This window comes from Streptomyces sp. NPDC004542 (genome assembly GCF_040610035.1).
GTDB lineage: Bacteria > Actinomycetota > Actinomycetes > Streptomycetales > Streptomycetaceae > Streptomyces.
In genome coordinates, this window is the sequence record NZ_JBEXLP010000007.1 from 1 (window position 1) to 57,671 (window position 57,671).

Annotated in this window: 50 protein-coding genes and 2 tRNA genes (1 of these 52 running past the window's edge); 28 read left to right on the plus strand and 24 right to left on the minus strand. The window is 69.1% G+C overall.

Annotated elements, in window-relative coordinates; all coding sequences use genetic code 11:
- Positions 1-106 precede the first annotated feature (106 nt).
- Positions 107-562: a GNAT family N-acetyltransferase gene (locus tag ABZX30_RS06305; protein ID WP_355929524.1), complete on the plus strand. Its 456-nt coding sequence runs from the start codon at positions 107-109 to the stop codon at positions 560-562.
- Positions 563-614: 52 nt separating this feature from the next.
- Here ABZX30_RS06305 and ABZX30_RS06310 read toward each other — a convergent pair whose 3' ends face one another.
- Positions 615-2,000, minus strand: a complete 1,386-nt coding sequence (locus tag ABZX30_RS06310) for a serine hydrolase domain-containing protein (protein WP_355929527.1) — start codon at positions 1,998-2,000, stop codon at positions 615-617.
- Between the two features lie 331 nt (positions 2,001-2,331).
- Positions 2,332-3,810: a replicative DNA helicase gene (gene dnaB, locus ABZX30_RS06315; RefSeq protein ID WP_355929529.1), complete on the minus strand. Its 1,479-nt coding sequence runs from the start codon at positions 3,808-3,810 to the stop codon at positions 2,332-2,334.
- Positions 3,811-4,269: 459 nt separating this feature from the next.
- Here dnaB and ABZX30_RS06320 point away from each other — a divergent pair, with 459 nt between their 5' ends.
- Positions 4,270-5,607 (plus strand): MATE family efflux transporter, encoded by a 1,338-nt coding sequence (locus tag ABZX30_RS06320; RefSeq protein WP_355929531.1) that lies wholly within the window; start codon positions 4,270-4,272, stop codon positions 5,605-5,607.
- Between the two features lie 82 nt (positions 5,608-5,689).
- Here the strand turns inward: ABZX30_RS06320 and ABZX30_RS06325 are convergent, their stop codons facing one another.
- From ABZX30_RS06325 to rpsF, 5 genes are all read right to left on the minus strand, one after another.
- Complete coding sequence (locus tag ABZX30_RS06325) at positions 5,690-6,910, minus strand: IS30 family transposase (RefSeq protein ID WP_355929532.1); 1,221 nt, start codon at positions 6,908-6,910, stop codon at positions 5,690-5,692.
- Positions 6,911-7,001: 91 nt separating this feature from the next.
- Complete coding sequence (rplI, locus tag ABZX30_RS06330) at positions 7,002-7,448, minus strand: 50S ribosomal protein L9 (protein ID WP_355929535.1); 447 nt, start codon at positions 7,446-7,448, stop codon at positions 7,002-7,004.
- 18 nt (positions 7,449-7,466) lie between these two features.
- Positions 7,467-7,703 (minus strand): 30S ribosomal protein S18, encoded by a 237-nt coding sequence (rpsR, locus tag ABZX30_RS06335; protein WP_003949403.1) that lies wholly within the window; start codon positions 7,701-7,703, stop codon positions 7,467-7,469.
- A gap of 56 nt (positions 7,704-7,759) precedes the next feature.
- Positions 7,760-8,341 (minus strand): single-stranded DNA-binding protein, encoded by a 582-nt coding sequence (locus tag ABZX30_RS06340; RefSeq protein WP_355929537.1) that lies wholly within the window; start codon positions 8,339-8,341, stop codon positions 7,760-7,762.
- A gap of 75 nt (positions 8,342-8,416) precedes the next feature.
- Complete coding sequence (gene rpsF, locus ABZX30_RS06345; protein ID WP_005482942.1) at positions 8,417-8,707, minus strand: 30S ribosomal protein S6; 291 nt, start codon at positions 8,705-8,707, stop codon at positions 8,417-8,419.
- Positions 8,708-8,972: 265 nt separating this feature from the next.
- Between rpsF and ABZX30_RS06350 the strand changes: the two genes are divergently transcribed.
- The 3 genes from ABZX30_RS06350 to ABZX30_RS06360 all read left to right on the plus strand — a co-directional run bounded on the left by ABZX30_RS06350 (position 8,973) and on the right by ABZX30_RS06360 (position 11,772).
- Entirely contained in the window at positions 8,973-9,290 is a 318-nt protein-coding gene (locus ABZX30_RS06350) for a hypothetical protein (RefSeq protein WP_355929540.1), read from the plus strand.
- Positions 9,291-9,534: 244 nt separating this feature from the next.
- Entirely contained in the window at positions 9,535-10,656 is a 1,122-nt protein-coding gene (gene femX / locus ABZX30_RS06355) for a peptidoglycan bridge formation glycyltransferase FemX (RefSeq protein ID WP_355929542.1), read from the plus strand.
- Between the two features lie 84 nt (positions 10,657-10,740).
- Complete coding sequence (locus ABZX30_RS06360; protein WP_355929544.1) at positions 10,741-11,772, plus strand: alanine racemase; 1,032 nt, start codon at positions 10,741-10,743, stop codon at positions 11,770-11,772.
- Between the two features lie 133 nt (positions 11,773-11,905).
- On the opposite strand, the gene ABZX30_RS06365 is transcribed toward ABZX30_RS06360, so the two are convergent.
- The 3 genes from ABZX30_RS06365 to ABZX30_RS06375 all read right to left on the minus strand — a co-directional run bounded on the left by ABZX30_RS06365 (position 11,906) and on the right by ABZX30_RS06375 (position 16,418).
- Complete coding sequence (locus ABZX30_RS06365) at positions 11,906-13,450, minus strand: glycosyltransferase 87 family protein (RefSeq protein ID WP_355929547.1); 1,545 nt, start codon at positions 13,448-13,450, stop codon at positions 11,906-11,908.
- Positions 13,451-13,535: 85 nt separating this feature from the next.
- Positions 13,536-13,967, minus strand: coding sequence for a hypothetical protein (locus tag ABZX30_RS06370; protein WP_355929549.1), 432 nt, complete (start codon positions 13,965-13,967; stop codon positions 13,536-13,538).
- A 192-nt stretch (positions 13,968-14,159) separates the two neighbouring features.
- Positions 14,160-16,418, minus strand: a complete 2,259-nt coding sequence (locus ABZX30_RS06375) for a transglycosylase domain-containing protein (RefSeq protein WP_355929552.1) — start codon at positions 16,416-16,418, stop codon at positions 14,160-14,162.
- Positions 16,419-17,150: 732 nt separating this feature from the next.
- Between ABZX30_RS06375 and ABZX30_RS06380 the strand changes: the two genes are divergently transcribed.
- The 4 genes from ABZX30_RS06380 (at position 17,151) to ABZX30_RS06395 (ending at position 20,929) form a co-directional block, all read left to right on the plus strand.
- Complete coding sequence (locus tag ABZX30_RS06380) at positions 17,151-17,834, plus strand: helix-turn-helix transcriptional regulator (protein ID WP_355929554.1); 684 nt, start codon at positions 17,151-17,153, stop codon at positions 17,832-17,834.
- Between the two features lie 43 nt (positions 17,835-17,877).
- Positions 17,878-18,960, plus strand: coding sequence for an inositol-3-phosphate synthase (locus ABZX30_RS06385; protein WP_355929556.1), 1,083 nt, complete (start codon positions 17,878-17,880; stop codon positions 18,958-18,960).
- 95 nt (positions 18,961-19,055) lie between these two features.
- Positions 19,056-20,315: an MFS transporter gene (locus tag ABZX30_RS06390; RefSeq protein ID WP_355929558.1), complete on the plus strand. Its 1,260-nt coding sequence runs from the start codon at positions 19,056-19,058 to the stop codon at positions 20,313-20,315.
- A gap of 116 nt (positions 20,316-20,431) precedes the next feature.
- Positions 20,432-20,929, plus strand: a complete 498-nt coding sequence (locus tag ABZX30_RS06395; protein WP_355929561.1) for a hypothetical protein — start codon at positions 20,432-20,434, stop codon at positions 20,927-20,929.
- Between the two features lie 108 nt (positions 20,930-21,037).
- On the opposite strand, the gene ABZX30_RS06400 is transcribed toward ABZX30_RS06395, so the two are convergent.
- Positions 21,038-22,504 (minus strand): CCA tRNA nucleotidyltransferase, encoded by a 1,467-nt coding sequence (locus ABZX30_RS06400; protein WP_355929563.1) that lies wholly within the window; start codon positions 22,502-22,504, stop codon positions 21,038-21,040.
- Between the two features lie 279 nt (positions 22,505-22,783).
- On the opposite strand from ABZX30_RS06400, the gene ABZX30_RS06405 reads away from it, so the two are divergent.
- The 7 genes from ABZX30_RS06405 to trxA all read left to right on the plus strand — a co-directional run bounded on the left by ABZX30_RS06405 (position 22,784) and on the right by trxA (position 32,432).
- Positions 22,784-25,147, plus strand: coding sequence for a DUF6049 family protein (locus tag ABZX30_RS06405; RefSeq protein WP_355929565.1), 2,364 nt, complete (start codon positions 22,784-22,786; stop codon positions 25,145-25,147).
- 46 nt (positions 25,148-25,193) lie between these two features.
- On the plus strand, positions 25,194-27,551 hold the full coding sequence (murJ, locus tag ABZX30_RS06410) for a murein biosynthesis integral membrane protein MurJ (RefSeq protein WP_355929567.1): 2,358 nt from the start codon (positions 25,194-25,196) through the stop codon (positions 27,549-27,551).
- Between the two features lie 119 nt (positions 27,552-27,670).
- Positions 27,671-29,380, plus strand: coding sequence for a protein kinase family protein (locus ABZX30_RS06415; protein ID WP_355929570.1), 1,710 nt, complete (start codon positions 27,671-27,673; stop codon positions 29,378-29,380).
- A gap of 51 nt (positions 29,381-29,431) precedes the next feature.
- Positions 29,432-30,121 (plus strand): RNA polymerase sigma factor SigM, encoded by a 690-nt coding sequence (gene sigM, locus ABZX30_RS06420; RefSeq protein ID WP_355929573.1) that lies wholly within the window; start codon positions 29,432-29,434, stop codon positions 30,119-30,121.
- On the plus strand, positions 30,118-30,921 hold the full coding sequence (locus ABZX30_RS06425) for a hypothetical protein (RefSeq protein WP_355929575.1): 804 nt from the start codon (positions 30,118-30,120) through the stop codon (positions 30,919-30,921). Before sigM ends, ABZX30_RS06425 begins: the two co-directional genes overlap by 4 nt.
- Before the next feature lie 170 nt (positions 30,922-31,091).
- Positions 31,092-32,060 carry a thioredoxin-disulfide reductase gene (gene trxB, locus ABZX30_RS06430; RefSeq protein ID WP_355929577.1) on the plus strand — a complete coding sequence of 323 codons (969 nt, stop codon included), beginning with the start codon at positions 31,092-31,094 and terminating at the stop codon, positions 32,058-32,060.
- 42 nt (positions 32,061-32,102) lie between these two features.
- On the plus strand, positions 32,103-32,432 hold the full coding sequence (gene trxA, locus ABZX30_RS06435) for a thioredoxin (RefSeq protein ID WP_355929580.1): 330 nt from the start codon (positions 32,103-32,105) through the stop codon (positions 32,430-32,432).
- Between the two features lie 81 nt (positions 32,433-32,513).
- Here trxA and ABZX30_RS06440 read toward each other — a convergent pair whose 3' ends face one another.
- The 9 genes from ABZX30_RS06440 to rpmH all read right to left on the minus strand — a co-directional run bounded on the left by ABZX30_RS06440 (position 32,514) and on the right by rpmH (position 39,471).
- Positions 32,514-33,131, minus strand: coding sequence for a GNAT family N-acetyltransferase (locus ABZX30_RS06440; protein ID WP_355929582.1), 618 nt, complete (start codon positions 33,129-33,131; stop codon positions 32,514-32,516).
- A 317-nt stretch (positions 33,132-33,448) separates the two neighbouring features.
- Positions 33,449-34,558: a ParB/RepB/Spo0J family partition protein gene (locus ABZX30_RS06445; protein WP_355929585.1), complete on the minus strand. Its 1,110-nt coding sequence runs from the start codon at positions 34,556-34,558 to the stop codon at positions 33,449-33,451.
- Complete coding sequence (locus ABZX30_RS06450) at positions 34,555-35,628, minus strand: ParA family protein (RefSeq protein ID WP_355929877.1); 1,074 nt, start codon at positions 35,626-35,628, stop codon at positions 34,555-34,557. The genes ABZX30_RS06445 and ABZX30_RS06450 overlap by 4 nt, the downstream gene beginning before the upstream one ends.
- 293 nt (positions 35,629-35,921) lie before the next feature.
- Entirely contained in the window at positions 35,922-36,638 is a 717-nt protein-coding gene (gene rsmG, locus ABZX30_RS06455; RefSeq protein ID WP_355929587.1) for a 16S rRNA (guanine(527)-N(7))-methyltransferase RsmG, read from the minus strand.
- 116 nt (positions 36,639-36,754) lie between these two features.
- Complete coding sequence (locus tag ABZX30_RS06460) at positions 36,755-37,267, minus strand: R3H domain-containing nucleic acid-binding protein (RefSeq protein WP_355929590.1); 513 nt, start codon at positions 37,265-37,267, stop codon at positions 36,755-36,757.
- A gap of 15 nt (positions 37,268-37,282) precedes the next feature.
- Positions 37,283-38,575 (minus strand): membrane protein insertase YidC, encoded by a 1,293-nt coding sequence (gene yidC / locus ABZX30_RS06465; protein ID WP_355929593.1) that lies wholly within the window; start codon positions 38,573-38,575, stop codon positions 37,283-37,285.
- A 3-nt stretch (positions 38,576-38,578) separates the two neighbouring features.
- Positions 38,579-38,944, minus strand: coding sequence for a membrane protein insertion efficiency factor YidD (yidD, locus tag ABZX30_RS06470; protein ID WP_355929596.1), 366 nt, complete (start codon positions 38,942-38,944; stop codon positions 38,579-38,581).
- Positions 38,941-39,312: a ribonuclease P protein component gene (gene rnpA, locus ABZX30_RS06475; protein ID WP_355929598.1), complete on the minus strand. Its 372-nt coding sequence runs from the start codon at positions 39,310-39,312 to the stop codon at positions 38,941-38,943. The genes yidD and rnpA overlap by 4 nt, the downstream gene beginning before the upstream one ends.
- A gap of 21 nt (positions 39,313-39,333) precedes the next feature.
- Entirely contained in the window at positions 39,334-39,471 is a 138-nt protein-coding gene (gene rpmH / locus ABZX30_RS06480) for a 50S ribosomal protein L34 (RefSeq protein WP_003956500.1), read from the minus strand.
- Between the two features lie 374 nt (positions 39,472-39,845).
- On the opposite strand from rpmH, the gene dnaA reads away from it, so the two are divergent.
- The 9 genes from dnaA to ABZX30_RS06525 all read left to right on the plus strand — a co-directional run bounded on the left by dnaA (position 39,846) and on the right by ABZX30_RS06525 (position 52,542).
- Entirely contained in the window at positions 39,846-41,738 is a 1,893-nt protein-coding gene (dnaA, locus tag ABZX30_RS06485; RefSeq protein WP_355929601.1) for a chromosomal replication initiator protein DnaA, read from the plus strand.
- A gap of 853 nt (positions 41,739-42,591) precedes the next feature.
- Entirely contained in the window at positions 42,592-43,722 is a 1,131-nt protein-coding gene (gene dnaN / locus ABZX30_RS06490; protein WP_355929603.1) for a DNA polymerase III subunit beta, read from the plus strand.
- Positions 43,723-43,864: 142 nt separating this feature from the next.
- Positions 43,865-44,743, plus strand: a complete 879-nt coding sequence (gene gnd, locus ABZX30_RS06495) for a phosphogluconate dehydrogenase (NAD(+)-dependent, decarboxylating) (protein WP_355929606.1) — start codon at positions 43,865-43,867, stop codon at positions 44,741-44,743.
- A gap of 100 nt (positions 44,744-44,843) precedes the next feature.
- A complete protein-coding gene (recF, locus tag ABZX30_RS06500) occupies positions 44,844-45,965 on the plus strand; it encodes a DNA replication/repair protein RecF (RefSeq protein WP_355929609.1) in 1,122 nt (373 codons plus the stop codon).
- Positions 45,962-46,507 (plus strand): DciA family protein, encoded by a 546-nt coding sequence (locus ABZX30_RS06505; protein ID WP_355929610.1) that lies wholly within the window; start codon positions 45,962-45,964, stop codon positions 46,505-46,507. Before recF ends, ABZX30_RS06505 begins: the two co-directional genes overlap by 4 nt.
- 414 nt (positions 46,508-46,921) lie before the next feature.
- Positions 46,922-48,982, plus strand: a complete 2,061-nt coding sequence (gene gyrB, locus ABZX30_RS06510; RefSeq protein WP_355929613.1) for a DNA topoisomerase (ATP-hydrolyzing) subunit B — start codon at positions 46,922-46,924, stop codon at positions 48,980-48,982.
- Between the two features lie 42 nt (positions 48,983-49,024).
- Positions 49,025-51,619, plus strand: coding sequence for a DNA gyrase subunit A (gyrA, locus tag ABZX30_RS06515; protein WP_355929615.1), 2,595 nt, complete (start codon positions 49,025-49,027; stop codon positions 51,617-51,619).
- A gap of 18 nt (positions 51,620-51,637) precedes the next feature.
- A complete protein-coding gene (locus ABZX30_RS06520; protein ID WP_355929617.1) occupies positions 51,638-52,375 on the plus strand; it encodes a DUF3566 domain-containing protein in 738 nt (245 codons plus the stop codon).
- 90 nt (positions 52,376-52,465) lie between these two features.
- Positions 52,466-52,542, plus strand: a tRNA-Ile gene (locus tag ABZX30_RS06525).
- A gap of 374 nt (positions 52,543-52,916) precedes the next feature.
- On the opposite strand, the gene ABZX30_RS06530 is transcribed toward ABZX30_RS06525, so the two are convergent.
- Positions 52,917-53,243: a DUF6344 domain-containing protein gene (locus ABZX30_RS06530; protein WP_355929619.1), complete on the minus strand. Its 327-nt coding sequence runs from the start codon at positions 53,241-53,243 to the stop codon at positions 52,917-52,919.
- A 250-nt stretch (positions 53,244-53,493) separates the two neighbouring features.
- On the opposite strand from ABZX30_RS06530, the gene ABZX30_RS06535 reads away from it, so the two are divergent.
- Both ABZX30_RS06535 and ABZX30_RS06540 read left to right on the plus strand, forming a co-directional pair.
- Positions 53,494-53,622, plus strand: a complete 129-nt coding sequence (locus ABZX30_RS06535; protein ID WP_003999697.1) for a DLW-39 family protein — start codon at positions 53,494-53,496, stop codon at positions 53,620-53,622.
- 107 nt (positions 53,623-53,729) lie between these two features.
- Positions 53,730-55,094, plus strand: coding sequence for a hypothetical protein (locus ABZX30_RS06540; protein WP_355929622.1), 1,365 nt, complete (start codon positions 53,730-53,732; stop codon positions 55,092-55,094).
- Here the strand turns inward: ABZX30_RS06540 and ABZX30_RS06545 are convergent.
- Positions 55,058-56,446, minus strand: coding sequence for a serine/threonine-protein kinase (locus ABZX30_RS06545; protein WP_355929625.1), 1,389 nt, complete (start codon positions 56,444-56,446; stop codon positions 55,058-55,060). The genes ABZX30_RS06540 and ABZX30_RS06545 overlap by 37 nt on opposite strands.
- A gap of 144 nt (positions 56,447-56,590) precedes the next feature.
- Positions 56,591-57,139, minus strand: coding sequence for a DNA-binding protein (locus ABZX30_RS06550; RefSeq protein WP_355929628.1), 549 nt, complete (start codon positions 57,137-57,139; stop codon positions 56,591-56,593).
- A 179-nt stretch (positions 57,140-57,318) separates the two neighbouring features.
- On the opposite strand from ABZX30_RS06550, the gene ABZX30_RS06555 reads away from it, so the two are divergent.
- Positions 57,319-57,391, plus strand: a tRNA-Ala gene (locus ABZX30_RS06555).
- A gap of 257 nt (positions 57,392-57,648) precedes the next feature.
- On the opposite strand, the gene ABZX30_RS06560 is transcribed toward ABZX30_RS06555, so the two are convergent.
- A protein-coding gene (locus tag ABZX30_RS06560) for a DUF5324 family protein (protein WP_355929631.1) crosses the window boundary here: on the minus strand, positions 57,649-57,671 show its final stretch. The gene runs 691 nt beyond the window's last position; the window shows 23 of its 714 coding nt (coding positions 692-714); its start codon lies beyond the right edge, outside the window; it ends in the stop codon at positions 57,649-57,651.

Here is a 57,671-nt window from a genome sequence, read left to right on the forward strand (position 1 = left end):
CGCGGCGGTGGGGGCCCCTCCCGCGCGAGCGAAGCCGAGCGTGGGGGAGCCGTGCCGGGCGTCGCGAGCCGGTGAACCTTTCCGGCCACAGCACTAGGGTGCGACCATGGGAGATCATTTCGAGATACGTGCCGCCATGGCCGAGGACGTCCCTGCCATCGTCGGCATGCTCGCCGACGACCCGCTCGGCGCACAGCGCGAGTCACCGGACGACCTGGCCCCGTACCTGACCGCACTCCAGCGGCTCGACGCCGACCCCAACCAGCATCTGGTCGTCGCGGAACGCGAGGGCCGGGTCGTCGGCACGCTTCAGCTCACGATCGTTCCCGGGCTGTCGAGACGCGGTGCCACCAGGTCGATCATCGAGGCCGTCCGCGTCCGTGCGGACGAACGGGGCAGCGGCCTGGGCACACGGCTGATCGAGTGGGCGATCGGGGAATCAAGGCGTCTGGGCTGCCAGTTGGTCCAACTGACGTCCGACAGGACACGCACCGACGCCCACCGCTTCTACGACCGGCTCGGCTTCACGGCCTCTCACATGGGCTTCAAGCTCTCCCTCTGAGCAGCTGCCGGGGGGCCTGTTCCACGTGGAACAGGCCCCCCGGCAGGGCCGGCTAACCGATCCCCCGCCAGCCCTCCGTGTCCACGCCTCCGGGCACGGGAGCCTCCTCCTCGTACGGCTGGCGCGTGAACACGAACGACCCGAGATCGAGATGGCTGAGGACTCCGCCAGGGCGCCGTACGGGCCGCAGGAGCTCTCCGGCGTAATAACCCTCCAGTCCCGTCCAGGTGCCGTCACCGTTGGCCCGGAAACGTGAGCTGCGGCCGTTGCCGGACAGCGGTCCCAGGGAGACGAGCCCGTCGGCCGTCACCCGCAGGGCGAAGGCATGGGTGCCCCAGTACCACTGTCCCGCGAGCTCCAGCACCGAGCGGTCGACCTCGGACAGCGGCCGCCAGGGCTCGGGAATCCTCGGCTCGGCCTCGGCGACGATACGTACGAGGTCGGCGCCCACCCCGGAGAGCACGGGACCGGAAGTGCAGTTGGCCAGCACCACGGCCGCGACATCGTCCGCCACGCTGAAGGTGAGGTTCGCCAGAAAGCCCGGCAACGAGCCGGAGTGCCCCACGAGCAGCCTGCCGTCTCGGCGCTGGACCTGCAGCCCGAGGCCGTAGGTGGCACCGTCCATCACGTCCGCGGCCTCGGCCGGAGCCGCAGGCGTCCGCATCTCCCGCACCGACTCCGCGCCCAGCACCCGGTCGTCACCCTTCGCCAGGAAGGCGGCGAAGCGGGCCAGGTCACCCGTGGTCGACCACAGCTGACCGGCGGGCGCCATGCGGCCGAGATCCTCCACCGGCTCGGGCAGCAGCGCATCCGCCCATGGGTGCACCGCCCAGCCGCCCGCATGAGGGGCCTGCGGCCGGCCCGTCGTACGGCTCAGGCCCAGCGGTTCGAGCACCTCACGCCGGAGGACCTCCTCCCAGGCGGCGCCACGCACCTCCTCGACCAGCGCGCCCAGCAGCGTGTAGCCAGGGTTCGAATAATGGAAGCGGCGGCCGACCGGATGCAACAGCGGCTGCTCGCCCAGGACATCGCTCAGCTCCGGACGCAAGGACCCGGGAGTCCGCTCCCACCAGGGGCCGGGCGACTCGGCCGCCAGCCCGCCCGTGTGCGCGAGCAGTGCGGCGATGGTGGCCTCCCCCGCACCGGTGCCCGGCAGATGCTTCTCCAGCGGGTCACCGAGGTCGAGCACGCCCTCGTCGCGCAGTCGCAGTACCAGGACGGCGGTGAACGTCTTGGTGATCGAACCGATCCTGTACTGCACGTTCTCGTCCGGTCCATGGCCGTCCACGCAGGTCCGCGCTCCGTGCCACACCGCTCGTCCGCCCCGCACCACCGTCGCGGCCAGCGACGGCGCGCGCCCTTCGGCCTGGGCCACGGCGATCCGGTGGAGCAATGCCCGACGTGTGCCGGGCAGCAGCTCTTCCTCAGATGTCGTCATACCGCCAGTCCACCCCGGCAGGCCCGTGGCCGTCGAGTCGATATGGCCGTCGAGCCGATCCGGCCGAGGCGCCGAGGGGAACGACGCCGGTTGTAGGTTCTCGGCGCTCGTGTCGGATGCCGCCTTCATGACCTGCGGCTTCGTCCGCAGTCTCACGACGTGTCGGACGCTGGAGTCTCACGCCCGTGTCGTTTCCTCGACGGTCCGCGTCGGGCGGCTCGGGCCGTCGGTCCTCCGACCTGGGCGGTCTCACGGCCGGTGTCGTATCCGACATCGATCCGACATCGGCCGTGAGATTCCGACACGGGATTTGAGATCCCACACCGGTGGATCAGGTCTGCGCCATGTCCACGAACCGCGAGTAGTGGCCCTGGAAGGCGACCGTGATCGTGGCCGTCGGGCCGTTTCGGTGCTTGGCGACGATCAGGTCCGCCTCGCCCGCGCGCGGGGACTCCTTCTCGTAGGCGTCCTCACGGTGCAGCAGGATGACCATGTCGGCGTCCTGCTCGATGGACCCCGACTCACGCAGGTCGGAGACCATGGGCTTCTTGTCGGTGCGCTGCTCGGGGCCACGGTTGAGCTGGGAGAGCGCGATGACCGGGATCTCCAGTTCCTTGGCGAGCAGCTTGAGGTTACGGGACATGTCCGAGACCTCCTGCTGACGGCTCTCGGCACGCTTGGAGCCGCCGGACTGCATCAGCTGGAGGTAGTCGATCACGACCAGCCGGATGTCGTTGCGCTGTTTGAGACGACGGCACTTGGCGCGGATCTCCATCATCGACAGGTTCGGGGAGTCGTCGATGAAGAGCGGCGCGGCCGACACGTCCGGCATGCGGCGGGCCAGCCGCGTCCAGTCCTCGTCGGTCATCGTGCCCGATCGCATGTGGTGCAGGGCGACGCGCGCCTCGGCGGACAGCAGGCGCATCGCGATCTCGTTACGGCCCATTTCGAGCGAGAAGATGACGCTCGGCAGGTTGTGCTTGATGGAGGCGGCCCGTGCGAAGTCCAGCGCCAGCGTCGACTTGCCCATGGCGGGACGTGCCGCGATGACGATCATCTGGCCGGGGTGCAGACCGTTCGTCAGCGAGTCGAAGTCGGTGAACCCGGTGGGCACGCCCGTCATCTCGCCGCTGCGCGAGCCGATCGCCTCGATCTCGTCGAGGGCGCCCTCCATGATGTCGCCGAGCGGGAGGTAGTCCTCGCTGGTGCGCTGCTCGGTCACGGCGTAGATCTCGGCCTGGGCGCGATTGACGATCTCGTCGACGTCGTCGTCGGCCGCGTATCCCATCTGCGTGATGCGCGTGCCTGCCTCGACCAGGCGGCGCAGGACCGCCCGCTCGTGGACGATCTCGGCGTAGTACTCGGCGTTCGCCGCCGTCGGCACGGTCTGGACGAGGGTGTGCAGATACGCCGCTCCGCCGATCTTGTTGATCTCACCGCGCCTGGTGAGCTCGGCGGCGATCGTGATGGGGTCGGCGGGCTCGCCCTTAGCGTAGACGTCGAGGATCGCCTGGTAGATCGTCTCGTGCGCGGGTTTGTAGAAGTCGTGGCCCTTGAGGACCTCGACGACGTCGGCGATGGCGTCCTTGGACAGCAGCATGCCGCCGAGCACGGACTGCTCGGCGTCCAGGTCCTGCGGCGGCACCCGCTCGAAAGAGGAGCCACCGCCGTCCCACCCACCGCTGTCGCCGCCCCGGTCGTGCTGCTCGTCACGGCCGCGGCCGCCACCGCCGCTCCGGCGGGAGGCGGGCAGGCGATCGCTGGGACCACTGTCGGCCCACGGATCGTCCAAGGGCTCGGAAATGCTCACCGAGCCACCTCCTCCCGTCCGCCCGGGCGGACCTCGCCGCACCCTCATTCCTACGGCACGGCACTGACAACTGAGAGGCCCAACTCCGGTTCCATCGCGTCGGTTTTGTGAGGTTTCCGAGGTCGGCGGAAGGAGCGGGCGCCGGACCACGGTAGGCCCGTCGGCAGCGTCAGCCAATCTGGTTATCCACAGGCCATGTGGACGACGGCCCTGATGCTGTGGAGAACTCACCGAAACCTGTGCACGACCCGGTGGACAGCCCTGTGAACAAGCCCTCGATTCTCTCTTCGAAACCGCCTTGACCTGCACCTTTGCCATCCACCGGCTGTGCAGAAGAAAAAGTTGCCCAGTCGGGCCAAGATCGCCCGGAGAGGTGTGCGCACCCATGCGAGCCGTCACCTGAAGTAAGGGGCTCAACTCGATTGCATCTCTTACCTGTGGACGATTAGATTAGTGCTCATGCCACAGGCTTCCACGATCCCCGGAGCCGGCCCCGAACGGCACGACCGCGAGATCGTAGCCCTGGCCGTCCCCGCCTTCGGCGCACTCGTCGCCGAGCCCCTTTTCGTCATGGCCGACAGTGCCATCGTCGGCCATCTCGGCACGGCGCAGCTCGCCGGCCTCGGCGTCGCCTCGGCCCTCCTCACGACGGCCGTGAGCGCCTTCGTCTTCCTCGCCTACGCCACCACGGCGGCCGTCGCCCGGCGCGTCGGCGCGGGCGATCTCCAGGCGGCCATCCGCCAGGGCATGGACGGTATCTGGCTCGCACTACTGCTGGGCGCCACGGTCATCGCCCTCGTCCTACCCCTGGCACCCGCCCTGGTCGACCTCTTCGGTGCTTCGCCCACCGCGGCCCCGTACGCGACCACCTATCTGCGCGTCTCCGCCCTGGGAATCCCCGCGATGCTGGCGGTACTCGCGGCCACCGGTGTCCTGCGCGGGCTCCAGGACACCAGGACACCGCTGTACGTGGCCGTCGCCGGCTTCGTCACCAATGCCGCTCTCAACGCCGCCCTCGTCTACGGCGCCGGTCTCGGCATCGCCGGCTCCGCCTGGGGCACGGTGCTGGCCCAGTGCGGGATGGCGGCGGTGTATCTCACCGTGGTCGTCCGAGGAGCCCGTCGCCACGGGGCATCCCTGCGCCCCGACGTAGCCGGCATCCGGGCCTCCGCCCACGCGGGGACACCCCTGCTGATCCGGACGCTCTCGCTGCGGGCGATCCTCATGATCGCGACCGCCGTCGCGGCCCGCCTCGGTGACGCCGACATCGCCGCCCACCAGATCATCCTGTCCCTGTGGAGCCTGCTCGCCTTCGCCCTCGACGCCATCGCGATCGCCGGGCAGGCGATCATCGGGCGCTACCTCGGTGCCGACGACACCCAGGGAGCCCGGGACGTCTGTCGTCGGATGGTGCAGTGGGGTCTGGCAGTCGGGGTGCTCCTCGGGCTGCTGGTGATCGTGGCGCGGCCGCTGTTCCTGCCGCTCTTCACCAGCGACGGCGTGGTGAAGGACACCGCGCTGCCCGCCCTGCTCATGGTGGCGCTCTCCCAACCGGTCTGCGGAGTGGTCTTCGTCCTCGACGGCGTCCTCATGGGCGCGGGAGACGGGCCGTACCTGGCCGGAGCCATGCTGGTGACCCTTGTGGTCTTCGCCCCCGTGGCGCTGCTGGTCCCCGTCCTCGGAGGCGGGCTCACCGCGCTCTGGGCCGCCATGACACTGATGATGACCGTACGGATGCTGACCCTGTGGCTGCGTTCCCGCTCGGGTCGCTGGATCGTCACCGGCGCAACGCGCTGACCGTTTCACGTGAAACACAACAAAGATGGGGCCGCACCCCACGGCGGTTTCCAGCGGTCGTTGCAACACGTGGTTGTGTTGATCAGGCCGTGAGTAGTTTATGCAGGCGCTCGGCTGGGGTTTCCCAGCCGAGCGTTTTGCGTGGGCGGCGGTTGAGCTGGTCGGCGACGGCGGCCAGGTGTCCGGGGTCGTGGACGGACAGGTCGGTGCCCTTGGGGAAGTACTGCCGCAGCAGGCCGTTCGTGTTCTCGTTGGAGCCGCGCTGCCAGGGGCTGGCCGGGTCGCAGAAGTAGACCGGGATGTCGGTCGCGAGGGTGAACTCGCCGTGCTGGGCCATCTCGCTGCCCTGGTCCCAGGTCAGGGAGCGCATCAGCTGGGCGGGCAAGGTTTGGACGGTGGTCGTCAGGGCGCCGAGGACGGCCTCGGCGCCGTGGTCGCCTGGCAGGTGCAGGAGCATCACGTAGCGGGTGGCGCGCTCTACCAGGGTGCCGATCGCCGACTTCCCGTTCTTGCCGATGATCAGGTCGCCCTCCCAGTGGCCGGGATCGGCCCGGTCCGCGGCCTCGGCGGGCCGTTCGCTGATCATCACCATCGGCGTGATGAAACGCGGCTGGCGGCAATTGGCCTGCCGCTGGGGCCTGCGGCGGGCACGGCCGGAACGCAGGGCGCCTGCGAGCTCACGCCGCAACTGTCCCCGGCCCTGGACATAGAGCGCCTGGTAGACGGTCTCGTGGACCACGTGCATCTCCGGCCGGTCGGGAAACTTCTGCCGCAGAGCGTGGCATATCTGCTCCGGGCTCCACTTCTCATCCAGCATCGCCTGGACGGCATCCCGCAGCTCGGCGTTCTGGTGGATCTTGCGTTTGGGGCGAGGGCGGCGGGCGTCGGCGCGGGCCTGGGCGGCATGCGGGCGGTAGTGCCACTGGCCACGAGTGCCTTCTGTGCGGTTGCGGCGGATCTCCCGGCTGACCGTGGAGGGACTGCGGTTCAGCTCCGCGGCGATCGCCCGGACGGTGGCCTCCTCCCGCAGCCGGTCGGCGATGTGGATCCGCTCGTCCTCGCGCAGGTACCGGGACGGGCCGGAAGCCGGTACCACCAGATTGATCGGTGGTACCGGCTTCCGGTTCCGTTCCCCGGAGCGGCCGTTGCGCCACTTCCGACCGGTCCGCGCATCGATGCCGACGATCCGGCACGCCTCGGTGTTGCTGTATCCCTGCTGCACGAGCCGGGAGTATGCCTCCCGCTCCCGGGACAACTTCTTACGCCCCTGAGGAGACCGGTCCGCCCGGATCTCGAAGTCCATCGCACCCCTTGAACTGGGGTGTTGCAACGACTCCTAGAACCCAAGCACTGGGTGCGGCCCCATCTCTCAGCTGTTCAGCCGAGCGCAGCGATCACGCGGCGATGACCTCGATGTTGACCTTGGCGGCAACCTCGGGGTGCAGACGCACGGACGTCTCGTGGGCGCCCAGGGTCTTGATCGGCGAACCGACCTCGATGCGGCGCTTGTCGACCTCGGGGCCGCCGGCAGCCTTGATCGCCGAAGCGATGTCGGCCTGGGTGACGGAACCGAAGAGGCGGCCGGCGTCGCCGGCGCGCACGGCCAGGCGGACCTTGACGCCCTCGAGCTGGGCCTTCACCTGGTTGGCCTGCTCGATGGTCTGGATCTCGTGGATCTTGCGAGCACGACGGATCTGCTCGACGTCCTTCTCGCCACCCTTGGTCCAGCGGATCGCGAACTTCCGCGGGATCAGGTAGTTGCGAGCGTAGCCGTCCTTGACGTCGACGACGTCGCCCGCGGCACCGAGGCCGGAGACCTCGTGGGTGAGGATGATCTTCATGAGTCGGTCACCCTTCCCTTAGCGCGCGGTGGACGTGTAGGGCAGCAGCGCCATCTCACGGCTGTTCTTCACGGCCGTGGCGACGTCACGCTGGTGCTGCGTGCAGTTGCCGGTCACGCGGCGGGCACGGATCTTGCCGCGGTCGGAAATGAACTTCCGCAGCATGTTCGTGTCCTTGTAGTCCACGTACGTGACCTTGTCCTTGCAGAAAGCGCAGACCTTCTTCTTAGGCTTGCGCACAGGCGGCTTCGCCATGGTGTTTCTCCTGTGTGATCAAGAAGTTTGGGTACGACCCGCCCTCGGCCCGAGGCTTAGAAGGGGGGCTCGTCCGAGTAGCCGCCACCGCCGCCGGAGCCACCGCCCCAGCCACCGCCGCCGCCCTGCTGGCCACCGCCGGCGGGAGCGCCGGTCGCCCACGGGTCGTCGGCAGGAGCGCCGCCGGCCTGCTGCTGGCCGCCACCGGGGCCGCCGCCCCAGCCGCCGCCACCCTGGCCGCCACCGCCGCCGTAACCGCCCTGGCCACCGCGGCCGGCGGTCTTGGTGACCTTGGCTGTGGCGTTGCGCAGGCTGGCGCCGACTTCCTCGACGTCCAGCTCGTAGACCGTGCGCTTGACGCCCTCGCGGTCCTCGTACGACCGCTGCTTCAGCCGGCCCTGCACGATGACGCGCATGCCTCGCTGGAGCGACTCGGCGACGTTCTCCGCCGCCTGACGCCAGACCGAGCAGGTCAGGAAGAGGCTCTCGCCGTCCTTCCACTCGTTCGTCTGGCGGTCGAAGGTGCGGGGAGTGGACGCGACACGGAACTTCGCGACCGCCGCACCGGAGGGGGTGAAGCGCAGCTCGGGGTCGTCGACAAGATTGCCGACGACCGTGATGACGGTCTCGCCTGCCATGGGGGAACCTCTCGGCGGGTTTGCTGCTGGCTGCTTGGTGCTACTCGAATCCCGGGATCAGCTGAGCGGAAGAGCTCAGTGGGTCTCGGGGCGGAGGACCTTGGTCCGGAGGACCGACTCGTTCAGGTTCATCTGGCGGTCGAGCTCCTTGACGACCGCAGGCTCGGCCTGCAGGTCGATGACCGAGTAGATGCCCTCGGGCTTCTTCTTGATCTCGTACGAGAGCCGACGACGGCCCCAGGTGTCGACCTTCTCCACCTTGCCGTTGCCCTCACGGACGACGGAGAGGAAGTTCTCGATCAGGGGGGCGACAGCGCGCTCCTCCAGATCGGGGTCGAGGATGACCATCACCTCGTAGTGACGCATGTGGAACCCACCTCCTTTGGACTCAGCGGCCACGGTCGTTCCGTGGCAGGAGGGTTGTGATGCGTACGCAACGGTAGCGGCCGCCACTGACAACGCCACTGGCAATGAGTGCCACTGGCAATCAGGCATGGGCAGACACCGGTGCAGACGGTACACAGTACCCGCACACCGGCTTCCGGTTGAAATCCGGCGGGGGAGGCCGCCAGTCTGTACGCATCGGGTGTGTAAGGCGCTACAGTGCGCCGCTCTCCGCAGGAGGTGCCTCATGGCACAACAGGCATTGCGACCCAACACCGCCGGATCCCTCTTCGCCACCGACGGCAAGCCCCATCCGCTCCAGGACACCCTGATGGCGGTCACGCTGGTACTCGGTGTGACCGCCTTCGTCACCGGGTTCTTCGGCAGCCTCCATCTGCTCAGCTCGTGGGCCGGCCTGGTGGGCATCATCACCGGCGCGTCCGGGCAGTGGCTCTCGGTGACCACCCGCGAGCGCTTCGGTCTGATCCTGGGTCTCGGTGCCTCCGGCGTCGGATTCATGCTCGGCATGGCCAACGGCGGGCTGTTCGGCGGGCTCATCGGCTGACGCCGGCCGGCCCCCGCCGGCATCGGCCCCCGCCGGCATCGGCCCCCGCCGGCATCGGCCGACCGCCCTCCGGGCGTCGTCCCTCCGACTTCCCTCCGAACACCGTGCAACGCCCCGGCGGACCGTCGGCCGGGGCGGAGGTGCCCCACGCCCAGTCGGGGCGCTCCCAAGGCGCAGTAGGCTTCGGCGCGAGAGCCGGAGCCCCTGTACCCAGGGGGACACACCAGCCCGAGGAGCGCCCCGAATGAGCCTGACCCTGAGGACCATCAGCCGAGAGCAGCATCTGGCCTACATCCAGAGCCTGCCGTCGGCGAGCCACATGCAGGTCCCGGCCTGGGCTGACGTCAAGGCGGAGTGGCGCTCCGAGAACCTCGGCTGGTTCGACGGACGGACCGGCGAGCTGGTCGGTGTGGGCCTGGTCCTCTACCGTCAGCTGCCCAAGATCAAGCGCTACCTCGCCTACCTCCCCGAAGGCCCGGTCATCAACTGGTTCGCGCCGAACCTGGACGACTGGATCCAGCCGATGCTGGCCCACCTCAAGCAGCAGGGCGCCTTCTCCGTGAAGATGGGCCCGCCGGTGATCATCCGGCGCTGGGAGGCCAACTCCATCAAGCAGGGCATCCAGGACCCGGACGTGAAGCGCCTGCGCGACGTCGAGGCCGACTTCATCGAGCCCCGCGCCTTCGAGGTGGCCGACAAGCTGCGCCGCATGGGCTGGCAGCAGGGCGAGGACGGCGGCGCCGGCTTCGGCGACGTACAGCCCCGCTACGTCTACCAGGTGCCGCTCGCCAACCGGTCCCTGGAAGAGGTCCACAAGAACTTCAACCAGCTGTGGCGCCGCAACATCAAGAAGGCCGAGAAGGCCGGGGTCGAGGTCGTCCAGGGCGGTTACCAGGACCTGGCCGAGTGGCAGCGGCTGTACGAGATCACGGCCGTGCGCGACCACTTCCGCCCCCGCCCGCTGTCGTACTTCCAGCGCATGTGGACGGCCCTCAACACCGAGGACCCCAACCGGATGCGGCTGTACTTCGCCCGCCACAACGGCGTGAACCTCTCGGCCGCGACGATGCTGATCGTCGGCGGGCACGTGTGGTACTCCTACGGCGCCTCCGACAACATCGGCCGCGAGGTCCGGCCCTCGAACGCCATGCAGTGGCGGATGCTGCGCGACGCCTACGCGCTCGGCGCCACCGTCTACGACCTGCGCGGCATCTCCGACTCGCTGGACGAGACCGACCACCTCTTCGGCTTGATCCAGTTCAAGGTGGGCACGGGCGGCCAGGCCGCGGAGTACCTCGGCGAGTGGGACTTCCCGCTCAACAAACTGCTCCACAAGGCGCTCGACATGTACATGTCGCGCCGCTGAGCCCGGCCGTCTGGTTCCATACCCTTCACACCGTTCACCACCCCCTGCTCCACCGCAGCCACGAGAAAGGTCCCAGGTCCGGCCATGGCGCTCACGCTCTACGTCGACACCGCGCGCTGGCGGGCGCACCACAAGCACGTGCAGGAGCAGTTCCCCGGGCTCGTCCCGGTCTGCAAGGGCAACGGGTACGGCTTCGGGCACGAACGCCTGTCGGAGGAGGCCACGCGGCTGGGCGCGGACGTCCTCGCCGTCGGCACGACCTACGAGGCCGCGCGCATCAAGGACTGGTTCGGCGGGGACCTGCTGGTGCTGACGCCGTACCGGCGGGGCGAGGAGCCGGTGCCGCTGCCGGACCGGGTCATCCGCTCGGTGTCCTCGATCGACGGTGTGTACGGGCTCGTGGGCGCCCGCGTGGTCATCGAGGTGATGTCCTCGATGAAGCGGCACGGCATCAGCGAGGAGGAGCTGCCGCAGCTCCACTCGGCCATAGAGAACGTCCGGCTGGAGGGCTTCGCCATCCACCTGCCGCTGGACCGCACCGACGGCTCGGACGCCGTCGAGGAGGTCATCGGCTGGATGGACCGGCTGCGCGCGGCCCGGCTGCCGCTGCACACGATGTTCGTCAGCCACCTCAAGGCCGAGGAACTCGCCCGGCTCCAGCAGCAGTTCCCGCAGACCCGTTTCCGGGCGCGGATCGGCACCCGGCTGTGGCTGGGGGACCATGACGCCACCGAGTACCGCGGGGCGGTCCTGGACGTCACGCGCGTGGCCAAGGGCGACCGCTTCGGCTACCGCCAGCAGAAGGCGGCCTCGGACGGCTACCTGGTGGTCGTGGCGGGCGGTACGTCGCACGGCGTGGGTCTGGAGGCCCCCAAGGCCCTGCACGGCGTCATGCCGCGGGCCAAGGGCGTCGCACGGGCCGGCCTGGCCACGGTCAACCGGAATCTTTCTCCGTTCGTCTGGGCCGGCAAGCAGCGCTGGTTCGCGGAGCCGCCGCACATGCAGGTGTCGATCCTGTTCGTCCCGGCGGACGCGCCCGAGCCGAAGGTGGGCGAGGAACTGGTGGCCCATCTGCGGCACACCACCACGCAGTTCGACCGGCTCGTCGACCGCTGATCCGGCCGGCCGGAATCTTCCCGGCCGGCAGCCGAAAGGCCGTACACGGGTCCTCCCGGACCCCGGTGTACGGCCTTTGTGTGTGCGGCTTTGTGTGTGCGGCCTTTCGTGTCTCCGCCTCCGGCGTGTTCGCTCAGTGCGAACCGTGGGTGGGGGAATCCGGTCCCCGACCGCCCCAGTCCACCTGGGGGCCGTACGCCGCCGGCTCCAGGTGGGCGGCGTGCCGCGGCGGGTGGGCCGCCGGACCGAGGACGAAGACGTCCTCCGCGCCGTCGAGAACGCCGCCCGAGGGGTCGTCGTCCCCGGACCGGCGCACCACGTCGCGCTCCGGCATGAGGATGTCCCGCACCACGACGGCGCACAGATACAGCGTGCCCAGCAGGTGCAGGGCGATCGCCCACTGGTAGCCGTGGGTCGGCAGGCCCTTGTGGGCGTCTCCGCTGGTCGTGTAGGCGAGGTACATCCAGATGCCCAGGAAGTACGCGACCTCGCACGCCTGCCAGATCAGGAAGTCCCGCCACTTCGGCCGGGCGAGCACGGCCAGCGGGACCAGCCACAGGACGTACTGCGGCGAGTAGACCTTGTTGGTGACGATGAACGCGGCCACCATCAGGAAGGCCAGCTGGGCGAAGCGCGGCCGGCGCGGGGCCGTGAAGGTCAGCACCGCGATGCCCACGAACGACAGCGCCACCAGCAGCGTGGCGAAGAAGTTGACCGTGTCGGTGGTGGGCGGGTTGCTGGAGTTCTGGGCCCAGATCAGCCAGAAGGAGCCGAAGTCGACGCCCCGGTCGTGGCTGAAGGTGTAGAACTTCGACCAGCCGTCGAAGGCGAAGACCATCACCGGCAGGTTCACCGCCAGCCAGGCGGCCACCGCACCGCCCACGGCCGTGAAGTACTCCCTCCACCTGCCCGCGCGCCAGCACAGCACGAGCAGCGGTCCGAGCAGGAAGACGGGATAGAGCTTGGCGGCCGTGGCGAGCCCCAGCAGGACGCCGAAGGCGAGGGGGCGGCCCCGGGCCCACATCAGCATCGCCGCGGCCGTCAGGGCCACCGCCAGCAGGTCCCAGTTGATGGTGGCGGTCAGCGCGAACGCGGGCGCCAGGGCGATCAGGAGGCCGTCCCAGGGGCGCCGGGCGTGGGTCCGGGCGACGCACACCGCGATGACGGCCGCGCACACCATCAGCATCCCCGCGTTGGCGAACCAGTACCACTGCTCCTGGTGCTGGATGCTGCCGCTGTGCGGTGTGAGCCAGGAAGCCACCTCCATGAACACACCGGTCAGGACCGGGTATTCGAGGTACTGCATGTCGCCCTGGAGCCTGTCGAAGTACGGCACCAGTCCGTCGGAGAAACCCCGCCCCTGATAGAGGTGCGGGATGTCCGAGTAGCAGGCGTGCGTGTACTGCGAGCTGGCGCCGAAGAACCAGCCGCTGTGGTAGCAGGGGGCCTTCTGGACCAGGCCGAGGGCGAACATGCCGATCGCCACGAGCGCCACGATCCGCACGGGGGTCCACCAGGACGTCCCGAGCAGGGCGCGCCGCCCGACGGGGCCGCCGATCAGCTCGCTGCCGGCCGCGGCGACCTCGTCCTCCCTGGTCGGCCGCACCGGCTCCCCTCGGGCGGGTCGCACCGGCTCGGGCTCGTGCACGCTCGCGGGCGTCGTTTCTGCACTGGGCATGGGGCACATCCTGCCGTACGGACCTGAGTGCGGGCCCAGGCACCGCACAGCCGGTTCCCGGCTCCCCGCGCGGAACGATGACCGGCTACTCCTGGAGCCAGTCGGTGCAGGTGCTCAACTGCTTGTCCCCCTCGTAGACAGCGGCCTGGACCCCCATGTCGTACAGGCCCGCGGAGTAGCTGGCCGTGCTGCTCCAGGACTTGCTGGTGCCGTTGCCGTCGTAGTTGTCGTGCCACGGCCAGGTGATCAGCCCGCCCCCGTCGTTCTTGCCGAGCACCCGGACACTCACGTGGTGACCGTCCGCGCGGTTGTCACCCACCGCGATGGAGACCTTGACGTCGGTCTTGCCGACATACCAGTCGTTGATCGCCAGAACGCCTCTCGCGCCCCCGTCCCCCGTGTCGCAGATGAGCGTGTAGTCGGGGTAGGCCGCGGCGGGGGCGGCCGACATGCCCACGGCCAACGCGGCTCCGGCGAGGGTGGCGGCGAGTTCCTTGCGGCTGATTTGCATGCTCATGACATTCCTTACCGGCCTGTCGGCCTGAACAAGATCTATTGCAGGGACGCACAGTGGAACCCGGAGGAACACGCCACAACAAGAGCGAAATCGCACCACCGTGAACGAGACAGGGCCACCGGTGGAAGACCGGTGGCCCTGTTTACCGCGTCACGCCGGTGCTGCCGTCACCTTGCTCACGACGACCCGGTTTCAGCCGTTCGAACCGGAGAAGAGGCCTCCGTTTCCGTTGCCTCTGCTGTTCCCGGCTCCCGTGGTGTCCGTGGGTGTCGGCGAGTCGGTGACGCCTCCGGTCGTACCGCCCGTGTCGGTGCCACCGTCGTTCTGGCAGTTGCCCCAGCCGAGCTGGCAGCTGTCGGTCGGCGAGGGTGTCTCCGTGGTGGGCGTGTCGCTGGGCGTGGGGCTCGGCGACTCGGTCGGGGTCTCGCTCGGCTGCGTGGCCGTGACCGTGGGGGTCGGGGAGGGGGCGCCGGCCTCGTCGTGGACCTCGCCGATCTCCTCGGCGTCCGGGAAGCCGGGGTCCGACTTGCCCTTGAGCGCGGCCTTCATGTACTCGGTCCACACGGAGGTCGGGATGTCACCACCATGGATGGACTCCACCCCTGCCGTCCCGTTCATGGACAGCAAGGTGTGGTTCTTGGGGTTCTCCCGGAACATCGCCACCGAGGTCGACAGCTGCCGGGTGTAGCCGACGAACCAGGCCGACTTGTTGCTGTCGGTGGTACCGGTCTTGCCGGCCGCCGTACGGCCCAGGACCTTGGCGTTCTGGCCCGTACCGTTCTGGATGACGTTCTCCAGCGTGTCCGTGACGTTGTTCGCCACGTTGGCGTCCATGGCCTGGGTGGTCTTCGGCTTGGAGAAGCCGGGCTGTTCCTCCCCGTTGTACTTGACCTGCGTCACCGAGTACGGGTCCGTCTGCTTGCCGGAGGCGGCGAAGGTCGCGTAGGCGTCGGCCATGCGGATCGCGCTCGGGGTCGAGGTACCGATGGCGAAGGACGCGTTGAGGTCGGCGAAGCCGGTCCGGATGCCGGACGCCTTGGCGACGTCTTTCACCTTCGCCATGCCCACGTCCATACCGAGTTGGACGAACGGCGTGTTGACAGACTGTTCCATCGCCTTGCGCAGAGTGATGTAGCCCCAGGCGTGGTCGCTCTCGTTGCGCTGGTAGAAGACCGAGCCATCGGGCTTCAGGACGGGAGTGCCGTTCTGGTTCAGGACCTTGAGCTTGTCGTTGCCGTTGTACTTGCTCATCGGCGAGAGGCCCGTGGGCGCGGTCTTGTAGGTGCCGTACTCCATCGCCGCGGCCAGCACGAACGGCTTCCACGTCGAGCCGACGGGGACACCGGAGGTGTCCGCGTTGTTCGTGAAGTGGCCGTTCTCGTAACCGGCGCCACCGTAGAGCGCGACGATCGCGCCGTCGTTGGGCACCACCGACGCCGCACCGAACTGGACGTACTTGTCCAGCTCCCGCTTCTTGGGATCGAGGCGCTGCTTCTGGACCTTCTTCACGGCCGCGGTCAGGGCGTTGACCTTGTCCTTGTCGAAGGTCGTGTAGATCTGGTAGCCGCCCTTGTCGAACTGCGCCTCCGTGATGTTCGAGTGCGCCAGGACGTACTTCTTCGCCGTGTCCGCCAGGTAGCTGATCTGGCCCGTCATGCCCTTGATCGCCTTGCGGCCCTGGGGCATGGGGTACTTCTTGATCGCGTCCTGGTACTGGGTGTCGGTGAGGCGCTTGTCCTTGTGCATCTCGCCGAGGATCCAGGCCCAGCGCTCCTTGGAACGCTTGGTGTTGGCATCCTGGGTCGCCGACTTGTCGAGGTCCGTGGCCCCGGCCGGGTCGTAGTACGTGGGCCCCTTCAGCAGCGCCGCGAGGACGGCGCATTCGCTCGGCGTGAGCTTGACCGCGTCCTTCCCGTAGTACGTCTGCGCCGCGGCCTGGATGCCGTAGGCGCCGCGTCCGTAGTACGAGGTGTTCAGGTAGCCCTGGAGGATCTGCTTCTTCTTGAGCTTCGTCCCCACCTTGATGGAGATGAACATCTCCTTGAACTTCCGGGTGACCGTCTGTTCCTGGCTCAGGTAGGTGTTCTTCACGAACTGCTGGGTGATCGTCGAGCCGCCCTGCGTCTGACCGCCCCGCGCCATGTTGGCCAGGGCGCGGGCGATGCCCATCGGGTCGACACCGGAGTCCGAGTAGAAGCTCTTGTTCTCGGCCGAGATCACCGCCCACTGCATGGCCTCGGGGATCTGGTCGATGGTGACGTTCTGCCGGTTCGCGCCCGTGCCGGTGGCCACCATCTGCTGGCCGTTGGCCCAGTAGTAGACGTTGTTCTGGGACTTGGCCGCGTCGTTCTCGCTGGGGATCGAGACCATCGCGTAGGCGACGCCGAACACGGCGACCATGCTGCCGACGAACCCGATGAACAGCCCGGAGACGAGCCTCCAGGACGGCATCCAGCGCTGCCATCCGTACTTGCCCGCGCGCGGGTAGTCGATGAAGCGCTTCCTCGGGGGCTCGCCCGCCCGGCCTCTGCCCCGTCCGGGACCGGCCGGCCCCCCGGGACCACCGCGCCGGCCGCCCGGCCCGGTGTTGTCGGCTCCTCTGCGGCGGCCGCCGCCTCCGGCTCTCTGCGCCGCCCGGCGGGCCTCGGCGCGGCTGCCGTACTGGGGCTCATCGCCTCCCGGGCCGTAGGCGGCGGAAGGAGACCCGGTGGCGCCACGCGGAGCCGCACGGCGGCCGGAGGACGAGCCGGACTGACCGCGTCGGGCCGCGGCACGTCCGCCTCCCTGCGGCTGCGGCGGTTTGCGACGGTGCTCGCTCATCGAACGATTACTCCTCGGGCAGGCGCACCCGTGCGCGCCTGGAAACGGCGGCTGGTTTCCGGTCCCCCCGAAGTACGGATGCGGTCGGTCCCGCATTCACCCGTACCGCACCGAGGACATCGACGCTCCCCAGGCATCACGTGGTTCCCGGTGGTTCGCATGCCGCACAGACTACGCACCGTCAAAACCCTCCGAGCTCCGAGGTTCGCCGCAAACAGGACAACTCTCCTCCTACGAATCGGTGATGTGATCCCGTTCACCGCTCCCCCTCTTGTCGCACGCGGAAGGCCGTTCTATCGTCGTGATGTATCGAGTCGATACATCAGAGCGAGATAAGCGAGACGAGGACGAGGGGAGGCAAGGATGAGCCGGCGTTCCGGGATCCTTGAGTTCGCCGTGCTCGGCCTGCTTCGCGAGTCCCCGATGCACGGCTATGAGCTGCGCAAACGACTCAACACGTCCCTCGGTGTGTTCCGCGCGTTCAGCTACGGAACGCTGTACCCCTGCCTCAAGACGCTGGTCACCAACGGCTGGTTGATCGAGGAACCGGGGAGCACGCACGAGGACGCCCTCGCCGCGCCCCTGACCGGCCGCCGCGCCAAGATCGTCTACCGGCTGACGGCGGAAGGTAAGGAGCACTTCGAGGAACTGCTCTCGCAGACCGGTCCCGACGCGTACGAGGACGAGCACTTCGCCGCACGTTTCGCCTTCTTCGGCCAGACGTCGCGCGATGTGCGCATGCGCGTGCTGGAGGGCCGGCGCAGCCGCCTGGAGGAGCGCCTGGAGAAGATGCGCGCCTCCCTGGCTCGCACCCGGGAGCGCCTCGACGACTACACGCTCGAGCTCCAGCGCCACGGGATGGAGTCCGTGGAGCGCGAAGTGCGCTGGCTGAACGAGCTCATCGAGAGCGAGCGGGCCGGCCGGGACCTGCGGGGTTCCGCGTCCGGGGGGTCCGCTCAGCAGGACACGACACATGGAGCGCCGGGCGGCCTGCCCCGTCCCGGGGACACCCCCGGGACGGATACGCCCGACGACACCGCCACGTGAGACCCACTCGGGGCCTCACACGTACACACAGGGAGCAACCGGAATGGGTTTGGTTCGCGTAGCCGTCGTCGGCGTGGGCAACTGCGCCGCGTCGCTGGTGCAGGGAGTCGAGTACTACAAGGACGCCGACCCGGCGTCCAGGGTCCCCGGCCTGATGCACGTGCAGTTCGGTGACTACCACGTGCGGGACATCGAGTTCGTCGCCGCCTTCGACGTCGACGCGAAGAAGGTCGGCCTCGACCTCGCCGACGCCATCGGCGCCTCCGAGAACAACACGATCAAGATCTGCGACGTGCCCAGCACCGGGGTCACGGTCCAGCGCGGTCACACCCTCGACGGCCTCGGCAAGTACTACCGCCAGACCATCGAGGAGTCCGACGCCGAGCCGGTCGACGTCGTCCAGGTCCTCAAGGACAAGCAGGTCGACGTCCTCGTCTGCTACCTGCCGGTCGGCTCCGAGGACGCGGCGAAGTTCTACGCCCAGTGCGCCATCGACGCCAAGGTCGCCTTCGTCAACGCCCTCCCGGTCTTCATCGCCGGCACGAAGGAGTGGGCGGACAAGTTCACCGAGGCGGGCGTCCCCATCGTCGGTGACGACATCAAGTCCCAGGTCGGCGCCACCATCACGCACCGCGTCATGGCGAAGCTGTTCGAGGACCGGGGTGTCGTCCTGGACCGCACGATGCAGCTGAACGTCGGCGGCAACATGGACTTCAAGAACATGCTCGAGCGCGAGCGCCTGGAGTCCAAGAAGATCTCCAAGACGCAGGCCGTCACCTCCCAGATCCCCGACCGGGACCTCGGCGAGAAGAACGTCCACATCGGCCCGTCCGACTATGTGGCCTGGCTGGACGACCGCAAGTGGGCCTACGTCCGCCTCGAGGGCCGCGCCTTCGGTGACGTCCCGCTGAACCTGGAGTACAAGCTCGAGGTCTGGGACTCCCCGAACTCCGCCGGTGTCATCATCGACGCGCTGCGCGCCGCGAAGATCGCCAAGGACCGTGGCATCGGCGGTCCGATCCTGTCGGCGTCCTCATACTTCATGAAGTCCCCGCCGGTGCAGTACTTCGACGACGAGGCCCGCGAGAACGTCGAGAAGTTCATCCGCGGCGAGGTCGAGCGCTAGCCGGCACGGCCACGCCGAAAACCGCTCCTGCCAGGGCTGAGAGGGTCCCCGGGTGCTCCGCCCCGGGGACCTTCCCTCATGTGAGGCTGTGCCCCATGCCCGTCGTCCGTGACCTGCGCGTCCTGCTGCGCCTACGTGACTTCCGGCGCCTGCTCGCCGTGCGCCTGCTCTCCCAGGGGGCCGACGGCGCCTACCAGGTCGCGCTCGCCGCCTACGTCGTCTTCTCACCGGAGAAGCAGACCTCGCCCGCCGCGATCGCCTCGGCCATGGCGGTGCTGCTGCTGCCCTACTCGCTGGTCGGCCCGTTCGCCGGGGTCTTCCTGGACCGCTGGCGGCGCCGACAGGTCCTCCTGTACGGCAATCTGCTGCGCGCCCTGCTGGCCGCGGTCACCGCCCTCCTGATGGCCGGCGGCGTCCCGGACGCCCTGTTCTACGTCTCCGCGCTGTGCGTCACCGCCGTCAACCGCTTCGTGCTCTCCGGCCTCTCCGCGGCGCTGCCCCGCGTGGTCGACACCGAGCGGCTGGTGATCGCCAACTCCCTCTCGCCGACCGCCGGGACCCTCGCCGCGACCGCGGGCGGCGGTCTCGCCTTCGCCGTACGGCTGGCGGTGTCCGACTCCGCCGCGACGGTCGTCCTGCTGGGTGCCCTGCTGTACCTGTGCGCGGCCCTCATGTCACTGACCATGGCGCCCGGCCTGCTGGGACCCGAGCGCACGCCGAGCCAGCCGCGCCTGCGCGCCGCGCTCGCCGGCACCGCACGTGACCTGCTAGCGGGGGTACGCCACCTGGCCGCGCCCACGCGCCGGGGAGCGGCCTGGGCGCTGGCGTCGATGACGCTGATGCGCTTCTGCTACGGCGCGCTGCTCGTCATGGTGCTGATGCTGTGCCGGTACGCCCTCTCCTCAGGCCCCGATGAGGGGCTCGGGCTGCTGGGGCTGGCCCTGGGGTCCTCCGGCGCGGGCTTCTTCGCCGCGGCCCTGGTGACGCCCTGGGCGGCCGGGTGGCTCGGCCCCGAACGCTGGATCGCCGTGTGCGCCGGGGCCGCCGCGTTGCTGGAGCCCGCGCTCGGCCTGCCCTTCGCCACCGGCCCTCTCCTGGTCGCGTCCTTCGTCCTGGGGCTGATCACCCAGGGCGCGAAGATCGCCACCGACACCGTCGTCCAGTCGTCCGTCGACGACGGCTTCCGAGGCCGAATCTTTTCGGTGTACGACGTTCTCTTCAACGCCGCATTCGTCGGTGCCGCGGGCGTGGCCGCCCTCATGCTCCCGCCGGACGGCCAGTCGGCCGTGCTGGTGGTGCTGGTCGCCGCGGTCTACGCAGCGGTTGCTGCCGCTATGGCCCGCTTTGAGCGCTGATAAGTGTCACATCACGGCTACAGAGGCCCTCTGGGTTACAGGGTTGTCAGTGGCAACCGCTAACTTACGTGGGTCTTATTTCGCCATGTGCATCACGTTCCAGGGGGGACTCCCGAGTGACTACTCCGCCGCCGCAGGGCCAGGTTCCGCACCCGCCGCAGGGCCAGGCGCCCTACCCGCCCCAGGGTCAGGCTCCCTATCCGCCTCAGGGTCAGGCCCCGTACCCGCCCCAGCCCGGCGTGCCCTACGCACCGGTGCCGCCGCAGGCCCCCAAGCGCAAGGTCAGCTTCAAGACGATCAAGAACATCGTCATCGTGGTGGTCGCCCTCGGTGTGGCCATCGGCGGCTACGTAGCCAGTCGGGACGACGCCAACACGGCGAAGGTCGGCGACTGCATGCACCGCGGCAGCACGAGCGACACCGACCCGGACCTCGAGGTCGTGGACTGCGGCTCGGCGAAGGCACAGTACGTCGTGCTCGCCAAGATCAAGGGGACGTATTCGACGGAGACCCTGGCGTCGAGCAAGTGCGAGGCCGCGGCCAAGGACTTCAAGTACACGTACACCGAGAGCGGTGACGGCAGCGACTTCTTGCTCTGCCTGAAGGACAAGTAAGGCGCATACCGAGAGGGGCGGTGTTTCACGTGAAACACCGCCCCTCTCCATGTCTCGGCCGCATACGCCGTGCGTGTTTCACGTGAAACATGCACCGCCTGCACGGTCTCAGTTCTGCTCGACCCACCAGTCCTTGAGCGCGGCCACCGCGTCATCGTGCCCCATGGGCCCGTGCTCCAGGCGAAGCTCCAGCATGTGCTTGTACGCCTTACCCACGACCGGGCCGGGACCGACCCCCAGGATCTCCATGATCTGGTTGCCGTCGAGATCCGGGCGGATTGCGTCGAGCTCCTCCTGTTCCTGGAGCTGGGCGATGCGTTCCTCCAGGCCGTCGTAGGCACGGGAGAGCGCGGCCGCCTTCCGCTTGTTGCGGGTCGTGCAGTCGGAACGGGTCAGCTTGTGCAGACGACCAAGGAGCGGGCCCGCGTCGCGAACATAGCGACGGACCGCGGAGTCCGTCCATTCCCCGGTGCCGTAGCCGTGGAAGCGCAAGTGGAGCTCGACCAGGCGGGAGACATCCTTCACCAGTTCGTTGGAGTACTTCAGGGCCGTCATGCGCCTTTTGGTCATCTTCGCCCCGACCACCTCGTGGTGGTGGAAGGAGACCCGGCCGTCCTTCTCGAAACGGCGCGTACGCGGCTTGCCGATGTCGTGCAGCAGCGCCGACAGCCGCAGGGCCAGGTCGGGGCCGTCCTCCTCCAGCGCGATCGCCTGCTCCAGGACGATCAGCGTGTGCTCGTAGACGTCCTTGTGCCGGTGGTGCTCGTCGCTCTCCAGGCGCAGAGCGGGCAGCTCGGGCAGCACATGGTCCGCGAGGCCGGTGTCGACCAGCAGCGTCAGCCCCTTGCGCGGATACACGGAAAGGATCAGCTTGTTCAGCTCGTCCCGTACCCGCTCGGCCGACACGATCTCGATCCGTCCGGCCATCTCCTTCATGGCGCCGACGACCTCGTCGGCCACCTCGAAGTCGAGCTGAGCGGCGAAGCGCGCGGCCCGCATCATCCGCAGCGGATCGTCGGAGAAGGACGCCTCAGGCGTGCCGGGAGTGCGCAGCACCTTCGCGGCAAGATCCTGCAGCCCGCTGTGCGGATCGATGAACTCCTTCTGCGGCAGTGCCACGGCCATCGCGTTCACCGTGAAGTCACGCCGGACGAGGTCGTCCTCGATGGAGTCCCCGTACGACACCTCGGGCTTGCGCGAGGTGCGGTCGTACGCCTCCGACCGGTAGGTGGTCACCTCGATCTGGAAGCAACGATCGGCGTCTCCGGCACGGGCGTTCTTCTGCGCTCCCACCGTGCCGAATGCGATCCCGACCTCCCAGACCGCGTCCGCCCAGGGCCGCATGATCTTCAGGACGTCCTCGGGCCGGGCGTCGGTGGTGAAGTCCAGGTCGTTGCCGAGCCGGCCGAGAAGCGCGTCCCGGACCGAGCCGCCGACCAGGGCGAGTGAGAATCCCGCCTCCTGGAAGCGGCGGGCGAGCTCATCGGCGACGGGGGCCACCCTCAGCAGTTCGCTCACCGCGCGCTGCTGCGCCTGGCTCAGGGCGTTGGGGGTGTCTTCGTTGGCGTTCGGCACAACAGAAGAGGGTACGCGGCCCGGCCGCTCCACAGCGCCTCCCTTGAGCACAGGGGAACAGAGGGATGTCTTTCCTCACAAAGCCTGCCTTTGCCGTGTACGCCCTTTCTCCTCTTGATACGGGAAATAGAGGGCGGAGCGGCGGGCAATCCAGGGCGGGCCGGCCAGGTATTCCGATCTTGTGGAGCAGACCGCGGCACTTCCCCTCAGCGCACATCGTTACCATGCGTGGACGCACATTCCGACGACCACTGACGACGACGAGGGACGGGCGAGCGCGTGGCCGAGGCGGCAGACTTCCAGGGGATGAGTCCCTCACCTGCCCGCCGCTGGCTGCGGCGCACCGGAGCACTGCTCGCCGGGGCGCCGCTGCTGGCCGGCCTGCTCCAGCTGCCCGCCGCCGCTCCCGCCCAGGCCGCCGCCTCGGACACGGTGGACGTCTCCCTGGACTCCCTGAGCCCCAGCACGCCCACCGACGGAGACACGCTGACCGTCTCCGGCACGGTGACCAACAAGGGCAAGCAGACGGTCAGCGACGCACACGTCGGGCTGCGCGTGGGTCCCCAGCTGGACACCCGGTCGGAGATCGACGCCACCGCCCGTCACTCGGACGATCTGCAGACCTCCGTCGGCTCCGAGGTCGGCGGCAAGTACGTCGAGAAGTTCGCCAAGCTGACCCCGGGCGTCGCGGAGCACTTCAGCATCTCCGTCCCGGTCGACAAGCTCGACCTCGGCCAGGCCGGCGTCTACGACTTCGCTGTCTCGCTCTCCGGCCGGACGACCGCCCAGCCGTGGGACCAGGTGCTCGGTATCCGGCGTACCTTCCTGCCGTGGCAGCCGGACGAGGCCGACACCCGGACCAAGACCACGTACCTGTGGCCGCTGATCTCCACCGTGCACGTGACGGCGAAGACCGGCGCCGGTGAACAGCAGACACCGGTCTTCCTCAACGACGACCTCGCCAAGGAGCTCTCCCCGGGCGGCCGCCTGGCACAGATGCTGGCGCTGGGCAAGGACCTCGACGTCACCTGGGTGATCGACCCGGACCTGCTGGCGTCCGTGGACGCGATGGCGGGCAACTACAAGATCCAGGGCCCGGACGGCACCACCACGGCCGGCACCCATCAGGCGGTCGCCAAGCAGTGGCTCGCCGGGCTGCAGGAAGCGGTGGCCGGCAAGGAGGTCGTCGCCCTGCCGTTCTCCGACCCGGACCTGGCCTCCCTCGCCCACCACGGAACGAGCGTCACAGGATCGCTGAGCCACCTGAAGGACGCCACCGACGTCGCCTCCCTCACGGTGAAGACCGTGCTCCACGTCACACCGAGCACCGAGTTCGCCTGGCCCGTGGACGGCGCGGTCGACCCCTCGATCATCAAGGTCGCCACCTCCGCCGGCGCGGACAAGGTGATCGCCCGCAGCGACAGCCTCCAGGAGACCGGCGGCCTGACGTACACGCCCTCCGCCGCCCGCCCGATCGGCGGCGGCACCACGGCGGTGGTCGCGGACGCCCGGCTGTCCACGGCGTTCGAGGGCGACCTGACGACGGCGGGCAGCGCCACGCTCGCCGTGCAGCAGTTCCTGGCCCAGAGCCTGGAGCTCGGCCGGCAGACCGACAAGCAGCGCAGCATCGTCGTCGCCCCGCAGCGTCTGCCGTCCGCCGGGCAGGCCCAGGCGATGGCCCAGGCGGTCACGGCCCTGCAGGAGAGCACCTGGAGCCAGCCGCAGGATCTCGCCGCCGCCGCCAAGACCAAGCCGGACGCCGACGCCACCACGCGGATCCCGTCGACGTCCGCCTATCCCTCCTCGTTGCGCAAGCAGGAGCTGCCGCGGTCGGCGTTCGAGCAGATGGCACGAACCGAGGACAAGCTCGAGAACTTCAAGGTGATCCTCACCAACCAGTCCCGGGTGGTGACCCCCTTCGGGCGGGCACTGAACCGTGAGATGTCCCTGTCGTGGCGGGGCCGGAACGGCAAGGCGGACAGCTTCCGGCAGGGCGTGGAGAACTACATCGACGACCTCGCCCAGCAGGTCAAGCTGATTCCCAAGTCGGAGACGAAGCTCTCCGGTCGCAGCGCCACCATCCCGGTGACCGTCCAGAACAATCTCGTCCAGGGCGCCGACCACCTCATGCTGCGGCTCACCTCCACCATGCCGACCCGTCTCAAGATCGGCGGCAAGGCCTACATGGAGCAGCGCGTCGCCGTCTCCGGCGGGCACAGCCAGTCCGTGAAGTTCACCACGTCGGCCAACGCCAACGGCCCCGTCACGGTGATCGCCCAGCTGTACACACAGGACGGCCAGAAGTACGGCAGGGCGGTTCAGTTCGACGTGAAGGTCACCGAGGTCACGCCCACGGTCATGCTGGTCATCGGCGGCGGTGTCCTGCTGCTCGTGCTCGCCGGATTCCGCATGTACACCCAGCGCAAGCGCGCGGCCGCCCGGCAGACCGAGGACGCCGGCCCCCACGAGACGGGGAACGACACCGAGGGCCCGTTGAGTCCGGAAGGGGCCGGCGACCGTCTCATGGAAGAGTCCGACGCGCGCACCCGGGCGGGCGACCCGGAGCAGCCGAGTGACCCGACACCGGACACCGCACCGGAAAGCACCGACCCGTCCGGGACGGGTGAGAGAGTGGACCGTTGAGCGATGTCGTGGCCGGTGGGCCCGGGGACGATGAGGTGGGGCAACCATGAATTCGCCGTACGACGGTGACCGCGGCCAGGCCGCGGCCGGCTCGGGCTACCCCGAGCCGCCCGAGCCCGGCCAGGTGCCGCCGCAGCACGGGGCGGACATGTACCTCCAGGACGCCTACGACCAGGACCCCTACCGGGCACAGGACCTCTCCGCCCAGGACCCGGTCGCCGAGGCGCTGTACGACCGTGCCGCCCACCCCCCGCCGCCCCCGGGCACCTACCCGCAGCAGCAGCCGTACGCCCAGCCGCCGCAGTCGCCGTACGCTCCCGACCCGCGCCTGTGGGCCCAGACCCCGGCACCGGAACCGTCCGGTCCCACGCAGCACCTGCCGTACGGCGACGACCCCCGTACCACCCAGTTCGTGGGCGTCGACGACCTGGTGACGCACTCCGGCGAGGAGCACCACCAGCCGGACGCCTTCGCACACCTCTTCCGGGACCAGCAGCAGGGCAGTGGCCGGCCGGCGACGGAGCCCCCGCCCGTACCGGGCCCGGCCGCCGCGCCGGGCGGAGCCCAGGCACCCGCCGGGCAGTACCCCGCAGCTTCCTACCCGGCCGCTCCGCGGCCCGGCCTCGAGGCGTACGGCGCCGCTTCCCACCCCGCTGCACCCGCCGGCGGCGCTGCCGCCTCCGCGCCCGCTCCCGCCGCCCCCGGCGGCCCCACGGGCCCCGGCCAGGAGGCGACCGCTCCCGCCGCTCCCGTGGCCCCCGTCGGGAAGAAGGGCGGCAAGGCGGCCGGCCTGCTGAAGTCCAGCGCCGTCATGGCGGCGGGCACGATGGTCTCCCGCCTCACCGGCTTCGTCCGCTCCGCGCTCATCGTCTCCGCGCTCGGCCTCGGCCTGCTCGGCGACTCCTTCCAGGTCGCCTACCAGCTGCCGACGATGATCTACATCCTCACCGTCGGCGGCGGTCTCAACTCCGTCTTCGTCCCCCAGCTGGTGCGGGCGATGAAGGAGGACGAAGACGGCGGCGAGTCGTTCGCCAACCGGCTGCTGACCCTCGTGATGGTCGCCCTCGCCGCACTCACCGCGCTGGCGATGTTCGCCGCGCCGCTGCTGGTGCGGATGCTGTCCAACTCCGTCGCCACCAACCCGGCGGCCAACGAGGTCGCGGTCACCTTCACCCGCTACTTCCTGCCCTCGATCTTCTTCATGGGCATCCACGTGGTGATGGGTCAGATCCTCAACGCGCGCGGGAAGTTCGGCGCGATGATGTGGACCCCGGTCCTGAACAACATCGTCATCATCGTGACGCTCGGCATGTTCATCTGGGTGTACGGTTCCGCCGCCAACTCCCACATGACCGTCACGAACATTCCACAGGAGGGGCAGCGGCTCCTCGGCGTCGGTGTGCTGCTCGGCCTGGTCGTCCAGGCCCTGGCCATGATCCCGTACCTGCGTGAGACCGGATTCCGGCTGCGGCTGCGCTTCGACTGGCGGGGCCACGGCCTGGGCAAGGCCGCGATGCTCGCCAAGTGGACGGTGCTGTTCGTCCTCGCCAACCAGGCCGGCGCCATGATCGTCACCCAGCTGTCCACCGCCGCCGGCAAGGACTCCGCGGTCGCGGGCACCGGCTTCGCCGCCTACGCCAACGCCCAGTTGATCTGGGGTCTGCCGCAGGCCATCGTCACCGTCTCCCTCATGGCGGCCCTACTGCCGCGCATCTCGCGCTCGGCCGCCGAGGGCGACGGCGGTGCCGTCCGTGACGACATCTCACAGGGCCTGCGCACGACCGCGGTCGCCATCGTGCCCATCGCCTTCGGTTTCGTCTCGCTCGGCATCCCGATGTGCACGCTGATCTTCGGCTCCTCGGGCACCAGCGAAGCCACCAACATGGGCTACATGCTGATGGCCTTCGGACTCGGCCTGATCCCGTACTCCGTGCAGTACGTCGTCCTGCGTGCCTTCTACGCCTACGAGGACACCCGCACCCCCTTCTACAACACCGTCATCGTGGCCACGGTCAACGCGGGCGCCTCGGGAGCCTGTTACTTCCTGCTCCCCGCCCGCTGGGCCGTGGCCGGCATGGCGGCCGCGTACGGCCTCGCCTACGCGATCGGGGTGGGCGTCGCCTGGAAGCGGCTGCGCAAGCGACTCGGCGGCGACCTGGACGGCGCCCGGGTCACCAGGACGTACGCGCGGCTGTGCATCGCTTCCGTACCCGCCGCGCTGCTCAGCGGTGCGGCCTGCTACGGAATCGGCCACACTCTCGGCCAGGGCGTGCTCGGCTCCTTCGCCGCGCTGCTGGCCGGTGGCGCGGTCCTCCTGGGGGTCTTCTTCGTCGCCGCCCGCCGCATGCGCATCGAGGAGCTCAACTCCCTCGTGGGCATGGTGCGCGGGCGTCTGGGGCGCTGAGGCGGGGGTACGCGCACAACCATCGTTCGCCGCCGCGTGTCGTGCATAGCGGCGGACTGTGGGCACAATTGGTTTCGGCGTCGGACAGGGTGCAACGGATGGGGAGGCAGGGAACGACGGTGGCGGAACGTAGCACGGCTGCCGTCGACGTGGCAGACAACAGCGGTGACGAGCCGCTGACCGCCAAGGCGGACCAGTCCACGGCCGACGGGGTGGCCCAGAACCCGGAGCGGGACACGGACAGCGACGAGGCGGAGAGGAGCGGCGGGACGAACGGTCCTGAGAAGACCTCGCCCACCGAACTGCACAGCGGTCACAAACTCGCCAGACGCTACCGTCTCGAGGAGTGTGTCACCCGTCTGGACGGATTCAGCAGCTGGCGAGCGGTGGACGAGAAACTCCGCCGTGCCGTCGGCGTCCACGTCCTGCCCGCCGATCACACGCGAGCCCGTTCGGTGCTGGCCGCCGCACGCTCCTCCGCGCTGCTCGGCGATCCCCGCTTCGTCCAGGTCCTGGACGCCGTCGAGGAGAACGACCTCGTGTACGTCGTGCACGAGTGGCTGCCCGACGCCACCGAGCTGTCCACCCTGCTGGCCGCCGGACCGCTGGAGCCGCACGACGCCTACCAGATGGTCAGCCAGGTGTCCTCCGCCATGGCGGCCGCCCACCGTGAAGGCCTCGCCCATCTGCGCCTCAACCCGAATGCCGTACTGCGCGCCTCCACCGGCCAGTGGCGCATCCGCGGCCTCGCCGTCAATGCCGCACTGCGCGGCATCAGTTCCGACACCCCGCAACGCACCGACACCGAGGCGATCGGCGCCCTGCTGTACGCGGCGCTGACCCAGCGCTGGCCGTACGAGAACGACGCCTACGGCCTGTCCGGCCTCCCCAAGGACATCGGTCCGATCCCACCGGACCAGGTGCGGGCAGGTGTCCACCGCGGACTGTCCGAGCTCACCATGCGGGCACTCGCCAACGACGGTGCCACCGCCTCCCGGCACGAGTCGCCCTGCACCACGCCCGAGGAACTGGTCAAGGCGATCGGTGAGATGCCGCGCATCCGGCCGCCGGAGCCCGCTTTCACGCCCCCTCCCGAGTACCAGCGCACGACGTACCAGCAGGGCACGTACGGCCGCCCCGCGCCGCGCCCCGGCGCCTCGCAGCCGCTCACGGCCCCGCCGCCCCCATTGCAGAGCCGCACCGGCAAGGCCCTGAAGTGGGCGGTCTCCGCCCTCCTCATCGCCGCCCTCGGCCTGGGCAGCTGGCAACTCGCGGACGCCCTGATGGACCAGAGCGGCACGTCCGACGACACCCCGTCCACACAGAGCACCGACGGCGGCGACAAGGGCGGCACGAAGAAGCAGGCCGCCTCCGGCAAACCGATCGCCATCAGCAAGGCCTGGGACTTCGACCCCTTCAGCACGGACCACTCCGAGAAGCCCGCCGACATAGGGAAGGTCTACGACAACAGCACGGCCACGTACTGGCAGACGGACTTCTACCTGAGCGCGAACTTCGGCAACCTCAAATCAGGCGTCGGCGTCATCCTCGACCTCGGCAAGGTCCAGCAGGTCGGGAAGGTGACCGTCACCTTCCAGGGAGACACGTCGGTCGAGCTCCGTAGCGCCGCGAGCGCGGACACCGGCGCGCGGCCCACGTCCTTCTCCGAGTACACCAAGGTCGCCGAGGGCTCGGGGACCACCGTGGTACTCAAGCCCGGGAAATCCCTCACGTCGCGGTATCTCCTGGTATGGCTGACCAAGCTGCCGCTGCAACCGGACGACGGCAAGTGGCGCGGCAGGGTGGCGGACATCAAGGTGACCAGCTGAGGCTGGATTCCCGTCCGGAAGTCCGTAAGGTTGCCCCCGAGGGAGGGGCGGATGGCAGATGGCGCCGGCTACGGCGACGCGAAGGACGAGGAACTCCTCGCCCGACACGTCGAAGGGGATCCCGACGCCTTCGGGGAGCTCGTTCGGCGGCACCGGGACCGGCTGTGGGCAGTGGCCCTGCGAACGCTGAGAGACCGCGAGGAGGCCGCTGACGCGGTCCAGGACGCCCTGGTGTCGGCCTACCGGGCCGCCCACACCTTCCGGGGCCAGTCGGCCGTCACGACCTGGCTGCACCGGATCACGGTGAACGCCTGCCTGGACCGCGCCCGCAAGGCGGCCTCCCGCAAGACCGCACCCGTCGACGACACCGAGCGCCTCGAGCAGCTGCTGGAGCCGCACGAGGCCGCCTCGGGGCCCGCCGAGAGAAACGACCTGCACCGCCAGCTCCTCGAAGCCCTCGGCACCCTCCCGCCCGAGCAACGCGCCGCCCTCGTCCTCGTGGACATGCAGGGCTATCCCGTCGCCGAGGCCGCTCGTGTCCTGGACGTGCCCACGGGCACGGTGAAGAGCCGCTGCGCCCGCGGCAGGGCGAGACTGCTGCCACTGCTCTCCCACCTGCGGCCGGAGAGCCCCGGCGAGACGAAGGAACCCGGTCAGGTGGGGAACCGGACACAGGGGGCATCCGTCCCACCCGCAGCGGGACCTCAGGACACGGTGAAGGGCGGAGGTGGGCTAGCGTGAATTCCACGACAGACACGGCCGGGCACCCGGACGTCGAGGAAATCTCCGACCTCACCGAGGGTCTTCTCCCGCCGTCCCGGACCGAGGACATACGACGCCATCTGGAGGAGTGCGATCTCTGCGCGGAGGTCCACGCCTCGCTGGAGGAGATCCGGGGGTTTCTCGGGACGTTGCCCGAGCCGGCCCGCATGCCCGCCGATGTCGCCGACCGCATAGACGCCGCTCTCACCGCCGAGGCGGCGGTGACGCGTGTTTCACGTGAAACACCGGCCCCGGCAGATCGCCCTGCCGGACGCCCGCAGGCGGCCACCGGGCCGGGCCGCAAGGATCACGGACGCGGGCGCCGTCGCCGGACCGTCGTCCTGGGCGCCGTCCTCACCGCGGCCGTCCTGGGCGCAGGCTCCCTCTTCCTTCAGTCCCTCGGTAACGACTCTCACTCGACCGCACAGGACCGGCAGACGACCTCAGCCGGCACCTTCTCCGGAAGCGACCTCAGGAGCCAGGTGGACGGCCTCCTCGCGGCGAAGAAGAGTTCGCCACACGGCTCCGAGAGCGCCAAGACCCTGATGCAGCCCTCCGTTCCGGTCCCGGACTGCGTACGCGACGGCATCCACAGCAACGGTGACGTCCTCGGAGCGAAGACCGGTACCTACGAAGGCAAGGATGCCTTCCTCGTCGTGGTGTCCGACACCTCCGACCCCACCAGGGTCACGGCTTACGTCGTCGACGCCGCGTGCGTCAGCCGGCAGCCGGCCCCGACGGGCAAGGTACTGGCGAAGCAATCCCTCGCACGTCCCTGAAACCGGGCTGCTTCCTCGTGGCCCAGCGCGGTTATCCGTGCCGTGGGGGAACCCCCGTGTGCCCGGCCACAGCGGGAATGCGCGCCCCTTAGGATCCGTTGGGTGGGGTGAGGGCTCCGAAGGTGCTCCCACCGGTCGAATGACGCAGACCAGAGACGAGGAATCAAGCCGTGAGCGACGTCCGTAACGTGATCATCATCGGCTCCGGGCCCGCCGGCTACACGGCGGCGCTCTACACTGCCCGTGCGTCGCTGAAGCCGCTGGTGTTCGAGGGCGCGGTCACCGCGGGTGGTGCGCTGATGAACACCACCGAGGTGGAGAACTTCCCGGGCTTCCGCGATGGCATCATGGGCCCCGAGCTCATGGACAACATGCGTGCCCAGGCGGAACGCTTCGGGGCCGAGCTGATCCCGGACGACGTCGTCTCGGTGGACCTGCGCGGAGAGATCAAGACCGTCACGGACACCGCGGGCACGGTCCACCGGGCGAAGGCGGTCATCGTCACCACCGGCTCGCAGCACCGCAAGCTCGGTCTGCCGAACGAGGACGCCCTGTCCGGCCGCGGCGTCTCCTGGTGTGCCACCTGTGACGGGTTCTTCTTCCGCGAGCAGGACATCGCCGTGATCGGCGGTGGCGACACCGCGGTGGAGGAGGCCACCTTCCTCTCCCGGTTCGCCAGGTCCGTGACCATCGTCCACCGCCGGGACACCCTGCGCGCGTCCAAGGCCATGCAGGAGCGTGCCTTCGCCGACCCGAAGATCAAGTTCGTCTGGGACAGCGAGGTCGCCGAGATCCAGGGCGGCCAGAAGCTCTCCGGCCTCAAGCTGCGCAATGTCAGGACCGGCGAGCTGTCGGACCTGCCGGTGACCGGTCTGTTCATCGCGATCGGCCACGACCCGCGCACCGAGCTGTTCAAGGGCCAGTTGGACCTGGACGAGGAGGGCTACCTGAAGGTCGCCGCCCCCTCCACCCACACCAACCTGACGGGTGTCTTCGGCGCCGGTGACGTGGTCGACCACACCTACCGCCAGGCGATCACCGCAGCCGGCACGGGCTGCTCCGCCGCCCTGGATGCCGAGCGCTTCCTCGCCGCCCTCGCGGACGAGGAGAAGCCCGAGCCCGAGAAGACCGCCGTCTGACCCCCCTTCCACCCCACCGCACGCACCAGTGAGGAGCCACCCGTGGCCGACCTGAAGAACGTGACCGACGACTCCTTCGAGCAGGACGTCCTCAAGAGCGACAAGCCCGTCCTGGTGGACTTCTGGGCCGCCTGGTGCGGTCCGTGCCGCCAGATCGCTCCGTCCCTCGAGGCCATCGCCGCCGAGTACGGCGACAAGATCGAGGTAGTGAAGCTCAACATCGACGAGAACCCGGGCACGGCTGCGAAGTACGGCGTCATGTCGATCCCGACCCTGAACGTCTACCAGCACGGCGAGGTCGCCAAGACCATCGTCGGCGCCAAGCCCAAGGCCGCGATCGTCCGCGATCTCGAGGACTTCATCGCCGAGTGACGTTTCACGTGAAACACGAATGGGCCAACCCCTCCGGGTTGGCCCATTCGCTGTAAGGCATTCGCTTCAGGCCCAGTTGCTTCAGAGGGGTCGCAGTGCCGGTTCCTTCTGCACTGCTCCCAGCAACCGGTCGAGCGCCATCTCCACATCTTCCTTCCAGGAGAGAGTCGACCTGAGTTCCAGTCGGAGCCGGGGATGCGAGGGGTGCTGCCGGACCGTCTTGAAGCCCACGGCCAGCAGATGATCTGCGGGCAGCAGGCAGGCCGCTTCCTTCCACCGGACATCACCGAACGCCTCGATGGCCTTGAAGCCTCGACGCAGGAGATCCTTGGCGACCGTCTGAACCATCACCCGGCCGAGCCCCTGCCCCTGATAGCCCGGCATGATGAAGCCGGTCATCAGCTGCACCGCGTCCGGGGACACGGGGCTGGTGGGGAAGGCGGTGGAACGGGGGACATAGGCAGGGGGAGCGTAGAGCACGAAGCCCACCGGGATGTCGTCGACGTAGACCACCCGGCCGCAGGATCCCCAGTCCAGCAGGACGGCGGAGATCCACGCCTCCTTCTCCAGCGCGGCTGTGCCTGCCTTTACCGCGGCCTCGCCGCTGACCGGATCAAGTTCCCAGAAGACGCACGAGCGGCAGCGGTTGGGAAGGTCCTGAAGGTTGTCCAGCGTGAGCGGTACGAGCCGGCGCCCCATGAAGGCTGTTCCTCACTTCCTTCGCCCGCGGCTCCGCGAGCGGCTGTCAGTACGCTCCGTTCCCTGAGCAGACCGCCGACGAACCCGCCGACCGCGCCGAGCCCGAGGCCCGCGCTCACCAGTCCGGTGCGGCTCACCGATCGCATGGCCCCCGCCTCCCCGTCAGAGGTGCCGCCAGGTGGATGCGCCATACCCGATCGCATCGTATCCACGATGTGATTGCCTAGACACCGCCTGAAAGCAAAGAGCGGACCGTGTTCCGGTACGCACCGGACACGACCCGCTCTCCCGCCCGACCGCGCGGATCAGCCGCGCCGTCAGGACTCCGCCTCTTCGGCCTCCGGGGACTCACCGTCCGGGAGACCCTTCTGCAGGACCGGACCCTCGCCCGGAGCGAGCGTGCTCAGGATCCGCTCCAGGTCTTCCATGGAGGCGAACTCGACCGTGATCTTGCCCTTCTTCTGCCCCAGATCGACCTTCACCCGGGTCTCGAAACGGTCGGACAGCCGAGTGGCGAGATCGCTCAACGCCGGGGAGACGCGGGCGCCGGCCCGCGGCCCCTTGGAGCGCTGCGCCTTCTGCGGCCGTGAGCCCATCAGCGTCACGATCTCCTCGACCGCCCGCACCGAAAGTCCCTCGGCCACGATCCGGTGGGCCAGCCGGTCCTGCTCCTCCGAGTCCTCGACGGAGAGCAGCGCACGGGCATGCCCGGCGGAAAGCACACCGGCGGCCACCCGCTTCTGCACGGCCGACGAGAGCTTCAGCAGACGCAGCGTGTTGGAGACCTGCGGGCGGGAACGCCCGATGCGGTCCGCCAACTGGTCGTGCGTGCAGTTGAAGTCCTTCAGCAGCTGGTCGTAGGCGGCCGCCTCTTCCAGCGGGTTCAGCTGTGCCCGGTGCAGGTTCTCCAGCAGTGCGTCCAGGAGGAGCTTCTCGTCCTCCGTGGCCCGTACGATCGCCGGGATCGCCTCGAGACCGGCCTCACGGCAAGCCCGCCAGCGCCGCTCGCCCATGATGAGCTCGTAGCGGTCAGCACCCAGCTGCCGCACGACGACGGGCTGGAGGAGGCCGACTTCCTGGATAGAGGTGACGAGCTCCTGGAGCGCGTCCTCATCGAAGACGTCACGCGGCTGGCGAGGGTTCGGCGAGATGGAGTCGAGGGGAATCTCGGCGAAGTGCGCGCCCATCGGGGGCGCGGGCTCCTCCGCGCGCCCGCTCACCGACGGCTCCTCGGCCTCCCCGGGAACGGGCGGCAGCGTGGTCACCTTCGCCGCGGCCACCCCCCGGTCGGCCGTCAGGACCGGCACCGTCGTGGGGGACGTCGGTACCGCACCTCCCACCGCGGCCGGAGGCGGAGTCTTCTCCGTCGGGGCAGCAGGAATCAGTGCGCCGAGACCACGGCCCAGCCCCCTCCGTCGCTCGCTCACTGGATCCCCTCCACCATGCTCGGATTGCTCTGTGCGCCGATGTGGGCCTGAATCGGGTCGTAGCTGACCCCGACACCCTTCAGCGCGATCTCTCGTGCGGCCTCTAGATAAGAGAGGGCACCGCTCGAACCTGGATCGTACGTCAGAACCGTCTGCCCGTAACTCGGCGCCTCGGAGATGCGGACCGACCGGGGAATGCTCGTCCGCAGCACCTCGTCGCCGAAGTGGGTGCGCACCTCCTCCGCGACCTGGGACGCGAGCCGCGTCCGGCCGTCGTACATCGTGAGCAGGATCGTCGATACATGCAGGCCGGGGTTGAGATGTCCCCGCACCAGGTCGACGTTGCGCAGCAGTTGGCCAAGCCCCTCCAGCGCGTAGTACTCGCACTGGATCGGGATGAGGACCTCCTGGCCGGCGACCAGCGCGTTGACCGTCAACAGGCCGAGTGAGGGCGGGCAGTCGATGAGGACGTAGTCCAATGGCTGTTCGTAGGCCCGGATCGCCCGCTCCAGGCGGCTCTCCCGAGCGACCAGGGACACCAACTCGATCTCCGCACCGGCGAGATCGATCGTGGCCGGGGCACAGAACAGCCCCTCGACATCGGGAACCGGCTGGACGACCTCCGCCAAGGGCTTGCTCTCGACCAAGACGTCATAGATGGACGGGACCTCGGCGTGGTGGTCGATCCCGAGAGCGGTGGACGCGTTGCCCTGCGGATCGAGGTCGATCACCAGAACGCGACCGCCATGCAGAGCGAGCGAAGCGGCAAGGTTGACAGTCGTCGTCGTCTTGCCGACGCCGCCCTTCTGGTTGGCGACCACGATGACCCGGGTCTGCTCAGGCCGCGGCAGGCCTTCACCGGCGCGGCCGAGAGCCTCCACCGCAAGTTGGGCAGCACGACCGATGGGAGTGTCGTCCATCGGAGGCGGTGTTTCACGTGAAACATCCGCCCCCATCGACTCGGTACGGGGGCCGGGGACCGGATCGGTCATCGGTCCCGCGATATTGGCGTCGGACCGCAAGGATTCACTCTCCTCGACTTCAGGCTCGCAATACACAGAGCCTCCCATGCCTTCGGGGTCGTGAACCAGTGAGGCCTGTTGTTCTGTGGAGAAATCCACCTCTGTGGACAACTCCGTTGCCCCTCCGAGTGAACCGAGGGGCTTCCGGTCACGCGGTTCGGCCGCGGCGCGGCCACGACTGATGATGCCGTGCAGCAATGAGCGACGTTTCACGTGAAACACGATGCACAGCGAGCGCGCCCGGACTGTCGCGACACTCCGTCATGCGTGGGTTGGGCAGCTTGTGTGGAGTACGCCTCGTCGTCAGGACGGATGAGTGCGGCCGATCCGTCCAGCCGCCCTCACCGACGCCTGCGCACTCGCCCCGTACGGGCCGCCTTGGCCCGCTTGGCCGCGAAGCGAACACCACCGGGGCTCTCGCCCACTTCGACCCGCACGACGGTGGACAGGGGATCCACCACTCCCTCACCCACCTGAAGGATGGACGTCGACACCGCACCGAGCTTGCTCAGCGCGGTGGCCGCGGCCTTCAGCTCTTCCTCCGCGGTGTCCCCCTTCAGCGCGAGCATCTCGCCGTACGGTCGCAGCAGCGGAATGCCCCATGTGGCCAGCCGGTCCAGGGGAGCCACCGCACGGGCCGTGACCACATGAACCGGCGGGATCTTGCCCATGACCTCCTCGGCACGGCCGCGCACCACGGTCACATGGTCCAGGCCCAGCAGTTCGACGACCTCGGTCAGGAAGTTGGTACGCCGAAGGAGCGGCTCCAAAAGGGTGATCTTCAGGTCCTCGCGGACCAGTGCCAGCGGAATCCCGGGCAGACCGGCACCAGAGCCGACGTCGCACACGGTCACACCCTCGGGAACCACCTCCGAGAGCACCGCGCAGTTCAGCAGGTGCCGCTCCCAGAGGCGGGGCACCTCACGGGGGCCGATCAGCCCACGCTGCACACCGGCCTCGGCCAGCAGCTCCGCATAGCGCACCGCATCGGCGAAGCGATCACCGAACACCTCTCGCGCCTGCTCGGGCGCAGGGGGGAGCTCCGCTGCCTCCGTCACGGGGACCGTCCTTCCGTACCGCATCAGCGCGCACGCGCCGACCACCAGAACTACCAGGCTGACAAAATTCGGCCCCGCCTGCGCAACAGACGGGGCCGAGGGACGTACGAACCGAATCAGTTGGGCAGGACGACGACGAAGCGCTGCGGCTCTTCGCCCTCGGACTCGCTGCGCAGACCAGCGGCCTTCACCGCGTCGTGCACAACCTTCCGCTCGAACGGGGTCATCGGCTTGAGCTTCACGGGCTCGCCGCTGCTCTTGGCCTCCGCGGCGGCCTTGGCGCCCAGCTCGGACAGCTCGGAGCGCTTCTTGGCCCGGTAGCCGGCGATGTCCAGCATCAGCCGGCTGCGGTCCCCGGTCTCCCGGTGAACGGCCAGACGCGTCAGCTCCTGCAGCGCCTCCAGCACCTCGCCGTCCCGTCCGACCAGCTTCTGCAGGTCGCGGCCGCCCGTGTCGCTGATGATCGACACAGAGGCACGGTCGGCCTCGACGTCCATGTCGATGTCGCCGTCGAGGTCGGCGATGTCCAGCAGACCCTCGAGGTAGTCCGCCGCGATCTCGCCCTCCTGCTCCAGGCGGGTCAGGGTGTCTGCACCCTCGGCAGCGGCGGAGGTGGTGCCTTCCGTCACGGGATGGGCTCCTTCTTACTTCTTGGAGGGGGACTTGGGCCGCTGCGGGCCACCCTTGCGCTGGCCGGACTGGGCCTTGCTGCGGGTGCCGTTGCCGGGGTTCGGGGCGGCCTTCTTGGCGGCGGCGGCAGGCTTGGCGTCCTCGGGCTCCTCGGACTTCTCCAGCGACGTGGACGCGACGGAGTCAGCCGCCTGCTTCGGCCCGCCGGTCTGGCGCTGGGACTTGCTCTGCCGCTTGGGCTGCTGCCGCTTGGTGGCGGTAGCGGTCACGGTGGCGGTGGTCGTCGCACCGTCCTCGGCCTGCACCGCGGCCTGGCCCTCGCTCTTCATCACGGACCCGTCGGCCTGGGCCGCCAGCCCCGCCTTGGTCAGGCCGTTGATGAACTTGCGCTCGAACTCGTTGCGGTCGCGGCCCTTGGCGACGATCGCCTTGATGATGGTCTTCTCGCTCCGCCGGCGGACCTTGCCGTGGTGCGTGACGTGCTTGGTCAGGCGCTCCAGGTAGGCGGCCTGGGCCTTGGAACCCGGGGTCGGGTTGTTGTGGATCACGTACATCTGCTGGCCCATGGTCCACACGTTGGTGGTCAGCCAGTAGACGAGGACACCGACCGGGAAGTTGATACCGAAGACGGCGAACATGACGGGGAAGACGTACATCAGCATCTTCTGCTGCTGCATGAACGGCGTCTTCACCGTGGTGTCGACGTTCTTCGTCATCAGCTGGCGCTGCGTGTAGAACTGCGACGCGGACATCAGGACGATCATGACGGCGGTGACGACCCGCACATCGGTGACCGTGGCGCCCAGGGCCTGGACGGTGGCGGCACCGTCCTTGAACTTCGCGGCCAGCGGGGCCCCGAAGATGTGCGCCTGGCGGGCGCTGGCCAGCAGCGACTCGTTGATGACGCCGATGGTCGTGCCGGACGCGATGCCGTTGAGCACGTGGTACAGGGCGAAGAAGAACGGAGACTGCGCCAGGATGGGAAGGCACGAGGAGAGCGGGTTGGTGCCCGACTCCTTGTACAGCTTCATCATCTCTTCGGACTGACGCTGTTTGTCGTTCTTGTAGCGCTCCTGGATCTTCTTCATCTCGGGCTGCAGCGTCTGCATGGCCCGGGTCGCCTTGATCTGCTTCACGAAGAGCGGGATCAGGCAGATACGGATGAGAATCACCAGGGACACGATGGACAGGCCCCAGGCCCAGCCGGTGTCAGGCCCGAAGATGGCGCCGTACACCGTGTGGAACTGGACGATGACCCATGAAACGGGTGTCGTGATGAAGCTGAAAAGGCTGGCAATCGTGTCCACTAATCATGCTCCTTGGGCATGGGACGAGGTCTCTGCGGCCGGGCTCGAAGAAGACTCGGGAGGAAGCTTTCCTTCGAGGGCCGGTTCGGCGGCGGAGGGCCCGCCCCTGCGTGCACGCCAGGCGCCACGCAGCATTTCGTGCCACCGCGGGCGCTTGCGCGGCGGAACATGGTCCACCCCACCCAGCGACCACGGATTGCACCGCAGGATGCGCCAGGCGGTGAGTGCCGTGCCCTTGATCGCACCGTGCCGGTCGATGGCCGTGTAGCCGTAGTGGGAGCACGACGGGTAGTACTTGCACACCGGCCCGAGCAGCGGACTGATCGTCCACTGGTACAGCTTGATCAGAGCCAGCAGCGGGTACTTCATCGCGCGCCCCCTCCCAGCAGCCGCTGAACGGCGGCGTCCAGGTCTCGGGCCAGCTGTGCGTGGTCTGCGTCGCCCGCTCCGGGCAGCGCTCGTACGACTACCAGGCTACCGGGGGGAAACAGGGCGACTCGGTCCCGCATCAGATGGCGAAGTCTGCGCTTCACTTGGTTGCGCACGACCGCACCACCCACGGCCTTGCTCACGACGAAACCCGCACGCGTCGGGGGAGCGCTCTCCCCAGGCGCGTGCGGGTCCGTGGCACCGCTACGAAGGTGGACGACGAGCGTCGAGCGACCAGCCCGGCGACCCCGTCGTACCGCGGTCGCGAAGTCCTCGCGCCGCCTCAGCCGGTTCTCGGTGGGCAGCACGACGTCATGACCTGATCGGAATCAGGCGGACAGACGGGCGCGACCCTTGCTACGGCGGGACGCGAGAATCGCGCGGCCGGCACGGGTGCGCATACGCAGCCGGAAGCCGTGGGTCTTCGCGCGACGACGGTTGTTCGGCTGGAAGGTGCGCTTGCTCACTCGGGGGCTCCAGAAGAAATCGGTAGTGGCGGGGTGCCGTCCTGGCTGTCACCGTGCGCCCACGAGAAGCTCGCATCACGCCCGAGTGCACCGCTTCCCGATCACCTACAGCGATCTGTGCCCATCGGAGGCAGGCGGCAGCAGCCATCGACAACTCGACCTGGTTACGGTACGCGGGACCGCGCTGTCCGGTCAAACCGAGTGTCACGGAGGGACACTGTCCACAGGCTGGGGACAACAACTTGAACCGTAGCCGCCGCCCTGACTACCGTGACTGGACTCCGATTCGTTCCTTTGTCCCCTCGCCCCGCCGATCTACATCCCGACCCGTCCCACAACCACACGTTCGTGGGACCTGTGAGAGAGCGTGCCCTGTGGCTGACGTACCTGCCGATCTTGCCGCAGTGTGGCCACGAGTACTGGAGCAGCTCCTCGGAGAGGGACGCGGGCAGGGGGTGGAGGTCAAGGACGAGCACTGGATCCGGCGCTGCCAGCCCCTCGCGCTCGTCGCGGACACCGCCCTGCTCGCCGTACCGAACGAATTCGCGAAGGGCGTACTGGAAGGCCGTCTCGCCCCTGTCGTCAGCGAGACCCTGAGCCGGGAGTGCGGCCGCCCCATCCGGATCGCGATCACCGTCGACGACTCCGCGGGCGACCCCCCGGCCCCGCCCGCACCGCCCGCCCAGCCGCAGCCGCGCTACGAGGAGCCGGAACTCCCCGGCGGGGGGTACGAGGGCTACGGCCGGCACCGGGCCGACGACCAGCTCCCCACCGCCCGGCCCGCCTACCCGTCCGAGTACCAGCGGCCCGAGCCCGGTGCCTGGCCGCGCCCGGCCCATGACGACTACGGCTGGCAGCAGCAGCGCCTGGGCTTCCCGGAACGCGACCCGTACGCATCCCCCTCGGACACGTACGGCGAGCCGCACCGCGACTCCTACGGCGCCCCGCCCCAGGACTACCGCCCGCCGGCGATGGACCGCCCGTCATACGAACAGCAGTACGACAAGCCGCGCCCGGACTACGACCACCCGCGCTCCGAGTACGACCCCTCCCGCGTCGACTACGACCAGCGCGACTACGACCAGCGCGAACCGGGCCGCCGCGAACGCCCGGAGCCGCCGGCCGGAGCCGGTCACGTGCACCGCGGCGGACCCGTGGGCCCGAACCTGCCCACGACCGGCGCTCCCGGCCCGCTGGCCGCACAGCCCGCACCGGCGACCGGCCCCGGCGAGCCCACCGCGCGGCTGAACCCGAAGTACCTCTTCGACACCTTCGTCATCGGCGCCTCCAACCGCTTCGCGCACGCGGCCGCGGTCGCCGTCGCCGAAGCACCCGCGAAGGCGTACAACCCCCTCTTCATCTACGGGGAGTCCGGGCTCGGCAAGACGCACCTGCTGCACGCCATCGGGCACTACGCGCGCAGCCTCTACCCGGGCACGCGCGTGCGGTACGTGAGCTCGGAGGAGTTCACCAACGAGTTCATCAACTCCATCCGCGACGGCAAGGGCGACAGCTTCCGCAAGCGCTACCGCGAGATGGACATCCTGCTCGTCGACGACATCCAGTTCCTGGCGGACAAGGAGTCGACGCAGGAGGAGTTCTTCCACACCTTCAACACGCTCCACAACGCCAACAAGCAGATCGTGCTCTCCAGCGACCGGCCGCCCAAGCAGCTGGTCACGCTGGAGGACCGGCTGCGCAACCGTTTCGAGTGGGGCCTGATCACCGACGTCCAGCCGCCCGAACTCGAGACCCGCATCGCGATCCTGCGGAAGAAGGCGGTGCAGGAGCAGCTCAACGCCCCGCCGGAGGTGCTGGAGTTCATCGCCTCCCGGATCTCGCGCAACATCCGCGAGCTGGAGGGCGCGCTGATCCGGGTGACGGCGTTCGCCTCGCTCAACCGGCAGCCGGTGGACCTGGGCCTGACGGAGATCGTCCTCAAGGACCTCATCCCGGGCGGCGAGAACGCGGCCCCCGAGATCACCGCCACCGCGATCATGGCCGCGACCGCGGATTACTTCGGCCTCACGGTCGAGGACCTGTGCGGCACCTCGCGCGGACGCGCCCTGGTCACCGCCCGGCAGATCGCCATGTACCTGTGCCGTGAGCTCACCGACCTGTCGCTGCCGAAGATCGGCGCGCAGTTCGGTGGCCGCGACCACACGACCGTGATGCATGCCGACCGCAAGATCCGCGCGCTGATGGCGGAGCGCCGCTCCATCTACAACCAGGTCACCGAGCTGACCAACCGCATCAAGAACGGCTGAGACGGCCGTGAGACGGCCCTGATGCGGCGCTGAGGGCGCCCGCGGGAGGAGATCCCGTGGGCGCCCTTCGTCGTGCCACGGCCATCCCGTGTTCGATTACCTGCCGGGTTACGGCCGCCCTCCACAGATTCGGGCACTTTCTTGCGTCCACATGCTGGGGACTGCGAAGTTGTCCCGAAACCATCCACAGGCTGTGCGGTCGAAAGGTCATCGGCCCAGCTCATGTGCCTGTGGATCGGTGGACGAACGATCTCCACAGGCTGTGGACGAAACGGGGATCCACAGGCTGTGCACGGACTTGTCCACCGACAACCCACAGCCTGAGGCCCGTTGTCCCCAGCGATTGGCGGCTTCTCCACATCGTTGTCCACTGTTCGGCAACGCGACGCACCCGGTCACCGCTCCGAGTGAAAGGCGTCACACCAAGGTGCCGGGTTGGGGTGTGGGAAACGTGGGTAAACCTGGGGACGCAGCTGGGGAGAACTGCCCTCGGGCTGTGGGCGGTGTGTGCAGAACTTTCTGTTCTCCACAGAACCCCTGGGTTGTCCACGGGCGTCACCCACAGGACCGGTGGATAAAATTTGGCCTCTGAGCTGGGCAAACAAGGTTATCCACGGTATCCACAGGCCCTACTACTACTCCCGACCATAGAGAGCTGGGAATCCGTTTCGAAGCGGGGCCTGTGCACAACTCGCCGTCTCGAGCCCGGCTGCCCCTCGGAGCGACTTGACCCCGACAGGCACCTACTGTCAGTGCGGTGCGTCAGACTGGTCCCCGGTGTCCTTCCCGTCGCAGTGGGCGGTGACACCGAGTCGGAGGACTCAGAAGCAACAGCAGCAGGAGGCGGCTTACGGTGAAGATCCGGGTGGAACGCGACGTACTCGCGGAGGCAGTGGCCTGGGCGGCACGCAGCCTCCCGGCCCGTCCGCCGGCGCCTGTCCTCGCCGGCCTGCTGCTGAAGGCCGAGGACGGCCAACTGAGCCTGTCCAGCTTCGACTACGAGGTCTCCGCGCGGGTGTCCGTCGAGGCGGAGGTCGAGGAGGAGGGCACGGTCCTCGTCTCCGGCCGCCTGCTCGCCGACATCTCCCGGGCCCTCCCCAACCGGCCGGTGGAGATTTCCACAGACGGTGTACGGGCGACCGTGGTCTGCGGCTCCTCGCGGTTCACGCTCCACACACTGCCTGTGGAGGAGTACCCGGCACTGCCCCAGATGCCGAACGCGACCGGCACCGTCCCCGGCGAGGTGTTCGCCTCCGCCGTGCAGCAGGTCGCCATCGCCGCCGGCCGTGACGACACGCTGCCCGTCCTCACCGGTGTGCGCATCGAGATCGAGGGCGACACGGTCACGCTGGCCTCCACCGACCGCTACCGCTTCGCGGTCCGTGAGTTCCTGTGGAAGCCGGAGAACCCGGACGTCTCCGCGGTCGCCCTGGTCCCCGCCAAGACGCTCCAGGACACCGCCAAGGCGCTCACCAGCGGCGACAACGTCATCCTGGCGCTGTCCGGCTCGGGCGCGGGCGAGGGCCTGATCGGTTTCGAGGGCGCCGGGCGGCGGACGACCACGCGTCTGCTGGAGGGCGACCTCCCGAAGTACCGCACGCTGTTCCCGACCGAGTTCAACTCCGTCGCCGTGATCGAGACCGCCCCCTTCGTGGAGGCCGTCAAGCGTGTGGCCCTGGTCGCCGAGCGGAACACCCCGGTGCGGCTGAGCTTCGAGCAGGGCGTGCTCATCCTGGAGGCGGGCTCCAGCGACGACGCACAGGCTGTGGAAAGGGTCGACGCCCAACTGGACGGCGACGACATCTCCATCGCCTTCAACCCGACCTTCCTGCTGGACGGGCTGAGCGCGATCGACTCCCCGGTGGCCCAGCTCTCGTTCACCACGTCCACCAAGCCCGCGCTGCTCAGCGGCAAGCCGGCGGTGGATGCCGAGGCGGACGAGGCCTACAAGTACCTGATCATGCCGGTGCGGCTCAGCGGCTGAGCGCTGTCTCCGGCAAAGCCCCAGGTGAGGGCATACGAATGAGCGCGTATGCCCACAGCTGTGCACGAGCGTCCGGGTTTAGGGTCGTACGTGGGTACGACAGTGCCTCACACGCCACACAGCGACCTAAGGAACACAACTGATGGAGCTCGGTCTCGTCGGCCTCGGCAAGATGGGCGGCAACATGCGCGAGCGGATCCGCCGCGCGGGCCACACCGTCCTCGGATACGACCGCAACGCCGACCTCGCGGACGTCCACAGCCTGGAAGAACTGGTGGGCAAGCTCTCGGGCCCGCGAGTGGTCTGGGTGATGGTCCCGGCCGGCGAGCCCACCCAGACCACGATCGACGCGCTCGCCGAGCTCCTGGAGCCCGGCGACGTGGTCGTGGACGGCGGCAACTCCCGCTGGACGGACGACGAACGGCACGCCGGGGAACTGGCCGCCAAGGGCATAGGCTTCGTCGACTGCGGTGTGTCCGGCGGCGTCTGGGGCCTGGAGAACGGGTACGCGCTGATGTACGGCGGCGACGCCGAGCACGTCGCCCAGGTACGGCCGGTGTTCGACGCGCTCAAGCCGGAGGGCGACTTCGGCGCCGTGCACGCCGGCAAGGTCGGCGCGGGCCACTTCGCGAAGATGGTCCACAACGGCATCGAGTACGCGATGATGCAGGCCTACGCGGAGGGCTGGGAGCTGCTGGAGAAGGTCGACTCCGTGGAGAACGTGCGCGAGGTCTTCCGCTCCTGGCAGGAGGGCACGGTGATCCGTTCCTGGCTGCTCGACCTCGCCGTCGACGCCCTGGACGAGGACGAGCACCTGGAAGAGCTGCGGGGTTACGCTCAGGACTCCGGCGAGGGACGCTGGACCGTGGAGGCCGCCATAGACAACGCGGTGCCGCTGCCGGCGATCACCGCGTCGCTGTTCGCTCGGTTCTCCTCGCGGCAGGAGGACTCCCCGCAGATGAAGATGATCGCCGCGCTGCGCAACCAGTTCGGCGGCCACGCGGTCGAGAAGAAGCCGTAGCGCCGACTCGACGGAGCCCGAGAGGGCCGGAAGAGGCCGGAAAGACTGTCCACAGGGTCGCCCCGCGATCCACAAGCCTGGGGGAGGTCGGCGAACGACCATGCACGTCACGCATCTGTCGCTGGCCGACTTCCGCTCGTACGCCCGGGCCGAGGTCCCGCTGGACCCGGGCGTCACGGCCTTCGTCGGCCCGAACGGGCAGGGCAAGACGAATCTGGTCGAGGCGATCGGCTACCTCGCCACCCTCGGCAGTCACCGGGTCGCCTCCGACGCTCCCCTGGTGCGCGTGGGCGCCGACCGCGCGGTCGTCCGTGCCCAGGTCCGGCAGGGCGAGCGGCAGCAGCTGGTCGAGCTGGAGCTGAACCCCGGCCGGGCCAACCGTGCCCGGATCAACCGGTCCTCGCAGGCCAGGCCGCGGGACGTGCTGGGGATCGTGCGGACCGTGCTGTTCGCGCCCGAGGACCTCGCCCTGGTCAAGGGTGATCCCGGGGAGCGGCGCCGTTTCCTGGACGAGATGGTCACCGCGCGTTCCCCACGCATGGCCGGCGTCCGTTCCGACTACGAGCGGGTGCTCAAGCAGCGCAACACGCTGCTGAAGTCGGCGGCGCTGGCCCGGCGGCACGGTGGTCGCGCCATAGATCTGTCCACGCTGGACGTGTGGGACCAGCATCTCGCGCGCGCGGGTGCCGAGCTGCTCGCCCAGCGGCTCGATCTGATCGCCGCGACCCAGCCGCTGGCCGACAAGGCGTACGAGCAACTGGCCCCCGGCGGCGGTCCGGTCGCGCTGGAGTACAAGCCGTCGGCGCCGGGTGAGGCGCACACGCGCGAGGATCTGTACGCCCAGCTGATGGCGGCCCTGGCGGAGGCCCGCAAGCAGGAGATCGAGCGGGGCGTGACCCTGGTGGGCCCGCACCGGGACGATCTGGTGCTCAAGCTCGGTGAGCTGCCCGCCAAGGGGTACGCGTCGCACGGCGAGTCCTGGTCCTTCGCGCTGGCGCTGCGCCTGGCGTCGTACGACCTGCTGCGGGCGGAGGGCAACGAGCCGGTGCTGATCCTCGACGACGTCTTCGCCGAGCTGGACGCCCGGCGCCGTGAGCGGCTGGCGGAGCTGGTGGCTCCCGGTGAGCAGGTGCTGGTGACGGCCGCGGTCGACGACGACGTGCCGCATGTGCTGGCGGGTGTCCGGTTCGCCGTGTCCGAGGGGGCGGTGGAGCGGGTATGAGCGGCGAGGGCTCCGGTCCCGACAGGACTCCCGGCAAGGCGCCCGAGCCGTCGGGTGTCGATCTCGCGCGGGTGGCGCTGCGGGCCGCGAAGGAGCAGGCACGCGCGCGTGGGGACGCGGTGCAGCAGAAGAAGCAGGCACGGCGGGGCGGTCTGCGGTCCGGTGCGCGGGCGGACGGCCGTGATCCGATGGCGCTCGGTGCGGCGATCAACCGGCTGATCACCGAGCGGGGCTGGGAGGCCCCGGCCGCGGTGGGCGGTGTGATGGGCCGCTGGCCGCAGATCGTGGGCGAGGACGTGGCCAAGCACTGCGTTCCGGAGAAGTACGACGAGGACGAGCGGGTGCTGGTCGTGCGCTGTGATTCGACGGCGTGGGCGACGAATCTGCGGCTGCTGGCGCCGACTCTGGTGGCGCGGTTGAACGAGGACCTCGGGCACGGCGCGGTCCGGATGATCAAGGTGTTCGGGCCCGGTGGTCCGGTCCGCCGCTATGGCCCGTTGCGTGCTCCGGGCAGCACGGGCCCGGGTGACACCTACGGGTGACAGACCTCACATGAGGACGTCGCCGGGGTCTGCTGGGGACGCGTCCCGGTGGTCCGGGGTACACCGCACGCTCTTGCGAATCCTGACCTGACCCTTGAGGAGCGAGGGGTTGACATCCCGAAGCGCTGAGTGCCGCTGTGAGCCTCTTGGAGCCCCCTTCCGTATATCGGGACCCGGCGGAGACCGGTTCAGGGCGGCACATGCGGACTCAGGTACCGGCAAACCCCCATCACTGTCGGCGCTACCGGTAGACTGGAAGCCAATCCCGCCCCCAAACGTGGGGACCGTCCGGGAAAAGCTGAGCAACGCTGATTCAGGGCTTACCAACGCAACATGCCGCAGCCGCTCCGGCAACCCTCCCCCGGAGGGGGGACCCCCAGAGCCTGGCTCGTGCTGTGCCAGAAAGGGCGCTTCGTGGCCGATTCCGGCAACCCCAACGAGAACATCCCGTCCACCGACGCGGGCGCGAACGGCCCGGCAACCTCCTCGAACGGTGAGGTCACGGCCTCGTACGACGCCAGCGCCATCACCGTCCTCGAGGGTCTGGACGCGGTCCGCAAGCGACCCGGTATGTACATCGGCTCGACCGGTGAGCGCGGCCTGCACCACCTCGTGTACGAGGTCGTCGACAACTCCGTCGACGAGGCGCTCGCCGGGCACGCGGACACCATCGACGTGACGATCCTGGCCGACGGCGGTGTGCGGGTCGTCGACAACGGCCGCGGTATCCCGGTGGGCATCGTCCCGTCCGAGGGGAAGCCGGCGATCGAGGTCGTGCTGACCGTGCTGCACGCGGGCGGCAAGTTCGGCGGCGGCGGTTACGCGGTCTCCGGCGGTCTGCACGGCGTCGGCGTCTCCGTCGTGAACGCCCTGTCGTCCAAGGTCTCCGTCGAGGTCAGGACCGACGGCCACCGCTGGACGCAGGACTACAAGATGGGCGTCCCCACGGCTCCGCTCGCCCAGCACGAGGCGACGGGGGAGACCGGTACCTCGGTCACCTTCTGGGCCGACCCGGACATCTTCGAGACCACCGACTACTCCTTCGAGACGCTGTCGCGGCGCTTTCAGGAGATGGCGTTCCTCAACAAGGGTTTGACGATCAAACTCACCGATGAGCGCGAGTCGGCGAAGGCCACCGCAGGTGCGGACGAGGCGGGCGCCGACGAGAAGGACGAGGTCAAGACCGTCACGTACCACTACGAGGGCGGCATCGTCGACTTCGTGAAGTACCTCAACTCCCGCAAGGGGGACGTGGTCCACCCCACCGTCATCGACCTCGACGCCGAGGACAAGGACAAGAGCCTGTCCCTCGAGGTCGCGATGCAGTGGAACAGCGGCTACAGCGAGGGTGTGTACTCGTTCGCCAACATCATCCACACCCACGAGGGCGGTACGCACGAGGAGGGCTTCCGCGCCGCGCTGACCTCGCTGATCAACAAGTACGCGCGCGACAAGAAGCTGCTGCGCGAGAAGGACGACAACCTCACGGGCGACGACATCCGCGAGGGTCTGACGGCGATCATCTCGGTCAAGCTGAGCGAGCCGCAGTTCGAGGGCCAGACCAAGACCAAGCTGGGCAACACCGAGGCGAAGACGTTCGTCCAGAGGGCCGTCTACGAGCACCTCAACGACTGGCTGGACCGGAACCCGAACGAGGCGGCGGACATCATCCGCAAGGGCATCCAGGCGGCCACCGCGCGCGTGGCGGCCCGCAAGGCCCGTGACCTCACCCGCCGCAAGGGCCTGCTGGAGTCGGCGTCCCTGCCGGGCAAGCTCTCCGACTGCCAGTCGAACGACCCGACCAAGTGCGAGATCTTCATCGTCGAGGGCGACTCCGCCGGCGGCTCGGCCAAGTCCGGCCGGAACCCCGAGTACCAGGCGATCCTCCCGATCCGCGGCAAGATCCTCAACGTGGAGAAGGCCAGGATCGACAAGATCCTGCAGAACCAGGAGATCCAGGCGCTGATCTCGGCCTTCGGCACGGGTGTGCACGAGGACTTCGACATCGAGCGGCTGCGCTACCACAAGATCATCCTGATGGCGGACGCCGACGTCGACGGCCAGCACATCAGCACCCTGCTGCTGACCTTCCTGTTCCGTTTCATGCGGCCGCTGGTCGAGGCCGGGCACGTGTACCTCTCCCGTCCCCCGCTGTACAAGATCAAGTGGGGCCGGGACGACATCGAGTACGCCTACTCGGACCGCGAGCGCGACGCCCTGATCGAGATGGGCCGGCAGCGCGGCAAGCGCATCCGCGAGGACTCCATCCAGCGCTTCAAGGGTCTCGGCGAGATGAACGCCGAGGAACTGCGCGTGACCACGATGGACCAGGAGCACCGGGTCCTCGGGCAGGTCACCCTCGACGACGCCGCCCAGGCCGACGACCTGTTCTCGGTCCTGATGGGCGAGGACGTCGAGGCCCGCCGCCAGTTCATCCAGCGCAACGCCAAGGACGTCCGCTTCCTCGACATCTGAGTCGGTCTCAGCTGACCGCACAGGGAAGGATCTTCACCAGCAATGGCCGACGAGAACACTCCCGTCACCCCCGAAGAGGGCGGCGAAGTCGCGATGCGCGTCGAGCCCGTCGGGCTCGAGACGGAGATGCAGCGCTCGTACCTGGACTACGCGATGTCCGTCATCGTGTCCCGCGCGCTGCCCGACGTCCGCGACGGTCTCAAGCCCGTCCACCGCCGTGTCCTGTACGCCATGTACGACGGCGGCTACCGCCCCGAGCGCGGCTTCTACAAGTGCGCGCGCGTGGTCGGCGACGTCATGGGCAACTACCACCCCCACGGCGACTCCTCGATCTACGACGCCCTGGTGCGCCTCGCCCAGCCGTGGTCGATGCGCATGCCGCTGGTGGACTCCAACGGCAACTTCGGCTCCCCGGGCAACGACCCGGCGGCGGCGATGCGCTACACCGAGTGCAAGATGGCGCCGCTGTCGATGGAGATGGTCCGCGACATCGACGAGGAGACCGTCGACTTCACGGACAACTACGACGGCCGCTCCCAGGAGCCGACCGTCCTGCCGGCCCGCTTCCCGAACCTGCTGATCAACGGTTCGGCCGGTATCGCGGTCGGCATGGCCACCAACATCCCGCCGCACAACCTGCGCGAGGTCGCGGCCGGCGCCCAGTGGTACCTGGAGAACCCGGAGGCCTCGCACGAGGAGCTGCTGGACGCGCTCATGGAGCGCATCAAGGGCCCGGACTTCCCGACCGGCGCGCTCGTCGTCGGCCGCAAGGGCATCGAGGAGGCCTACCGCACGGGCCGCGGTTCGATCACCATGCGCGCGGTGGTCGAGGTCGAGGAGATCCAGAACCGCCAGTGCCTGGTGGTGACGGAGCTGCCGTACCAGGTGAACCCCGACAACCTCGCGCAGAAGATCGCCGACCTGGTGAAGGACGGCAAGGTCGGCGGGATCGCGGACGTCCGGGACGAGACCTCGTCCCGCACGGGTCAGCGCCTGGTCATCGTCCTGAAGCGGGACGCGGTCGCCAAGGTCGTCCTGAACAACCTGTACAAGCACACCGACCTGCAGACGAACTTCGGCGCCAACATGCTGGCGCTGGTCGACGGCGTGCCGCGCACGCTGTCGCTGGACGCGTTCATCCGGCACTGGGTGACGCACCAGATCGAGGTCGTCGTCCGCCGTACGCGCTTCAGGCTGCGCAAGGCGGAGGAGCGGGCGCACATCCTGCGCGGTCTGCTGAAGGCGCTGGACGCCATCGACGAGGTCATCGCGCTGATCCGGCGCAGTGACACCGTCGAGATCGCGCGCGGGGGCCTGATGGAGCTCCTGGAGATCGACGAGATCCAGGCCAACGCCATCCTCGAGATGCAGCTGCGCCGCCTGGCCGCCCTGGAGCGGCAGAAGATCGTCCAGGAGCACGACGAGCTCCAGGCGAAGATCAATGAGTACAACGAGATCCTGGCCTCGCCGGTCCGCCAGCGCGGGATCGTCAGCGAGGAGCTCGCCGCGATCGTCGAGAAGTACGGCGACGACCGCAAGACCATGCTGGTGCCCTACGACGGTGACATGTCCATCGAGGACCTGATCGCCGAGGAGGACATCGTCGTCACGGTCACGCGGGGCGGCTACGTCAAGCGGACGAAGACGGACGACTACCGGGCGCAGAAGCGCGGCGGCAAGGGGGTGCGCGGGGCGAAGCTGAAGGAGGACGACATCGTCGACCACTTCTTCGTCTCGACCACGCACCACTGGCTGCTGTTCTTCACCAACAAGGGCCGGGTGTACCGGGCGAAGGCGTACGAGCTGCCCGACGCCGGCCGGGACGCGCGCGGACAGCACGTCGCCAACCTGCTGGCCTTCCAGCCGGACGAGGCGATCGCCGAGATCCTGGCGATCCGGGACTACGAGGCGGCGCCGTACCTGGTGCTGGCCACCAAGGCCGGTCTGGTCAAGAAGACGCCACTGAAGGATTACGATTCGCCCCGCTCCGGCGGCGTCATCGCGATCAATCTGCGGGAGCGCGAGGACGGTTCGGACGACGAACTGATCGGAGCCGAGCTCGTCTCGGCCGATGACGATCTGCTCTTGATCAGCAAGAAGGCGCAGTCGATCAGGTTCACCGCCTCGGACGAAACCCTGCGGCCCATGGGCCGTGCCACCTCGGGTGTCAAGGGCATGAGTTTCCGCGGGGGCGACGAGCTTCTCTCGATGAATGTTGTTCGACCCGGTACGTTCGTGTTCACTGCCACAGACGGCGGGTACGCGAAGCGGACCCGCGTCGACGAGTACCGCGTCCAGGGCCGCGGTGGCCTCGGTATCAAGGCCGCCAAGATCGTGGAGGACCGCGGATCGCTCGTGGGCGCGCTGGTGGTCGAGGAGAACGACGAGATCCTCGCCATCACCCTCTCCGGCGGTGTGATTCGTACGCGAGTCAACGAGGTCAGGGAGACGGGCCGTGACACCATGGGCGTCCAACTGATCAACCTGGGCAAGCGCGATGCCGTGGTCGGCATCGCACGTAACGCCGAAGCGGGGCGTGAGGCGGAGGAGGTCGACGGCGACGTGGCCGTCGACGAGACCGCCGAGGGCGCCGCGACCACCGGCACGGACGAGGGTGAGGCGCCCTCGGACGAGTAGCACGAGGAGTGAGTCATCGTGAGCGGAGCCACGGGCGCCGGGTCGGCCGGTACCCCCACGGGTACGGAAACGGGCGGCGGCGGCCATGGCTCCGCCGCGGGCGCCGCGCAGCCGACGGATCCGCACACGACCAATCTGAAGGCCGTCAGGCCGGCCGCGGCGGACTCGCCCTCGCCCGACTCGCACGGGCCCCAGGGGGGGCCTGTGGCGGACACCAGAGGCCGTGAGGCGCGGCCGGCCCCCGAGGCGGCCTCGCCGCTGCCCGGGGAACGCCAGTCGCAGCAGCCCTCGGGCCCCTACCACCCGCCGCAGGCCTACCCGGCCCAGGGCACCGGCGCGGCCGTACGCCGCCCGCGCACCGGCGCCGGAACGCGCACCGTGCCCCGCACGCGCAAGGCGCGGCTGCGGGTGGCCAAGGCCGACCCGTGGTCGGTGATGAAGGTCAGTTTCCTGCTCTCCATCGCGATCGGCATCTGCACGGTCGTCGCGTCCGCGGTGCTGTGGATGGTCCTGGACGCGATGGGCGTCTTCTCGACGGTCGGCGGGCAGATCTCGGAGGCCACCGGCTCCACCGAGTCCACCGGTTTCGACCTGCAGGCCTTCCTCTCGCTGCCGCACGTCCTGACCTTCGCCGCGGTCATCGCGGTCATCGACGTCGTCCTGGCCACCGCCCTCGCCACGCTGGGCGCGTTCATCTACAACCTCTCCGCGGGCTTCGTCGGCGGTATCGAGCTGACTCTCGCCGAGGACGAGTGACGGTCCCCCGGACAACCGATTTTGGGACTGCCCCTCTCGTGCGCTAATCTTCAGGAGTCAGCGCGCGGGACATACACCGCAGAGCGCGGCGGGGCTATAGCTCAGTTGGTTAGAGCGCATCCCTGATAAGGATGAGGCCACAGGTTCAAATCCTGTTAGCCCCACCACCGTGAAGACCCCCGACCGATGATGGTTGGGGGTCTTCCTGTATGTAGCGGTCTTCTGTATGTAGCGGTCTTCGGTATCCAGGGGCCTTCTCTATGCAGGCTTCTCCGGCGTGCGCGGGCCGTATCGGCCGGGACGTGCGACGGATGTGACCGGATGTGACCGCTCCTTCGGCCCCGACGGTCACCGGTGGGCGGGCAGGGGACGGGCCTCGGCCTGGATGCCGGCGGACCTGGGACACCGGCGCCCCGCGATCAGGCCGCGACGGTAAGACGAGACCCCCGACCGGATCTGCCGGTCGGGGGTCTCTCTGTGCGGGTGGCTGTACGCAAACTCGCCGTTGTGTCGTTACGTCGCTGGAGTACTGCCCGGACGGTCAGGTCTGCAGGGGGGCCTGGTGCTCGGGCGGGGCGGAAGCTTCCTGGTCGGCGAGGGGACGACGGCGGCAGCCGGGGGACTTGCCGTGGGCCTCGGCCTGGATGCGCTGCTTCATCGTCGGGGGCAGGGACGTGGGGGCCAGGCGGGACAAGAGGGGCGGGAGTGGGTCCGATACCGGGATGGTGCTGCTGCACGGTTCCTCGGTCCGCGGTGCCTGCGGTGATGCCGCGGCGGTCGTCGCCGTGACGAGGCCGAGCGCGGTGCACAGGGCGAGGAATGCGGTGACGATGGCGGTCCACAGCTTCATGACCTTGTTCTGGGTCATGGCCCCTCACTTTCGGGTCGGGCGATTTGCGTACTTTCCTCATGATGTGTATGAGGGCCGCGAAGTGGTGGACCGACGCCCGTGGCACGGCGATGTTCCGATGAACACCACTCGGATGGGCGTAAACGAAAAGAATTGTTCTCACATGGGCGGAAGTTGGTGGCCCGACGTAGGTCACCGATCGATATCGGTCGGTGTGTATAGTCGGGCGCCAGAGGTCCCCTACGTCAAGGAAAGACGAGGTCGCGCGGTGAAGAAGCTTCTCCTGGTCGCACTGGCCGCCATCGGCGGGCTCCTCGTGTACCGCCAGATCCAGGCGGATCGCGCCGAGCAGGATCTGTGGACGGAGGCGACTGACTCCGTGCCCACGGGTTCGTGAGTACCGGAAACACCGGAATCTGAGCAGGCCCCGACCGCCCTCGCGGTCGGGGTTTCGTGTTGCAGGATGGTCGACGGTCCGGTATCGGCGCGAGGGGGCGGTGGGGCATGGGGACGGGGCGGTGGCGCGGGGCCCGATGGAGCAGGGCATGGTGCCGTACGGCGGTACGGTTCGCCGTCACCGGGGTCCTGACGGGCGCGGCGATCGCCCTGCCGGGCGGCATCGCGGCCGCCGACGGCACCACGACCGGGACACCCGGCGGCTACGCCTTCGACCCGGGGGCGCGGACCGTGAAGGGCACGACCGGCACCACGGACGCCGAAGACCTCGAGCCCGGTGAGACCTACCGCAGCTCCCTCGGGAAGAACGCCAAGCTCCACTACCGCCTGGACCTCACCGGCCCGGCGACCGCCTACGTCGCCGTCACCGCCGTCCCCCCGCCCGACGCCACGGTCGCCGCCACCGACGGCGTCCGCGTCTCGATGCAGGCCGCCGACGGCACCACCTGCTCCACCGACACCGCCGACTTCGGCGGAGGCCTGAGCCCGCACCCCGTGACCGCGCTGGGGACGCGTGAGGCGGGCCGAACGCTCTGCCAGGGGACGGGCACGTTCTACCTGGTCGTCGAACGCCTCGACGCGACCGGTACCGGGGGAGCCTCCTCGGCGCAGGACTGGGGCCTCGAACTCGTCCCGGTCACCGAACCGCCCCGCGCCGGGGCCGACGCCACCACGGCGCCCGAGGCCTGGAACTCCGCCACCCCCGAACCCCTCACCGGCGACGCCCGCCCCCGCACCGGCGGCGCGGGCTTCGCCGCGGCCCGGCCACTGGAGCGAGGTGTCTGGGACACCCGCATCCGGCCCGGCCAGACCCTCTTCTACCGGGTCCCCGTCGACTGGGGCCAGCAGCTGTACGCCACCGCCGAACTCGGCAGCTCCGCCGACGACCGCGGCTATGTGACCGGCGCCCTCGGCCTGTCCCTGTACAACCCCGCCCGCGGTGAGGTCACCGACGCCTCCTGCGGCTACCGGGGCCGGCAGGCGACGGCAGCCCTCGCCCCCCTGCCGCCCGTCGAGTACACCAACAGGTACGCCGCGAGCAGCCGGGTCGACGCCATGCGCTTCGCCGGCTCCTACTACCTCGCCGTCCACCTCAGCGGGCAGGTCGCCGACACCTTCGGCGACACGGCGTACGGGCTGACCCTGCGCGTCCGCGTCGACGGCACGCCGCACGCGGGCCCCGGGTACACCGGGCAGTCCGCGCCCCCGAGACGCTTCGAGGTCACCGCCGGCGACCGGCAGGCCGCCGCCACGGGTGAGGCCCCCGGCGGCGACACCACCATGAAGGCCCTCGCCGTCGGCGGGATCGGCACCGGGACGGTCCTGGTCCTGGGACTCGGCCTGTGGGCCCTGACAGCACGGCGCAGGACCGCGGCTCAGACGCGGGTCAGCGCCCAGAACCCGACCGCGTAGCAGGCCAGCGCGAGCAGCAGTACCGGAACCACGACCTTGGGCGGGGGGCCGGGACGGCGGTGGCGTGCGGCGTGCGTGGCGCGTGCGCCCTGCGTGGTACCTGCGGCAGGTGGGGCAGTGGGGGATGGGGCAGGTGCGGCTTGGGGGACCTGCGCGGTGTAGGGGACGGTGGGGGTGTGGGGGTGCGGTGGGGTGTGAGGGTACGAGGGCGGGCCGAAGGAGGGGGGCGGGGCGTACGGGGCGTGCGCCGGGTTGTGGCTCTGGGTCGTCGGCGTCGGCGGTGGCGGTGACGGCGTGGGTGTGGGTGTGGGTGTGGGAGTCGGGGTGGGGGACGGGGTGGGCGGTTGCTGCGGCGGTGGGAGGCGGAAGCTGCCGGTGTCCGAAACGGAGTGGCCCGTGCTCGTGCCTGTGCCCGTGCCCGGCTCCGGTTCCGTACTCGCGCCCTCGTAAGCCGCTGCCCCGGACTCCGCTCCCGGTGGCCCGTCCGGGCCGAATCCCGGAGGCAGGGGACCGATTTGATCGAAGATCTCGATCAGTTCCTCGTCGGGGCCCGGCTCCGGCAGGAGTTCCACGGCGGCGGCGAGGGCCTTGCGCGCTCCTGTGGCGGTGCGGAAACGGGCCTGTGGGTCCGGTTGCAGCAGAGCGGCCACGACCTGCCACAGCGGCTCGGGAACGCCCTTGGGCGCACCGGGTGTGCCGTGTTCCACGAAGTACTGGACGAGCGCCTTGGCGTCCGGCTTGGCGCCCTGGAGCAGGTACAGCGCGACCAGGCCGACGGCGAACAGGTCGGCGGGGAAGTCCGGTTCGGCGCCCAGCATCTGCTCGGGGGCGAGGTAGCCGGGTGTCCCCACCACGAGGTTGGTCTCCGTCAGGCGCGGCTCACCCAGCCGCATCGCGATGCCGAAGTCGGACAGCCGCAGGCGGGGCCGTCCGGTACCGGTGGCCTCCAGCAGGATGTTGGCGGGCTTGATGTCCCGGTGGACGACTCCCTCGGCGTGCACGGCGGCGAGACCGGCCAGCAACTGGTCGAGGAGCGTGCAGACGAAACCGGGCGGCAGAGGACCGTAGTCCCCGACCAGGTGGACCAGGGAGCCACCGGTGACCAGCTCCATGGTGAACAGGACCTTGTCGTCGTCGGCGGCCCAGCTCGCCGGGGCGAGCACATGCGGATGGTCGATGCGCAGGGCCTGTTCCCGTACGAAGCGCAGGAGGGAGTGGGCGTCGCGCTGCTGCAGCACCTTCGCGGCGACGTAGCGGCGACGGCGGTGGTCCCAGGCGCGCCAGACGGCGCCGACTCCGCCGCGTCCGATCGGGTCGACCAGTTCGTACCGCCCGGCGAAGACCTCACCCATGGCTGTCCGTCGCTCCTCCCCCTGAGGCCCCGTGTTGTTCCCCCGTCACGTGCTTCCCCCGTCACGTGCTTCCCCCGTCACGTGCTTCCCCCGTGACGTGCTTCCCCCGTGATGCGAGTGACGACCCTTCCCCGGGCCGCGGACTCAGCTCTGGTGGGACTGGTAGTGCGTGACCGCGTCCGAGGTGCGGCCGGCGCCGTAGACGCGCAGGAACTCCGCCAGCTCCGGATGGCTCGGGGCGAGGGTGTCGGCGGCGTCGATGATGTCGCCGGCGGCGGCCACCGAGCGCAGCAGCGACTGGATCTCGCGGACCACCCGCTTGACCGTGGGCGCCCCCGAACTGCTCGTCGTCTGAGTGGTGTTGCTGAGCACCGATCCCCCCTGTGACTTCTTGATCTCCTCCATGCGCTCGGTCGCCTCGGCCGCGCTGACGCTGCCGTCCGCGACCTGCCCCGCCAGGTCCTGCAGCAGCTGCACCCGCTGGACGACCGCCGGATTGCCGATCTTCGCGCGCTGACCGCTCATCAGCTGCGACAGCATCGGCGCGGACAGTCCCAGGACCGCCGCGAGACGAGCCTGGTTGAGACCGAGATCGTCGATGAGCTTACGGAAGAGCGCCCCCAACGGCTCCCCGTACCAGTTCCGCTGCAGCTCCCGCGCTCTTGCGGTGGCTTCCTGCTGTGCGGCGTCCATTGCGTCTCCCCATCGCTTCCCCTGAACGTGGGTTCGCTGTAGCGAACCACGAGGGGCATCTTACGGAGCGTGGTCGCCGACGGGGACCCCAACTTTTTTGCGAGATCCCGGGGGTGACCCGGTACTCTGGTCTGCGGCGCCCGCCGGTGAGTGATTCCTCCGGTGGATACAGGCGTCCCGGGGCCTTAGCTCAGTTGGTAGAGCGCTGTCTTTGCATGGCAGATGTCAGGGGTTCGACTCCCCTAGGCTCCACCCCGAAAAGCCCCTCCGATCTGCGGAAAGCAGATCGGAGGGGCTTTTGAGTGCCGCGGGCGTGATCGCTTGCGGTCCTTGGGGGGTCGTGTGCGGACCGACCGGGTGATGAATGAGTGATTTGCGATGATTTGCAGTTGTTTGCGATGAAGGTGGGAATGTGACCTACCGGTCGCCGCTCGCCACCGGCAACACGACGGGGCGGGAGGCCCGAAGACCTCCCGCCCCGTCCTGCCGCAGACGCTCGAGAACCGCCGTCAGCCGCGCTCGTCGCGGTCCG

What these genes read in the sequence shown, in the direction of transcription:
- ABZX30_RS06305 (WP_355929524.1), top strand. Translation starts at nt 107, where the DNA reads ATGGGAGATCATTTCGAGATACGTGCCGCCATGGCCGAGGACGTCCCT.
- ABZX30_RS06310 (WP_355929527.1), bottom strand. Translation starts at nt 2,000, where the DNA reads ATGACGACATCTGAGGAAGAGCTGCTGCCCGGCACACGTCGGGCATTG.
- ABZX30_RS06320 (WP_355929531.1), top strand. Translation starts at nt 4,270, where the DNA reads ATGCCACAGGCTTCCACGATCCCCGGAGCCGGCCCCGAACGGCACGAC.
- ABZX30_RS06325 (WP_355929532.1), bottom strand. Translation starts at nt 6,910, where the DNA reads ATGGACTTCGAGATCCGGGCGGACCGGTCTCCTCAGGGGCGTAAGAAG.
- rplI (WP_355929535.1), bottom strand. Translation starts at nt 7,448, where the DNA reads ATGAAGATCATCCTCACCCACGAGGTCTCCGGCCTCGGTGCCGCGGGC.
- rpsR (WP_003949403.1), bottom strand. Translation starts at nt 7,703, where the DNA reads ATGGCGAAGCCGCCTGTGCGCAAGCCTAAGAAGAAGGTCTGCGCTTTC.
- ABZX30_RS06340 (WP_355929537.1), bottom strand. Translation starts at nt 8,341, where the DNA reads ATGGCAGGCGAGACCGTCATCACGGTCGTCGGCAATCTTGTCGACGAC.
- rpsF (WP_005482942.1), bottom strand. Translation starts at nt 8,707, where the DNA reads ATGCGTCACTACGAGGTGATGGTCATCCTCGACCCCGATCTGGAGGAG.
- ABZX30_RS06350 (WP_355929540.1), top strand. Translation starts at nt 8,973, where the DNA reads ATGGCACAACAGGCATTGCGACCCAACACCGCCGGATCCCTCTTCGCC.
- femX (WP_355929542.1), top strand. Translation starts at nt 9,535, where the DNA reads ATGAGCCTGACCCTGAGGACCATCAGCCGAGAGCAGCATCTGGCCTAC.
- ABZX30_RS06360 (WP_355929544.1), top strand. Translation starts at nt 10,741, where the DNA reads ATGGCGCTCACGCTCTACGTCGACACCGCGCGCTGGCGGGCGCACCAC.
- ABZX30_RS06365 (WP_355929547.1), bottom strand. Translation starts at nt 13,450, where the DNA reads ATGCCCAGTGCAGAAACGACGCCCGCGAGCGTGCACGAGCCCGAGCCG.
- ABZX30_RS06370 (WP_355929549.1), bottom strand. Translation starts at nt 13,967, where the DNA reads ATGAGCATGCAAATCAGCCGCAAGGAACTCGCCGCCACCCTCGCCGGA.
- ABZX30_RS06375 (WP_355929552.1), bottom strand. Translation starts at nt 16,418, where the DNA reads ATGCCGTCCTGGAGGCTCGTCTCCGGGCTGTTCATCGGGTTCGTCGGC.
- ABZX30_RS06380 (WP_355929554.1), top strand. Translation starts at nt 17,151, where the DNA reads ATGAGCCGGCGTTCCGGGATCCTTGAGTTCGCCGTGCTCGGCCTGCTT.
- ABZX30_RS06385 (WP_355929556.1), top strand. Translation starts at nt 17,878, where the DNA reads ATGGGTTTGGTTCGCGTAGCCGTCGTCGGCGTGGGCAACTGCGCCGCG.
- ABZX30_RS06390 (WP_355929558.1), top strand. Translation starts at nt 19,056, where the DNA reads ATGCCCGTCGTCCGTGACCTGCGCGTCCTGCTGCGCCTACGTGACTTC.
- murJ (WP_355929567.1), top strand. Translation starts at nt 25,194, where the DNA reads ATGAATTCGCCGTACGACGGTGACCGCGGCCAGGCCGCGGCCGGCTCG.
- sigM (WP_355929573.1), top strand. Translation starts at nt 29,432, where the DNA reads ATGGCAGATGGCGCCGGCTACGGCGACGCGAAGGACGAGGAACTCCTC.
- ABZX30_RS06440 (WP_355929582.1), bottom strand. Translation starts at nt 33,131, where the DNA reads ATGGGGCGCCGGCTCGTACCGCTCACGCTGGACAACCTTCAGGACCTT.
- ABZX30_RS06450 (WP_355929877.1), bottom strand. Translation starts at nt 35,628, where the DNA reads ATGGGAGGCTCTGTGTATTGCGAGCCTGAAGTCGAGGAGAGTGAATCC.
- yidD (WP_355929596.1), bottom strand. Translation starts at nt 38,944, where the DNA reads ATGAAGTACCCGCTGCTGGCTCTGATCAAGCTGTACCAGTGGACGATC.
- gnd (WP_355929606.1), top strand. Translation starts at nt 43,865, where the DNA reads ATGGAGCTCGGTCTCGTCGGCCTCGGCAAGATGGGCGGCAACATGCGC.
- recF (WP_355929609.1), top strand. Translation starts at nt 44,844, where the DNA reads ATGCACGTCACGCATCTGTCGCTGGCCGACTTCCGCTCGTACGCCCGG.
- ABZX30_RS06505 (WP_355929610.1), top strand. Translation starts at nt 45,962, where the DNA reads ATGAGCGGCGAGGGCTCCGGTCCCGACAGGACTCCCGGCAAGGCGCCC.
- gyrA (WP_355929615.1), top strand. Translation starts at nt 49,025, where the DNA reads ATGGCCGACGAGAACACTCCCGTCACCCCCGAAGAGGGCGGCGAAGTC.
- ABZX30_RS06530 (WP_355929619.1), bottom strand. Translation starts at nt 53,243, where the DNA reads ATGACCCAGAACAAGGTCATGAAGCTGTGGACCGCCATCGTCACCGCA.
- ABZX30_RS06540 (WP_355929622.1), top strand. Translation starts at nt 53,730, where the DNA reads ATGGGGACGGGGCGGTGGCGCGGGGCCCGATGGAGCAGGGCATGGTGC.
- ABZX30_RS06545 (WP_355929625.1), bottom strand. Translation starts at nt 56,446, where the DNA reads ATGGGTGAGGTCTTCGCCGGGCGGTACGAACTGGTCGACCCGATCGGA.
- ABZX30_RS06550 (WP_355929628.1), bottom strand. Translation starts at nt 57,139, where the DNA reads ATGGACGCCGCACAGCAGGAAGCCACCGCAAGAGCGCGGGAGCTGCAG.